We start from the raw sequence: 54,732 nt of genomic DNA on the forward strand, positions 1-54,732 counted from the left end.
GGCCAGGCGGGCGACAACGTGGGCGTTCTGTTGCGCGGCACGAAGCGCGAGGACGTGGAGCGCGGCCAGGTGCTGTGCAAGCCGGGCTCGATCCGTCCGCACACGAAGTTCAAGGCCGAGGCCTACATCCTGACGAAGGAAGAGGGTGGCCGTCACACGCCGTTCTTTGCCAACTACCGTCCGCAGTTCTACTTCCGCACGACGGACGTGACGGGCGTGGTGAAGCTGCCGGAGGGCACCGAGATGGTGATGCCGGGCGACAACATCACCATGGAGGTGGAGCTGATTGCCCCGATCGCCATGGAGGAGAAGCTGCGCTTCGCCATCCGTGAGGGCGGCCGCACCGTCGGCGCCGGCGTCGTCGCCGCCGTCATCGACTGATAAGATCCAGGCGGCGGGTTTCCGCCGCCTGTTGACCGCCGGAGGAGTGTAGCTCAATCGGCTAGAGCACCGGTCTCCAAAACCGGGGGTTGGGGGTTCGAGTCCCTCCACTCCTGCCAGCGGTCGACAAAGCGGGCGTTTTGCTCTAAAGAGCGCCCCGCAGATGGTTTGAACAGGCGGCGCGAGGCTTGAAAAAGCAGCCTCGCGCCCCTTCAATTTGGGCGCAAGCGTGCCCTCAGAGGACGCCCGGAGCCGCCCATAGGGCGGTGCGGGCGCGAGTTGAAATGGCGAAGACGAACCCGTTCGATTTCATACAGCAGGTCCGCTCGGAAGCCGCGAAGGTGACCTGGCCGACGCGCAAGGAGACCATGATCACGACCGCGATGGTGTTCGTGATGGTGGTGCTTGCGAGCATCTTCTTCCTGGTCGTGGACCAGGTGATCGGCTGGGGCGTCCGCTCGGTGCTCCTTGGTCTCGGCGGTTAAGGGTTGGATGCAATGACGAAGCGTTGGTACATCGTCCACGCCTACTCGAACTTCGAGAACAAGGTGGCCCAGTCGATCAAGGACCAGGCGGCGCAGCGCGGCCTAGAGGACAAGTTCGACGAGGTCATGGTGCCCACCGAGAAGGTGGTCGAGGTGCGCCGCGGCCGCAAGGTCGATACGGAGCGCAAGTTCTTCCCGGGCTATGTCCTGGTGAAGTGCGACCTGACGGACGAGGTCTACCACCTCATCAAGAATACGCCGAAGGTGACGGGCTTCCTGGGTGCCGACAAGTCCAAGCCGGTTCCGATTCCGGATCGCGAGGCCGAGCGGATCAAGGGCCAGGTGGCTGAGGGTGTCGACCATCCCAAGCCTTCCGTCAGCTTCGAGATCGGCGAGCAGGTCCGTGTGTCCGACGGTCCGTTCGCGTCCTTCAACGGCGTGGTCGAGGAAGTCGATCATGGCCGGGCCCGCCTCAAGGTGGCGGTGTCCATCTTCGGCCGCGCGACGCCGGTCGAGCTCGAATACGGTCAGGTCGAGAAGATCTGATCCGTTCGAAGGCGGCTCCTGTCTAGGCAGGCCGCCTTCCGGCCCCGCAGAGGGGCCTTCATCCGCGGGAGGCCTGCCCAGTCGCCAGCTGGGCTTCACCAGGCCGCACCGCGATCTGCAACTGCCATGCCGTTCGGTTGGCGCCGGGCGGGTGGTCCATTGGGAGCAGTCCTATGGCAAAGAAAATTGCGGGCTACGTTAAGCTTCAAGTGCCCGCCGGCGCGGCCAACCCGTCGCCGCCGATCGGTCCGGCGCTGGGTCAGCGCGGCCTGAACATCATGGAATTCTGCAAGGCCTTCAACGCGAAGACCGCGCAGATGGAGAAGGGCACCCCGATCCCGGTGATCATCACCGCGTATCAGGACCGTTCCTTCACCTTCGAGATGAAGCAGCCCCCGGTCTCGTACTTCCTCAAGAAGGCCGCGAAGATCGACAAGGGGTCGCAGACCCCCGGCAAGGGCGGCACCGTCGGCCGCGTGACCCGCGACCAGATCCGCGAGATCGCCGAGAAGAAGATGGTCGATCTCAACTGCGACACCGTGGAATCCGCCATGGCCATGATCGAGGGCTCCGCGCGCTCGATGGGCATGGAAGTGGCGTAAGGAGAGCATGATGGCTGCCAAGGAAGCTAAGCGCATCCGCGCCGCCCGAGAGGGCATCGACGCCACCAAGCTTTACGCTATCCAGGACGCGGTGAAGCTGGTCAAGGAACGCGCCAAGGCGAAGTTCGACGAGACGATCGAGGTTTCCATGAACCTCGGCGTCGACCCCCGCCACGCCGACCAGATGGTCCGCGGCGTCTGCAACCTGCCGAACGGCTCCGGCCGGACGGTCCGCGTGGCCGTGTTCGCCCGCGGCGCCAAGGCCGACGAGGCCAAGGCGGCCGGTGCCGACGTGGTGGGCGCCGAGGACCTCTTCGAGGTCGTCAACGGCGGCACGATCGACTTCGACCGCTGCATCGCCACCCCTGACATGATGCCGCTCGTCGGCCGTCTCGGTAAGGTTCTGGGCCCGCGCGGCCTGATGCCGAACCCGAAGGTCGGAACGGTCACCATGGACGTCCGCGGCGCCGTCGAGGCCGCCAAGGGCGGCGCGGTCGAGTTCCGCGTCGAGAAGGCCGGCATCGTTCATGCCGGCGTCGGCAAGGCCTCCTTCGACGAGGGCAAGCTGGTGGAGAACATCAAGGCCTTCGCCGATGCCGTCGCCAAGGCCAAGCCCACCGGCGCCAAGGGCACCTACATCCAGCGCGTGGCGATCTCCTCGACGATGGGTCCTGGCGTGAAGGTCGATCCCGCGTCGGTGATCGGCGGCTGATCTGCCCGTCAGAAAAATCAGAAGCCCGGCATCCACTGCCGGGCTTTTTCCATTTTGCTGCCCTCTTGAACCCGGTGCCCGTGCTCCTCACATTGTTACAGACAATGGCCTAGAGACATAATGAGCATCTTCGACTGGATCGGCTCTGTCGCTGCAGGTGCTAAGCTGATAGGCCCCCTCATCGCCCTTGGCCTGATCTTCTGTGGGATTTGACGATTCGAAGCCTCAGGCGAAAGAGGAAGTGGTTTTAACACCAGCCGTGCTGCCGAGTGTCTCCTCCTGAGCTGGGCTTTTGGCTGCCTGTGGTGGGGCGCCACAAAAACCTTAAGACTTATACCTCCCTGCCCCTTGGCAAGGGGGCGAAAAGGAGGTATAGGGCTTCTTTGAGTTTCCAACATATGCCGAGACTCCGCTTTTGCGCGGGTTTCTGGCTGCGAATCCGTCCCGGAGACGGGGCGGTGACAAGCCGGCGAGCCAAAGGGTGACCTTTGGCGCGTTCCGGCTATGTCCTGTCCGAGACTGCAGGTGCCGGCTTTGCCGGTTTAATTCGAAAGGGCCTGCATAGACGGGGAAGCCGAGTTTTCCATCCGCTAACGCGGATGAAGGGAGTCGGTTCGAACCATCTCACCCGGTGCGCCGTCAGGCGTCATTCGGTGGACAGGGCTTGCGAGAGCGTCGTTCGAGGATGCTCCGGGCGCAAGCTCGGGCCTTGAACGGCAAATGCAACCGGCGGATTGTTCCGCCAACCGGAGAGAGCCCAGTGGAAAGAGCAGCAAAGCGCGAGCTCGTCTCGACTCTCAACGACGTGTTCAGCACCACGAGCGTTGTTGTTGTCGCCCACTATGCTGGCCTCACGGTCGCCGACATGCAGAAGCTGCGCACGCAGATGAAGCAGGCCGGCGCCACCGTGAAGGTCGCGAAGAACCGCCTCGCCAAAATCGCTCTCGAAGGCACGGACGTCGCGTCCATCTCGGGCCTCATGAAAGGTCCGACCCTGATCGCTTACTCGAGCGATCCGGTCGCGGCGCCCAAGGTCGCTGTCGATTTCGCCAAGGGTAACGACAAGCTCGTGATCCTCGGCGGTGCGATGGGCACGACCGCTCTGAACGTGGACGGGGTGAGGGCGCTTGCCACCATGCCGTCTCTCGACGAACTGCGCGCCAAGCTGGTCGGCCTTGTCCAGGCTCCGGCCACGAAGATCGCGCAGCTCAGCACGGCGCCGGCGGCAAAGCTCGCCCGCGTGTTCGGAGCCTATGCCAAGAAAGACGAAGCGGCGTGAGGCCGTAACCTCAATCACTAACCTGTTCGAACCGAACTTAAGGATCCTAAAATGGCTGATCTTGCCAAGCTCGTTGACGATCTTTCGTCGCTGACCGTTCTCGAAGCCGCTGAACTCGCGAAGATGCTCGAAGAGAAGTGGGGCGTTTCCGCTGCCGCGGCCGTGGCCGTTGCTGCTGCTCCCGGCGCCGGTGGCGCTGCTGCCGCTCCGGTCGAGGAGAAGACCGAGTTCACGGTCGTTCTCGCTGCCGCCGGCGACAAGAAGATCGAGGTCATCAAGGAAGTCCGTGGCATCACGGGCCTGGGCCTGAAGGAAGCTAAGGACCTCGTCGAAGGTGCGCCGAAGCCTGTTAAGGAAGGCGTTGCCAAGGACGAGGCCGAGAAGATCAAGGCGACCCTCGAGAAGGTCGGCGCCAAGGTCGAGCTTAAGTAATTTTGCGGCCGCAAGGCTGCAGGGTTACCCCCGAGAATTCGGGGCCAAAACACGCGGTCCCAGGCGGTTTTGCCTGGGGCCGTTGTGTCGTCAAAGAGGGCAGCCTCTGCGACGACGCCTCCAAGGGTCCGCAATGGACCCGTCATCTTGCGGTTAGCGGGCGGCTCAAGCCGCCGGACGGCTAATCGAGGCTCCTGAGCCTCCAGGGTTCTCGATTAGCCGTGTATGAGGAACGAGGTCCAGATGGCCAACACACTGATCGGCCGGAAGCGCATTCGCAAGTTCTTCGGAAAAATCAAGGAAGTGGCGGAGATGCCGAACCTCATCGAGGTTCAGAAGGCATCCTACGACCAGTTCCTGATGGTCGAAGAGCCAAAGGGCGGCCGGCCGGAAGAGGGCTTGCAAGCCGTCTTCAAATCGGTTTTCCCGATTTCGGACTTTTCGAATACTGCCCTGCTCGAGTTCGTGAAGTACACGTTCGAGCCGCCGAAATACGACGTGGACGAGTGCCGCCAGCGGGGCATGACCTTCGCTGCGCCGCTCAAGGTCACGCTGCGCCTCATCGTGTTCGATGTGGACCCGGATACCGGTGCCCGCTCCGTGAAGGACATCAAGGAGCAGGACGTCTACATGGGCGACATGCCGCTCATGACCGACAACGGCACCTTCATCGTGAACGGCACCGAGCGCGTGATCGTCTCGCAGATGCACCGTTCGCCGGGCGTGTTCTTCGACCACGACAAGGGCAAGACGCACTCCTCCGGCAAGCTGCTGTTCGCCGCCCGCATCATCCCCTATCGCGGTTCCTGGCTCGACATCGAGTTCGACGCCAAGGACATCGTCTACGCGCGCATCGACCGCAAGCGTAAGATCCCGGTCACGTCGCTGCTCTACGCTCTGGGCCTCGACGGCGAGGAGATCCTCAACACCTTCTACAATCGCATCGTCTATACCCGCGACGGCGACGCTTGGTCCGTGCCGTTCGATGCGGAGCGCATGAAGGGCTTCAAGGCCTCCGTTGACCTGATCGACGCCAAGAGCGGCGAGGTCGTTCTCGAGGCCGGCAAGAAGCTGACGGCGCGTGCCGCCCGCCAGCTCGCCGAGAAGGGCCTCAAGAACCTGCGCGCCACGGACGAGGACCTTTACGGCCAGTACATCTCGGAAGACCTCGTGAATCCGTCCACCGGCGAGATCTATGCCGAGGCGGGCGACGAGATCACCGAGAAGCTGCTGAAGGGTCTGGAGGAGGCCGGGTTCACCGAGATCCCGGTACTCGACATCGACCACGTCACCGTCGGTCCCTACATCCGCAACACGCTGGCGATCGACAAGGCTTCCTCCCGTGAGGACGCCCTGTTCGACATCTACCGCGTCATGCGTCCGGGCGAGCCGCCGATCCTCGAGACGGCGGAGGCGATGTTCAACTCGCTGTTCTTCGACCCCGAGCGCTACGACCTCTCTGCGGTCGGCCGCGTGAAGATGAACATGCGCCTCGACCTCGATGCCGAGGACACCGTGCGCACCCTCCGTCGCGAGGATATCCTCGCGGTGACGAAGGCGCTCGTGGACCTGCGCGACGGCAAGGGCGAGATCGACGACATCGACCATCTCGGCAACCGCCGCGTGCGGTCGGTCGGTGAGCTCATGGAGAACCAGTACCGCCTTGGCCTGCTCCGCATGGAGCGCGCGATCAAGGAGCGCATGTCGTCGGTCGACATCGATACCGTCATGCCGCAGGACCTGATCAACGCGAAGCCTGCGGCCGCCGCCGTGCGCGAGTTCTTCGGTTCCTCGCAGCTCTCGCAGTTCATGGACCAGACCAACCCGCTCTCCGAGGTCACGCACAAGCGCCGTCTCTCGGCCCTTGGCCCGGGCGGCCTGACCCGCGAGCGCGCCGGCTTCGAGGTGCGCGACGTGCACCCGACGCATTACGGCCGCATCTGCCCGATCGAGACGCCGGAAGGCCCGAATATCGGTCTGATCAACTCGCTGGCCACCTTCGCTCGCGTCAACAAGTACGGCTTCATCGAGACGCCGTTCCGGCGCGTGCGCGACAGCCGCGTGACGGACGAGGTGATCTACCTCTCGGCCATGGAAGAGGCGAAGTACAACATCGCCCAGGCCAACTCGCCGCTTGATGCCAACGGCACCCTGACGGAAGAGCTGGTGATCTGCCGTCGCGCCGGTGACAACATCGTCGTGTCGCCGGATCGCGTGGACCTCATGGAGGTGTCGCCGAAGCAGCTCGTGTCGGTTGCCGCCGCGCTCATCCCGTTCCTCGAGAACGACGACGCGAACCGCGCTCTCATGGGCTCGAACATGCAGCGTCAGGCCGTGCCCCTGGTTCAGGCGGATGCTCCCTTCGTCGGCACCGGCATGGAAGCGGTCGTGGCCCGCGATTCGGGCGCTGCCATCGCGGCCCGCCGCACCGGCGTGGTCGACCAGGTGGACGCGACCCGTATCGTGATCCGCGCGACGGAGAACAACGATCCGACCCGTCCGGGCGTCGACATCTACCGCCTGCAGAAGTTCCAGCGCTCCAACCAGTCGACCTGCATCACGCAGAAGCCGCTGGTCCGCGCCGGCGACCTCGTGCGCAAGGGCGACATCATCGCCGACGGTCCCTCGACCGAGTACGGCGAGCTGGCGCTCGGCCGGAACGTGCTCGTCGCGTTCATGCCGTGGAACGGCTACAACTTCGAAGACTCGATCCTGCTCTCCGAGCGGATCGTGAAGGAAGACGTCTTCACCTCGATCCATATCGAGGAGTTCGAGGTGATGGCCCGCGACACGAAGCTGGGTCCTGAGGAAATCACGCGCGACATTCCGAACGTGTCGGAAGAGGCGCTGAAGAACCTCGACGAGGCCGGCATCGTCTACATCGGTGCCGAGGTTCATGCGGGCGACATCCTCGTCGGCAAGATCACGCCGAAGGGCGAGAGCCCCATGACGCCGGAAGAGAAGCTTCTGCGCGCCATCTTCGGCGAGAAGGCCTCCGACGTCCGCGATACCTCGCTGCGCGTGCCCCCGGGCGTGACCGGCACCATCGTGGAAGTCCGCGTCTTCAACCGTCACGGCGTCGACAAGGACGAGCGCGCTCAGGCCATCGAGCGCGAGGAGATCGAGCGTCTCGCGAAGGACCGCGACGACGAGCAGGCGATCCTCGACCGCAACACCTATGCGCGCCTGGCCGAGATCCTCACCGGCAAGAGCGCCGTTGCGGGCCCCAAGGGCTTCAAGAAGGATACGAAGATCACCCGCGAGCTCCTCAACGAGCATCCGCGGTCGCAGTGGTGGCAGTTCGCGGTCGAGGACGATGCTCTGATGACCGAGATCGAGGCCATGCAGAAGCAGTACGACGAGTCCAAGAAGCGCCTTGAGCAGCGCTTCCTCGACAAGGTCGAGAAGCTTCAGCGCGGCGACGAGCTCCCGCCCGGCGTCATGAAGATGGTCAAGGTCTTCGTGGCCGTGAAGCGCAAGATCCAGCCCGGCGACAAGATGGCCGGCCGTCACGGCAACAAGGGTGTCGTGTCGCGCATCGTTCCCATCGAGGACATGCCGTTCCTCGAGGACGGCACGCATGCGGACATCGTGCTCAACCCGCTGGGCGTGCCGAGCCGCATGAATGTCGGCCAGATCCTGGAGACCCACCTCGGCTGGGCCGCCGCCGGCCTCGGCAAGCAGGTTGCTCAGGCCGTCGACGCCTACATGAAGTCCGGCAAGTCGCAGGCTCTGCGCGAGCAGCTCGTCTCGATCTACGGCGACCTGCCGGAGATCAAGCAGGCTTCTGACGAGGAGCTGGTCGAACTCGGCAACAAGCTGCGCCGCGGCGTTCCCTTCGCGACCCCCGTCTTCGACGGCGCGAAGGAGGCGGACATCGAGGCCATGCTCGCCAAGGCAGGCCTCGATCCGTCGGGTCAGGTGACGCTCTACGACGGACGCACCGGCGAGCCGTTCGACCGCAAGGTGACTGTGGGCTACATCTACATGCTGAAGCTCCACCACCTCGTGGACGACAAGATCCACGCCCGCTCCATCGGCCCCTACAGCCTCGTCACCCAGCAGCCCCTGGGCGGCAAGGCCCAGTTCGGCGGCCAACGCTTCGGCGAAATGGAGGTGTGGGCACTGGAGGCTTACGGCGCCGCCTACACGCTTCAGGAAATGCTCACGGTCAAGTCGGACGACGTGGCCGGCCGCACGAAGGTCTACGAGGCCATCGTCCGTGGCGACGATACCTTCGAGTCGGGCATCCCGGAGAGCTTCAACGTTCTCGTGAAGGAAATGCGTTCGCTCGGCCTGAACGTGGAGCTGACCAGCTCCAAGCGCGCCGCCAACGAGCCGGGGCAGCTGCCTCCCTCGGAGGCTGCGGAGTAAGCCGCGCTTTGAATTTGAGGTTTGGCCGCGGCGATGATGCCGCGGCCCCATGCAATTGCCGGTGAGGGTGCTTATCTAGCGCCCTCCAGCCCAGGAGACGGCGATGAATCAAGAGGTCATGAATCTCTTCAACCAGACGGCCCAGCCGCAGAGCTTCGATCAGATCAAGATCTCGATCGCGAGCCCTGAGAAGATTCTGTCCTGGTCCTACGGCGAGATCAAGAAGCCTGAGACCATCAACTACCGCACGTTCAAGCCGGAGCGCGACGGCTTGTTCTGCGCGCGCATCTTCGGCCCGATCAAGGATTACGAGTGCTTGTGCGGCAAGTACAAGCGCATGAAGTACAAGGGCGTCATCTGCGAGAAGTGCGGCGTCGAGGTGACGCTCGCCCGCGTCCGTCGCGACCGCATGGGCCACATCGAACTCGCCGCCCCAGTCGCCCACATCTGGTTCCTCAAGTCCCTGCCGAGCCGCATCGGTCTGCTGCTCGACATGACCCTGAAGGACCTTGAGCGGATCCTCTATTTCGAGTCCTACATCGTCGTCGATGCGGGCCTGACGCCTCTCAAGGACCGTCAGCTCCTCACCGAGGAGGAGTACATCCGCGCTCAGGACGAGTACGGCGAGGACTCGTTCACGGCCATGATCGGCGCGGAGGCCATCCGCCGGATCCTGCAGGAGCTCGATCTCGAGAAGACCGCGCAGGAGATCCGCGAGGAGATCGCGGTCACCACGTCCGAGCTGAAGCCGAAGAAGCTCATGAAGCGCCTCAAGATCATCGAGGCCTTCCTCCAGTCGGGCAACAAGCCCGAGTGGATGATCATGACGGTCGTCCCGGTGATCCCGCCGGATCTGCGCCCGCTCGTGCCTCTGGACGGCGGCCGCTTCGCGACCTCGGATCTGAACGATCTCTACCGCCGCGTCATCAACCGCAACAACCGCCTGAAGCGGCTCATGGAGCTGCGTGCGCCGGACATCATCGTCCGCAACGAGAAGCGCATGCTTCAGGAGGCGGTCGACGCCCTGTTCGACAACGGCCGCCGCGGCCGCGTCATCACCGGTGCCAACAAGCGTCCGCTGAAGTCGCTCGCCGACATGCTCAAGGGCAAGCAGGGCCGCTTCCGCCAGAACCTCCTCGGCAAGCGCGTGGACTACTCGGGCCGTTCGGTCATCGTGGTGGGTCCCGAACTCAAGCTGCACCAGTGCGGCCTGCCGAAGAAGATGGCGCTCGAGCTCTTCAAGCCGTTCATCTACGCCAAGCTGGATGCCCGCGGCCTCTCCGCCACGGTCAAGCAGGCGAAGAAGCTCGTCGAGAAGGAGAAGCCCGAGGTCTGGGATATCCTGGACGAGGTCATCCGCGAGCACCCGGTGCTCCTGAACCGCGCTCCGACGCTCCACCGCCTGGGCATCCAGGCCTTCGAGCCCACCCTCATCGAGGGCAAGGCGATCCAGCTGCACCCGCTCGTCTGCGCCGCCTTCAACGCGGACTTCGACGGCGACCAGATGGCCGTCCACGTGCCGCTCTCGCTCGAGGCGCAGCTCGAAGCCCGCGTGCTGATGATGTCCACCAACAACATCCTGCACCCGGCGAACGGTCAGCCCATCATCGTGCCCTCGCAGGACATCGTTCTGGGCCTCTACTATCTCTCCATCGTCTCCGACGGCCAGCCCGGCCAGGGCAAGGCCTTCGCCGACATGGGCGAGATCGAGCATGCGCTGCACGAGAAGGTGATCACGCTCCACACCAAGATCCGCTACCGCTGGCAGGGTGTTGGCGAGGACGGCCAGCCGGTCACCAAGATCTATGACACGACCCCGGGCCGCGTGATGCTCTCGCGCCTCCTGCCGAAGCATCCCGCTCTCTCCTTCGACGTCGTGAACAAGCTCATGACGAAGAAGGAGATCTCCAACATGATCGATGCCGTCTACCGGCATTGCGGTCAGAAGGAGTCGGTGATCTTCTGCGATCGCATCATGGGGCTGGGCTTCTACAATGCGTTCAAGGCCGGCATCTCGTTCGGCAAGGACGACATGGTAATCCCGGAGAACAAGTGGTCCATCGTCGAGGAGACCCGCGCGCTCGTGAAGGATTACGAGCAGCAGTACCAGGATGGTCTCATCACCCAGGGCGAGAAGTACAACAAGGTCGTCGACGCCTGGGCGAAGTGCTCGGACCGCCTTGCGGCCGAGATGATGAACCGCATCTCGACGGTGCAGAAGGACGATCAGGGCCGCGACAAGCCGGTCAACTCGATCTACATGATGTCCCATTCGGGCGCCCGCGGTTCGCCGGCCCAGATGAAGCAGCTCGCAGCCATGCGCGGCCTCATGGCCAAGCCGTCGGGCGAGATCATCGAGACGCCGATCATCTCGAACTTCAAGGAAGGCCTCGACGTGCTCGAGTACTTCAACTCGACCCACGGTGCCCGTAAGGGCCTGGCCGACACCGCGCTCAAGACCGCGAACTCGGGTTATCTGACCCGCCGTCTCGTGGACGTGGCGCAGGATGCGGTCATCCGCGAGGCGGATTGCGGTACCGAGAAGGGCATCAAGATGCGTGCCATCATCGACGCCGGCCAAGTGGTCGCGTCGCTGGCTTCCCGCATCCTTGGCCGTTCGACGGCCGAGGATCTGGTGGCCCAGGATGGCACCGTCATCGTTCCGAAGGGCACGATGATCGAGGAGCATCACCTCGAGGCGATCGGCGCTGCCGGTATCCAGGAGGTGAAGATCCGCTCGGTGCTCGTCTGCGAGTCGAAGAACGGCGTCTGCGCGACCTGCTACGGCCGAGATCTGGCCCGGGGCACCCCGGTCAATTTCGGCGAGGCTGTGGGCGTCATCGCGGCGCAGTCCATCGGCGAGCCCGGCACGCAGCTCACCATGCGTACCTTCCACATCGGCGGTGCGGCTCAGATTGCCGACTCGTCCTTCATCGAGTCGAGCTTCGAGGGCACGATCGGGTTCCGCAACAAGAACATTGCGCGCAACTCCGACGGCGATCTCGTCGTCATGGGCCGCAACGTGGCTGTCGTGATCACCGGTCCGGACGGCACCGAGCGTGCGGTTCACCGCCTGCAGTACGGCTCCCGCCTGAAGGTGGACGAGGGCGACACGATCAAGCGCGGCCAGCGCATCGCCGAGTGGGATCCGTATTCCCGTCCGATCCTCACCGAGGTCGATGGCACGGTGGGTTACGAGGATCTCGTGGACGGCGCGTCGATGATCGAGTCGATGGACGAGTCCACCGGCATCGCCAAGCGCGTGGTCATCGACTGGCGCGGCTCGGCCCGTACGGCCGACCTGCGCCCGGCGGTGGTCGTGCAGGGTGCCGGCGGCAAGGTGGCCAAGCTCGCCCGTGGCGGCGATGCCCGCTACCTCCTGCCCGTGGACGCGATCCTCGCGGTCGATCCCGGCTCCAAGGTCAAGGCCGGCGACGTTCTCGCCCGCGTCTCGACCGAGAGCGCCAAGACCCGCGACATCACGGGCGGTCTGCCGCGCGTGGCGGAGCTGTTCGAGGCCCGTCGTCCGAAGGACGCAGCCATCATCGCGGAGAAGTCCGGCACGATCCAGTTCGGCCGCGACTACAAGAGCAAGCGTCGCCTGACGCTGAACCCGCACGATGGCTCCGAGCCGGTGGAGTACCTGATCCCGAAGGGCAAGCACATCCATCTGCAGGACGGCGACGTGGTCGAGGTCGGCGATTTCATCGTCGACGGCAACCCGGCGCCGCACGACATCCTGGCGATCAAGGGCGTCGAGGAGCTGGCGGCCTACCTCGTGAACGAGATCCAGGAGGTCTATCGCCTCCAGGGCGTGCTGATCAACGACAAGCACATCGAGGTGATCGTTCGCCAGATGCTGCAGAAGGTCGAGATCACCGAGGGCGGCGACTCCGAGCTGCTCGCCGGCGAGCAGGTGGATCGCCTCGAGTTCGAGGAGATCAACGAGCGTCTCGTGGCCGAGAAGAAGAAGCCCGCCGAAGGCGTGCCCGTTCTGCTCGGCATCACCAAGGCCTCGCTGCAGACCCGCTCCTTCATCTCGGCGGCGTCCTTCCAGGAGACCACCCGCGTCCTGACGGAGGCGGCGGTCAACGGCAAGGTCGATACCCTCGAGGGCCTCAAGGAGAACGTCATCGTCGGCAGCCTGATCCCGGCCGGCACCGGTGCGCTCACCGCTCAGATCAAGGCCGTGGCAGCCCGCCGCGACGAGCTGATCCTGCAGCAGAAGCGCGCCGAGTCCCAGGCTCAGGTGAACGAGTTGCCCCCGGCGGCCGAATAAGCTGCAAAGACCCCGTAAGAACGAAAAGGCCGCCTTCGGGCGGCCTTTTTTATGGTTGCTCGATGCTCAAGAGGCCAAGCTTAGCCAGCCAGAGAAGGCTGTGCACCGTCAGGGCGGCGGGCAAATCCTTGCGGGCTGCGACGAAATCCTTGACCGTCACTCCCTCGGAACCGACCTTCCTCCATATCTCCAACATCATGGCAGGATTGATGTCGGGTGAGGCATTCACGAGGGCGATCCTGAGGGCAAGGCGCTCCGCTGCTTCCGCCTCGCCCAGTTCTCGGGGGCGCTTGAACCGGAACTGGCCTGAGAACCCCTCTGATGGGAAACCGGCGAAGAGGTCGAAGGGATCGGGGCGGGCCGGCCATGAGCCGGGGGAGGGCGAGGAGGCCGTTTCTCCTGCAGACCTCATGGCGGCAAGCTCCTGCCAGAGTTCCTCATAGGCTCTGACGATCACCTTCCAGTCGAAGAGTTCCCTCGCCCGGGCGGCCCCGTTAGCCCCCAGGCGGCGGCGCAGATCCGGGTCGGAGGCGAGACGCTCGAAAGCCGCCGCTGTCTCGTCGATGTCCACCGCCACTGCGGTCGAAGCTTGGCCGATATAGGAATCGTAGCTGTCGATCTCGAGCGCATGGCGCACCGCAAGCCGCTGGCCTGCGCCGGGGGGAGCGGCAATCGTGCGGACGGCAAAGCCGTCGATGCCGTCCCGCACCGTATCCTTGTAGCCATCCCAGTCGGTCACCACCACCGGCAGGCCGGCGGCCATGGCTTCGATGGGAGTCAGGCCGAAGGTTTCCTGAATGTTGTCCGACAGCGAGCAGAACGTATCTGCCGCTGCCCAGGCCTGGGCGCGAAGCTCCGGCTCGCGGCCGTCCAGCACGATGGACCGCACCGAGGGACAGAGCTTGGCCCGAGCCTCGTCCAAGGCTTGGGCGATCGATTCATTGGCGGTCCAGCCGCACTCGATGAGGGTGACTCGGTGACGCGACGCCAAGCGCTCGAGAGCCAGGTACATGGGCGCCGGGTTGGCCTTGGCGTGGAAGGACAGGCGTCCGAGGAACAGAACGGCGAACTCCCCCGGCTGAAGTCCCAGCTTCGATCGGGCGGCATCCCGATGGCTCCCGTGCCTGGCCTGAGCCTCGCAATCCACCCCAAGCGGTATGATCGGAAGCTGCGGTTTGACGAACCGGGTGGCTCCCAGGCGCCTGGAGAGATACTCCTCCTGCCGCGCAAACAGCTTCTGAATCACCTCGCGGGACGCCTTCGAGGTGCAGATTATCGCATCCCACGGCTGGACCGGCGCCGTCAGGAGATCCGTGATCCCGTCCATGGCTCGGGCGGAGGAAAGGGTGTGGTTCACCCCGCACAGGCTCCAGGACCGGGAGCCATGGAGCTCCCGCTGCCAGGCTTGGCCCGCATTGATCGGACTTGGTGTGAACAGGCAGCCCACCTGCCGCAAGGCCGCAGCCCTGGCTGACACGATGAAGCTCGGTGAGCTATCGGGCCGGAACTCTTTGACGAAGCTGCAGAATTCCTGCCCGATCTTGGCATTTCGGACATAGCCGATCAGCCGGTCCCCGGAGCTATGCCGGGCAAAGGCGGAGAGGAAGCCATGGCCTGCGAAATGGCGGCCCATGGGCTTGCCATGGGTCACCTGATACGCTTCCGCTTCAAAATGGATTGCTGCTGTCACGAAGGCGGCCCTCAGAACATTCCGTTACTGCATAACCTTGCTCTTGCCCCGGCGAAAGCCCATATGAACGGCACGAAAACGGGGTTCACCTTACGAAAGAGGGGCTCTCCGGGATCGTTAGCGAAAAGTGTTGACTTTCCGCGACTCGAACGCTAGAGAGACCGGACTTTCCGGCTGGCCGTAGGTTTTCGCCAGTCGAGGCGCCTAGCTTCGACCGATGCCACCTAAACGCTGCCGAATTCAACCTTGACTGACACTTGTCAGATTTAGGGCACGACCGCGGTGAGAAAGATCGTGGTCCTCTGCAATCGCACCGCGCCAGGGGCTTTACCCAAGTCAATGGCGTGGCTTCGTTTTGTGCAACCTGAAAGGTCCGCAGAAACGTCGAAATGCGGCGTTGAACCGTTGAAGACACTCAAAGGCCACCGGGTCGGTGGCTGGTGAAAGAGGGCACAGGATGCCAACGATCTCTCAGCTGATCCGCAAGCCGCGGACGGCGCAAAAGAGCCGGAACAAGGTCCCCGCGCTTGAGGCCTGCCCGCAGAAGCGCGGCGTGTGCACGCGCGTCTATACCACGACCCCGAAGAAGCCGAACTCGGCTCTGCGTAAGGTCGCCAAGGTTCGTCTGACGAACGGATTTGAAGTCATCGGGTACATCCCGGGTGAAGGTCACAACCTTCAAGAGCACTCCGTGGTCATGATCCGCGGCGGCCGCGTGAAGGACCTTCCGGGTGTCCGCTACCACATCCTGCGCGGTGTCCTCGACACCCAGGGCGTGAAGAATCGTAAGCAGCGTCGTTCGAAGTACGGCGCGAAGCGGCCGAAGTAAGCCGTCAACTGTCAATTAAGGTCGGAGTCAGCTCATGTCCCGCCGCCATAGCGCCGAGAAGCGTGAGATCATCCCGGATCCGAAGTTCGGGGATGTCGTCGTCACGAAGTTCATGAATTCCATCATGTACGACGGCAAGAAGTCCGCTGCCGAGCGCATTGTCTACGGTGCGTTCGACGTCATCGAGAGCCGCGCCAAGGCCAATCCGCTTGAGGTCTTCAAGCAGGCCCTGGACAACGTCGCCCCGGCGATCGAGGTCCGTTCCCGCCGCGTCGGCGGTGCGACCTACCAGGTCCCGGTCGAGGTTCGTGCCGAGCGCCGCCAGGCTCTCGCGATCCGCTGGATCATCCAGGCTGCCCGCGGCCGCAACGACAAGACCATGGTCGAGCGCCTCTCCGCCGAGCTGCTCGACGCCTCCAACAACCGCGGCAATGCCGTGAAGAAGCGCGAAGACACCCACCGTATGGCGGAAGCCAACCGTGCGTTCTCGCATTACCGCTGGTAAAGGCCTGAGGAGCTGAGCGATGCCCCGCACGCACGCGATTGAGGACTACCGCAACTTCGGCATCATGGCCCACATCGATGCCGGCAAGACCACCACGACCGAGCGCATCCTGTACTACACCGGTAAGTCCCACAAGATCGGTGAGGTGCACGAGGGTGCCGCCACCATGGACTGGATGGAGCAGGAGCAGGAGCGTGGCATCACGATCACGTCCGCTGCCACCACCTGCTTCTGGAACGGCAAGCGCCTGAACATCATCGACACCCCCGGCCACGTCGACTTCACCATCGAGGTCGAGCGTTCGCTGCGCGTGCTCGACGGCGCCGTCTGCGTTCTTGACGGCAACCAGGGTGTCGAGCCCCAGACCGAGACCGTCTGGCGCCAGGCCGACAAGTACGATGTTCCGCGTGTCGTGTTCGTCAACAAGATGGACAAGACCGGCGCTAACTTCTTCAAGTGCGTCGAGGACATCGTGAAGCGCGTGGCCGGCAAGCCCGTCTGCCTTCAGATCCCGATCGGGGCTGAGAGCGACTTCAAGGGCATGGTCGATCTGATCAAGATGAAGGCCCTGGTCTGGTCGGGCGAGGCGCTCGGCGCCTCCTTCGACGAGGTCGAGATCCCGGACGACCTGAAGGACCAGGCCGCCGAATACCGCGCGAAGCTCGTCGAAGCTGCGGTCGAGATGGACGACGAGGCCATGATGGCCTACCTGGACGGCCAGGAGCCCGACGAGGCCACCCTGCGCCGCCTGATCCGTACGGCCGTGCAGCGCCGCGCCTTCCACCCGGTTCTCTGCGGCTCCGCGTTCAAGAACAAGGGCGTTCAGCCCCTGCTCGACGCCGTCGTCGATTTCCTGCCGTCCCCGGCGGATCGCGGCGAGATCAAGGGCATCGACTTCAAGACCGAGGAAGAGACCGTTCGTCGGCCTTCCGACGACGAGCCGTTCGCCATGCTCGCCTTCAAGATCATGGACGACCCCTTCGTCGGCACCATCACCTTCTGCCGCGTCTATTCCGGCAAGGTGAATGCGGGCGATACGCTCCTCAATTCCTCGCGCGACAAGAAAGAGCGCGTCGGCCGCATGCTGCTCATGCATGCGAACAACCGTGAGGACATCAAGGAGGCTCATGCGGGCGACATCGTCGCTCTCGCGGGCCTCAAGGAAGTCCGCACCGGCGACACGCTCTGCGACCCGAACAAGGCCGTCATCCTTGAGCGCATGGAGTTCCCGGAGCCGGTGATCGAGATCGCCATCGAGCCGAAGTCGAAGGCCGACCAGGAGAAGCTGGGCCTTGCCCTGTCGAAGCTGGCTGCCGAGGACCCGTCCTTCCGCGTCTCGACCGACCAGGAGTCGGGCCAGACGATCCTGAAGGGCATGGGCGAGCTTCACCTCGACATCAAGGTCGACATTCTCCGTCGCACCTACAAGGTCGACGCGAATGTGGGCGCTCCGCAGGTTGCCTATCGTGAGACGATCACGAAGAAGACCGAGGTGGACTACACCCACAAGAAGCAGACCGGCGGTACGGGCCAGTTCGCCCGCGTGAAGCTGGTTGTCCAGCCGAACGAGCCGGGCGCAGGCTTCTCGTTCGAGTCCAAGATCGTCGGCGGCGCGGTGCCGAAGGAGTATATCCCGGGCGTCGAGAAAGGCCTCCAGTCGGTGATCGGTGCCGGCGTGGTCGCCGGCTTCCCGGTGGTCGACATCAAGGTCGAGCTCGTCGACGGTGCGTTCCACGAAGTCGACTCGTCGGCTCTGGCCTTCGAAATTGCCTCCCGTGCGGCTCTTCGCGAGGCGCTCCAGAAGGGCGGTTCGGTTCTGCTCGAGCCGGTGATGAAGGTCGAGGTCACGACGCCTGAGGACTATACGGGCTCGGTGATCGGCGATCTGAACTCCCGCCGTGGTCAGATCCAGGGTCAGGACATGCGCGGCAACGCCGTGGTCATCAATGCGATGGTCCCGCTCGCCAACATGTTCGGCTACGTCAACACCCTGCGCGGCATGAGCCAGGGTCGCGCGAGCTACACCATGCAGTTCGACCACTACGAGCAGGTGCCGTCGAACGTGGCTGCCGAGGTTCAGGCGAAATACGCCTGAACCCACTAAGCGAATATTGAACGAACAAAGGAACGGGTGCCACGATGGCGAAGGAAAAGTTTGAGCGGACGAAGCCGCACTGCAACATTGGGACGATTGGTCACGTTGACCATGGCAAGACGTCTCTGACGGCGGCGATTACGAAGGTTCTGGCGGAGTCGGGCGGGGCGACGTTTACGGCCTACGACCAGATCGACAAGGCTCCGGAGGAGAAGGCGCGCGGGATCACGATCTCGACGGCGCACGTGGAGTACGAGACCACGAACCGGCACTATGCGCACGTGGACTGCCCCGGCCACGCCGACTACGTGAAGAACATGATCACGGGCGCGGCGCAGATGGACGGCGCGATCCTGGTGGTGTCGGCGGCCGACGGCCCGATGCCGCAGACCCGCGAGCACATCCTTCTGGCGCGCCAGGTGGGCGTGCCGGCGCTGGTGGTGTTCATGAACAAGGTCGACATGGTGGACGACGCCGAGCTGCTCGACCTGGTGGAGCTGGAGGTGCGCGAGCTTCTGTCGAAGTACGACTTCCCCGGCGACGACATTCCGATCGTGAAGGGCTCGGCCCTGTGCGCTCTGGAGGACCGCCAGCCTGAGATCGGCCGCGACGCGGTGCTCAAGCTGATGGCCGAGGTGGACCGTTACATCCCGCAGCCGGAGCGTCCGGTGGACCAGCCGTTCCTGATGCCGATCGAGGACGTGTTCTCGATCTCGGGCCGCGGCACGGTGGTGACGGGCCGCGTCGAGCGCGGCATCATCAAGGTGGGCGAGGAAGTGGAGATCGTGGGCCTGCGCGACACGCAGAAGACCACGGTGACGGGCGTCGAGATGTTCCGCAAGCTGCTCGACCAGGGCCAGGCGGGCGACAACGTGGGCGTTCTGTTGCGCGGCACGAAGCGCGAGGACGTGGAGCGCGGCCAGGTGCTGTGCAAGCCGGGCTCGATCCGTCCGCACACGAAGTTCAAGGCCGAGGCCTACATCCTGACGAAGGAAGAGGGTGGCCGTCACACGCCGTTCTTTGCCAACTACCGTCCGCAGTTCTACTTCCGCACGACGGACGTGACGGGCGTGGTGAAGCTGCCGGAGGGCACCGAGATGGTGATGCCGGGCGACAACATCACCATGGAGGTGGAGCTGATTGCCCCGATCGCCATGGAGGAGAAGCTGCGCTTCGCCATCCGTGAGGGCGGCCGCACCGTCGGCGCCGGCGTCGTCGCCGCCGTCATCGACTAAGTTTTGAGGATCAAAGGATGGCGGCCGGGTTTCGGCCCGGCCGCTCCCTTGTTGAATGGATAAGCCATGAACGGTCAAAACATTCGTATTCGCCTTAAGGCGTTCGACCATAGGATCCTCGACGCTTCGACACGGGAAATCGTGTCGACCGCGAAGCGGACCGGCGCTCAGGTTCGCGGGCCCATCCCGCTGCCGACGCGCATCGAGCGCTTTACGGTGCTTCGCTCGCCGCACATCGACAAGAAGTCGCGCGAGCAGTTCGAGATGCGCACTCACAAGCGTGTTCTCGATATCGTGGACCCCACCCCGCAGACGGTTGATGCTCTGATGAAGCTCGATCTCGCTGCTGGTGTGGACGTGGAAATCAAGCTCTGAGCCGTCGGGCTTGGAGCTTTCGGTAGACACGCCGAGAGGATACGCACATGCGCTCAGGCGTCATTGCACAGAAAGTCGGGATGACCCGCATCTTCACGGATGCCGGCGAACATGTCCCGGTCACGGTTCTGAAGGTCGACAACTGCCAGGTCGTCGCCCACCGGACCATGGAAAAGAACGGCTACACCGCGCTGCAGGTCGGCGTCGGCAAGGCCAAGGTGAAGAACGTTTCGAAGGCCGAGCGCGGGCGTTTCGCCGTCGCGCAGGTCGAGCCGAAGCGCAAGCTCGCGGAGTTCCGCGTCTCCGAGGATGCCGTCATCCCGGTGGGCGCCGAGATCACCGCCGATCACTTCGTCGTCGGTCAGTTCGTGGACGTCACGGGCATCACGACGGGTAAGGGCTTCGCCGGCGGCATGAAGCGCTGGAACTTCGGCGGTCTGCGCGCCTCCCACGGCGTGTCGGTCTCGCACCGCTCGATCGGTTCGACCGGTGGCCGCCAGGATCCGGGCAAGACGTTCAAGAACAAGAAGATGCCGGGTCACCTGGGTGTCGAGCGCGTCACGACGCAGAACCTGCGCGTGGTGTCGACCGACGTCGAGCGCGGTCTGATCCTCGTCGAGGGCGCCGTTCCCGGCGTTGCCGGCGGCTGGATCTTCGTCCGCGACGCGGTGAAGCGCAAGCTGCCTGCAGAGGTGCCGATGCCCGGCAAGTTCCGCACGGCGAACGATGCTGCGCCGGCCGCCCAGGCTGAGCAGGCCCAAGAGGAGAATGCGTGATGAAACTCGATGTCACCACGCTTGAGGGCACCACGGCCGGTTCCGTCGACCTGAACGAGGCCATTTTCGGTCTCGAGCCACGCGCCGATCTGCTGGCCCGCTGCGTCCGCTGGCAGCTCGCGAAGCGCCAGGCCGGCACGCACGCCGTGAAGAACCGCTCGGATATCGATCGGACCACGAAGAAGCTCTACAAGCAGAAGGGCACCGGCAGCGCCCGTCACGGCGCCGCGAGCGCTCCCCAGTTTCGGGGCGGCGGTCGTGCCTTCGGCCCGCAGGTCCGCAGCCACGCGCACGATCTGCCCAAGAAGGTCCGCGCTCTTGCCCTGAAGCATGCGCTCTCGTCCAAGGCTAAGGACGCTTCGCTCGTCGTCATCGACGACGTGAAGCTCGCCGAGCCGAAGACGAAGGCTCTTGTCGAGCGCTTCGGCAAGCTCGGCCTCGCCAACGCCCTGATCATCGGCGGCGCTGAGATCGAGGCGAACTTCCAGCGGGCTGCTCGCAACATCCCGAACATCGACGTCCTGCCGGTGCAGGGCATCAACGTCTATGACATCCTGCGTCGCGAGAAGCTCGTTCTCACGAAGTCGGCTGTCGATGCGCTGGAGGCGCGCTTCAAATGAGCCTGGACCCGCGCCATTACGATGTGATCGTAAGCCCGGTCATCACCGAGAAGGCTACGACCCTGTCCGAGCAGAACAAGGTCGTCTTCAAGGTCCGACTGGATGCGACGAAGCCGCAGATCAAGGAAGCGGTGGAGAAGCTGTTTGATGTCAAGGTGAAGAGCGTCAACACGCTCGTCACTAAGGGCAAAGTGAAGATGTTCCGCGGCACCCGCGGCCAGCGGTCGGACGTGAAGAAGGCGGTCGTTACCCTCGCTGAGGGCCAGACCATCGACGTCACGACGGGCCTCTGATCGGTTGAGAGAGTGATCCGATGGCTTTGAAAACCTTCAAACCAATCACCCCCGGCCTGCGCCAGCTGGTGATCGTGGACCGCAGCGAGCTCTACAAGGGCAAGCCGGTCAAGAAGCTGACGGAGGGCAAGAGCTCCTCCGGCGGCCGCAACAACCTGGGTCGCGTGACCGTTCGCTTCCGCGGCGGCGGTCACAAGCGCACCCTGCGTCTGGTCGACTTCAAGCGTCGCGCCCGTCTGGGCGATGTGGCGACCGTGGAGCGGATCGAGTACGATCCGAACCGCACCGCCTTCATCGCGCTGATCCGCTACGCCGACGGCGAGCTGTCCTACATCCTGGCTCCGCAGCGTCTGGCTGTGGGCGATCAGGTGTCGTCCGGCGAGCAGGTCGACATCAAGCCGGGCAACGCGATGCCGATCGGCAACATGCCGGTGGGAACGATCATCCACAATGTGGAGCTGAAGGTCGGCAAGGGTGGCGCTCTGGCGCGCTCCGCCGGCACCTATGCCCAGATCGTGGGTCGTGACCAGGGCTACGTGACGGTCCGCCTGAACTCCGGCGAACAGCGCCTGGTCCATGGCCAGTGCTTCGCCAGCGTCGGCGCGGTGTCGAACCCGGACCACATGAACACCTCGATCGGCAAGGCTGGTCGCAACCGCTGGCTCGGCAAGCGTCCGCATAACCGCGGCGTTTCGATGAACCCGATCGACCACCCGCACGGTGGTGGTGAGGGTCGCACCTCCGGCGGACGCCATCCGGTGTCCCCGTGGGGCGTGCCGACCAAGGGCAAGAAAACCCGTTCGAACAAGCGGACCGACAAGTTCATCGTGTCGAGCCGCCACGCTCGGAAGAAGTAAGGATAGAGGCACGTCATGGCACGTTCGCTTTGGAAGGGTCCGTTCGTCGACGGCTACCTCCTCAAGAAGGCCGAGGCTGCCCGTTCCTCGGGCCGCAACGAGGTTATCAAGATCTGGAGCCGCCGCTCCACGATTCTCCCGCAGTTCGTGGGCCTCACGTTCGGGGTCTACAACGGTCAGAAGCATATTCCCGTCTCCGTGAGCGAGGAAATGGTGGGTCATAAGTTTGGCGAGTTCTCGCCGACCCGCACGTTCCACGGCCACGCGGCGGACAAGAAGGCGAAGAGGAAGTAAGATGGGTAAGGCCGCGACTCCTCGCGCGCTGAGCGACAACGAGGCTCAAGCCGTCGCTCGCATGCTGCGCGTCAGCCCCCAGAAGCTCAACCTTGTTGCGGCCCTTATCCGCGGCAAGAAGGTTTCTGCGGCTCTCGCCGATCTCGAGTTCTCCCGCAAGCGCATCGCTCGCGACGTGAAGAAGTGCCTCGAGAGCGCCATCGCCAACGCCGAGAACAACCACAATCTCGATGTGGACGATCTCGTCGTCAGCCAGGCCTTTGTCGGCAAGGCGCTCGTCATGAAGCGCTTCCACGCCCGGGCCCGCGGCCGGGGCGCCCGTATCGAAAAGCCGTTCTCGAACCTCACGATCGTGGTTCGGGAAGTTGCCGAACAGGCATAAAGGAGAACCAGATGGGTCAGAAAGTTAACCCGATCGGTCTTCGGCTCGGCATCAACCGGACCTGGGACTCGCGCTGGTTCGCCGGCAAGGGCGAGTACGCCAAGCTGATGCATGAGGACATGGCGATCCGCGAAGCTCTGATGAAGCAGCTGAAGCAGGCCGCCGTTTCGAAGATCGTCATCGAGCGTCCGCACAAGAAGTGCCGCGTCACCATCCACTCGGGTCGTCCGGGCGTGGTGATCGGCAAGAAGGGTGCCGACATCGAGAAGCTCCGCAAGCTCGTCGCCAAGATGACCGACGCGGATGTGGCGATCAACATCGTCGAGGTCCGCAAGCCGGAAGTCGACGCGACGCTGGTGGCCGACTCGATCGCCCAGCAGCTCGAGCGCCGCGTTGCGTTCCGCCGCGCCATGAAGCGCGCCGTTCAGTCGGCGATGCGTCTGGGCGCCGAGGGCATCCGTATCAACTGCTCGGGCCGTCTGGGTGGCGCGGAAATCGCCCGCCTCGAATGGTACCGCGAGGGCCGCGTTCCGCTGCACACCCTGCGTGCGGATGTGGATTACGGCACGTCCACGGCCTTCACGACCTATGGCACCTGCGGCATCAAGGTCTGGATCTTCAAGGGCGAAATCCTTGAGCACGATCCGATGGCCCAGGACAAGCGGATGAACGACGAAGGAGGCCGCTCCGGTGGCCGCCGCGAGCAAGCGGCGTAACCGAGGGGTCAGGAGAGGTTTGCCATGTTGCAACCGAAGAAAACCAAGTTCCGTAAGCAGTTCAAGGGCCGCATTTCCGGCACTGCGAAGGGCGGTACGGACCTCAACTTCGGCCAGTTCGGCCTGAAGGCGATGGAACCCGAGCGCATCAACGCTCGTCAGATCGAGGCCGCTCGCCGCGCCATCACCCGTGCTATGAAGCGTGCGGGCCGGGTGTGGATCCGGATCTTCCCGGACGTGCCGGTCTCGACCAAACCGACCGAAGTCCGCATGGGCTCCGGAAAGGGCTCGCCCGAGTACTGGGCGGCCAAGGTGAAGCCAGGCCGTATTATGTTCGAGATCGACGGCGTGCCGGAGGATGTCGCCCGCGAGGCGCTTCGTCTGGGCGCGGCGAAGCTCCCGATCAAGACGCGCTTCATCCAGCGCATCGCCGAGTAAGGAGGGGATCATGAAGTCCAAGCAGAGAGCCTCTGATCTCAAGGCCATGTCGGCTGACCAGCTGTCGGACGAGTTGCTGAACCTGAAGAAGGAGCAGTTCAACCTGCGCTTCCAGCGCGCGACCGGCCAGCTCGAGAACACCGGACGCGTCCGCGAAGTCCGCCGGGACATCGCCCGCGTCAAGACGCTGCAGCGCCAGAAGGCGGCTGGGGCGAAGGCTTAAAGGGGATCAAGATGCCGAAGCGCGTTTTGCAGGGCGTCGTTGTCAGCGACAAGCAGGACAAGACGGTCGTCGTGAAGGTGGAGCGTCGCTTTACGCACCCGGTTCTGAAGAAGACCGTGCGTAAGACGAAGAACTACCACGCTCATGACGAGAACAACACAGCCAAGGTGGGCGACACGGTCTTCATCGAAGAGACCCGGCCGCTCTCCAAACTCAAGACCTGGGTGCTCGTCGACCAAGCGAAGGCTTGAAAAAGCCTTCCCTTAGGGGTTGTCTAACGAGGGCGGTTCGTGTATACGGCCGCCTTTCTCGACATATGAAGGGCAGGGGACGTCAGATCCCCGTCAGGCGTAGTCCGGGAGGCAATAGTGCCTTTTGCCCGGAAACCTGTCTGAAACAAAGGAAAGGATCAAAGCCATGATCCAGATGCAGACGAATCTTGACGTCGCCGACAATTCCGGCGCCCGTCGTGTGATGTGCATCAAGGTTCTCGGCGGTTCGAAGCGTAAGTACGCTTCCGTGGGCGATATCATCGTCGTATCCGTGAAAGAAGCTATCCCGCGCGGTCGCGTGAAGAAGGGCGACGTCATGAAGGCGGTCGTTGTGCGCACCGCCAAGGACATCCGCCGTCCCGACGGTTCGGTCATCCGGTTCGACCGCAATGCCGCCGTTCTGATCAACAATCAGAAGGAGCCGGTCGGCACCCGTATCTTCGGCCCCGTTCCCCGTGAGCTGCGCGCCAAGAACCACATGAAGATCATTTCGCTTGCGCCGGAGGTGCTCTAATGGCCGCGAAGATCAAGAAGGGCGACAAGGTCGTCGTCCTGACCGGTCGCGACAAGGGCAAGACCGGTGAAGTCGTGCAGGTGCTTCCGAAGGAAGAGCGCGCGGTCGTCCGCGGCGTGAACATCGTGAAGCGCCACCAGCGCCAGACGGCAAGCTCGGAAGGCGGCATCATCTCCAAGGAGGCGCCGATCCATCTGTCGAACCTGGCCTATGCGGACCCGAAGGACGGCAAGCCGACCCGGGTTGGTTTCAAAATTCTCGAAGACGGCCGCAAGGTTCGTTTCGCCAAGCGTTCGGGAGACCTGATCGATGGCTAAGGCTCAGGTGGACGGCTACACGCCGCGGCTGAAGAAGCACTACGAGGAAGTGGTGCGTCCGAAGCTCATTGAAGAATTCGGCTACAAGAACCCCATGGAAGTGCCGTCGATCGAGAAGATCGTCCTCAACATGGGCGTTGGCGAGTCGACCGCCGACTCGAAGAAGGCTTCGGTGGCGGCTGCCGACCTCGCCCTCATCGCCGGCCAGAAGCCGGTGATCACGCGGGCCCGCAAGGCGATCTCGCAGTTCAAGGTGCGTGAGGGCATGCCGATCGGTGCCAAGGTGACGCTGCGCAAGGCTCGCATGTACGAGTTCCTTGACCGCCTCGTGACCATCGCGCTCCCGCGCGTCCGCGACTTCCGTGGCCTGAACCCCAAGTCGTTCGACGGCCGCGGCAACTACGCTATGGGTATCAAGGAGCACCTGGTGTTCCCTGAGATCAACTACGACCGGGTCGAGCAGGTCTGGGGCATGGACGTCATCATCACCACTACGGCGAAGACTGACGAGGAAGCCCGCGCCCTGCTGCGTCACTTCAACTTCCCGTTCCGGCAGTGAGGATCGCTGTCCTCAGACGCGGACACTGGAGATAAAAGCATGGCTAAGAAAAGCGCTATTGAGAAGAACAAGCACCGTCGTGAGCTGGTGAAGAAGTTTGCCGGCCGCCGCGAGCGCCTCCTGGCGATTGCGAACGACGAGTCGAAGTCCATGGAGGAGCGCTTCGCTGCGCGCCTCAAGCTGGCTGAGCTGCCGCGCAACGCGAGCCCCACCCGCATCCGCAACCGCTGCGAGATCACGGGCCGTCCGCGCGCCTACTACCGCAAGCTCGGCATGTCGCGCATCGCTCTGCGCGAGCTCGGCAACAAAGGCCTGATCCCGGGCCTGGTGAAGTCCAGCTGGTAAGGGGAGGGCATTCGATGATCAACGATCCGTTGGGCGATATGCTCACCCGTATCCGCAACGCGCAGATGCGCCGTCGCGGCACGGTCACCACTCCCGGCTCGAAGCTCCGCGCCCGCGTTCTCGAGGTGCTCAAGAACGAGGGCTACATCCGCGATTTCTCGCAGACCGAGTTCGGGAACGGCCGCACTGAGTTCTCGATCGAGCTGAAGTACTATGACGGCCAGCCGGTGATCCGCTCCATCGAGCGCGTCTCCAAGCCGGGCCGCCGCGTGTATGCCTCCGTCGATACCATGCCTCGCGTGGCCGACGGTCTCGGCATCACCATTCTCTCGACGCCGCAGGGCGTGATGGCCGATCACGAGGCCCGGGAGAAGAACGTGGGCGGCGAAGTGCTCTGCAAGGTCTTCTAAGGCCTCGGCACCCGCACAGAACCACGGAGATTCGAAAATGTCCCGAGTAGGCAAGAAGCCCGTTGCGGTTCCGTCCGGAGTGACGGCTACCGTTGACGGTCAAATGGTGAAGGTAAAGGGCTCGAAGGGCGAACTCTCGTTCCTCGTTCCCGAAGAAGTGTCGGTTGCTCTTGAGAATGGCGCCGTGTCGGTTACCCCGCGCGACGACTCCAAGACGGCCCGTGCGAAGTGGGGCATGTCCCGCGCTCAGGTGGCGAACCTGATCGAAGGCGTGTCCAAGGGCTTCGAGAAGCGCCTTGAGATCAACGGCGTCGGCTACAAGGCCGCCGTTGCCGGCAAGGTGCTGAAGCTGTCGCTGGGCTACAGCCACGACATCGACTACGCGATCCCGGCCGGCGTGACGATCACGACGCCGAAGCCGACCGAGGTCGTCGTTGCCGGCATCGACAAGCAGGTCGTCGGACAGACCGCCGCCGAGATCCGCGAATATCGCGGTCCGGAGCCCTACAAGGGCAAGGGCGTCAAGTACTCCGACGAATTCATCTTCCGCAAGGAAGGCAAGAAGAAGTAAGGACGACGTATCATGGCTGAGAAGAAAGGCGCCGAAGATCGCCGCAAGGCTCGTGTGCGCCGTGCGATCAAGAAGGCAGCGAATGGCCGTCCGCGTTTGTCGGTCTTCCGTTCGTCCAAGCAGATCTACGCCCAGGTCATCGACGACGTGCGCGGCCATACCCTGGCTGCCGCCTCGACGCTCGAGAAGGATCTCAAGGGCAAGCTCAAGACCGGCGCCACCGTCGATGCGGCGAAGGAAGTGGGCAAGCTCGTGGCTGAGCGCGCGGTTGCTGCCGGCGTGAAGCAGGTCGTCTTCGACCGCTCGGGCTACCTCTATCACGGCCGCGTCAAGGCTCTCGCCGACGCTGCCCGTGAAGGCGGTCTGGATTTCTAACGGCGGGTATAATCCGAAAAACCCTTAGCGAGCGGGCCCGCCGCCCGCGCAAGTGAGAGGTCTCATGGCTAGAGAACCCAGAGAACGTGCTGATCGCGAAGAGCGCGACAGCGAATTCGTGGACCGCCTGGTCCACATCAACCGCGTCGCCAAGGTGGTGAAGGGCGGCCGGCGCTTCGGCTTCGCTGCTCTTGTCGTCGTCGGCGATCAGAAGGGCCGAGTCGGCTTCGGCCACGGCAAGGCCCGCGAGGTGCCGGAAGCCATCCGCAAGGCCACGGACGCTGCCAAGCGCTCCATGATCCGCGTTGCGCTGCGCGAGGGCCGCACCCTGCATCACGACGTGAACGGCCGTCACGGCGCCGGCAAGGTCGTGCTCCGTGCCGCTCCCCAGGGTACCGGCATCATCGCCGGCGGCCCGATGCGCGCCGTCTTCGAGGTGGTGGGCATGCAGGACGTCGTCGCCAAGTCTCTCGGCTCGTCGAACCCCTACAACCTCGTCCGCGCGACCTTCGATGCGCTCAAGAACGAAGACAGCCCGCGTTCGGTCGCCGCTCGCCGTGGCCTGAAGGTCTCGACGCTGCAGGCTCGTCGCCGTGACGCTGACGCCAGCGAAGCCGCTGGCGCTGAAGCGTAAGGGAGGCTTTGACAATGGCAAAGAATCCTGCCGCTTCCGGCAAGACCATCACCGTTGAGCAGATCGGCTCGCCGATCCGCCGCGAGGCCAAGCAGCGCCAGACGCTGATCGGGCTTAGGCTCAACAAGCTTCACCGCACCTCGACCTTGGAAGACACGCCGGCTGTTCGCGGCATGATCGAAAAGGTCAAGCACCTCGTGCGCGTTGTCGACGGGCAGTGAGGAGAGCGTCATGAAACTCAACGAAATTCGTGACAACCCGGGTTCCACCAAGAACCGCATGCGCGTGGGTCGCGGTATCGGCTCCGGCAAGGGCAAGACCGGCGGACGCGGCGTGAAGGGTCAGAAGGCCCGAACCGGCGTGTCGATCAAGGGCTTCGAGGGCGGTCAGATGCCGCTTCACCGTCGCCTGCCGAAGCGCGGCTTCAACAAGCCGAACGCGATCGAGCTCAACGAGGTGAATGTCGGCCGCATCCAGCAGGCCGTCGATGCCGGCAAGCTCGACATCGCGGCTCCGGTCACGGTCGAGACGCTGGTGGCTGCCGGTGTGGTCTCCAAGCCGCGCGACGGCGTGAAGATCCTCGGCGTCGGCGAGCTCAAGGCTAAGCTTTCCTTCCAGGTTGCGGGCGCGTCCAAGTCGGCCGTCGAAGCGATCGAGAAGGCTGGTGGCTCGGTCACCCTGCTGGGTGCCGTTGCGCAGGCGTGAGCCCGCGCCCACATTGACTAAGATCCAAGCGGCGGCCCGCGTCTGATCGCGTGGCCGCCGTTTGCGTGATGACCGTCACGTATCAGGTATTTCGGGGACAACACTATGGCCTCAGCAGCCGAGCAACTTGCGGCAAATATCAACTTCGGCGCCATCGCCAAGGCCGATGAGCTGAAGAAGCGCATCTGGTTCACCCTGGGCGCCCTCATCGTCTATCGTCTCGGCACCTACATCCCGTTGCCCGGCATCGATCCGGAGGCGCTGCGGCAAAGCTTCCAGAACGCCAGCGGCGGCGTGCTCGGCCTTTTCAACATGTTCTCGGGCGGCGCCGTGGAGCGCATGGCGATCTTCGCCCTGAACATCATGCCGTACATCTCGGCCTCGATCATCATCCAGCTTCTCACCTCCGTCCTGCCCTCGCTCGAGGCGCTCAAGAAGGAAGGGGAGGCGGGACGCAAGATCCTGAACCAGTACACCCGCTACCTCACCGTGCTCCTGGCGATCTTCCAGTCCTGGGGCATCGCGGTCGGCCTGCAGAGTTCCGGCAGCATCGTCCAGGCGCCCGGGCCCTTCTTCCTGATCTCGACGGTGATCACGCTGACCGGCGGCACCATGTTCCTCATGTGGCTTGGCGAGCAGATCACCTCGCGGGGCATCGGCAACGGCACCTCGCTCATCATCTTCGCCGGCATCGTGGCGAACCTGCCGAGCGCCATCGCCGGAACCCTCGAGCTCGGCCGCCAGGGCGCCATCTCGACCGGGCTGATCCTCGGCGTGATCGTCATGGCGATCGCGATTATCTACTTCGTGGTGTTCATGGAGCGTGCCCAGCGGCGCTTGCTCATCAACTATCCGAAGCGGCAGGTCGGAAACCGGGTCTATGAGGGTCAGACCTCGTTCCTGCCGCTCAAGCTCAACACCTCTGGCGTGATCCCGCCGATCTTCGCCTCGTCGCTGCTGCTCTTGCCGGCCACCATCGCCAGCTTCCAGAGCAACCCGGACGGGACCGGCTTCGTCGCCACGCTGACGGCCTATCTGGGCCACGGCCGCCCCGCCTATATGTTCCTGTACGCGGCGCTGATCGTGTTCTTCGCCTTCTTCTACACGGCCATCGTGTTCAATCCGACGGAGACGGCGGACAATCTGAAGAAGCAGGGCGGCTTCATCCCGGGTATCCGTCCGGGCGAGCGGACGGCCGATTTCATCGACCAGGTCCTCACCCGCATCACGGTGCTCGGTGCCATTTACCTGGTGATCATCTGCCTGATTCCCGAACTGCTGGTGTCCTACGCAGCCTTGCCATTCTACTTTGGCGGCACTTCGCTTCTGATCGTGGTGTCTGTTACCATGGACACGGTTGCGCAGGTGCACGGCCATCTGCTGGCTCACCAGTACGAGGGCCTCGTCAAGAAGGCGAAGCTCAAAGGCGCGCGCAGACGCTAAGATTGAAGCACCTCGCCTGAAGGCGAGCATTCTCGACGAAGTCAGGGGGGCGTCGATGAGGATCATCCTGCTGGGGCCGCCGGGGGCCGGAAAAGGCACTCAGGCCGTGCGTCTGGTCGAGCGGCTGGGGATTCCCCAACTCTCGACCGGCGACATGCTCCGGGCGGCCGTGGCAGCCGGCACGCCGGTCGGCCTCAAGGCCAAGGCGGTCATGGACCGGGGGGAACTGGTCTCTGACGACATCGTAGTCGGCATCATTGCGGACCGAATCGAGGAGCAGGACGCCAAGGGCGGCTTCATTCTCGACGGCTTTCCCAGGACGGTGGCGCAGGCCGAAGCCTTCGACGCCATGCTGGCTGCCAAGGGCCTGAAGCTCGACGCCGTCATCGAGTTCAAGGTCAACGAGGGCGAACTGGTCGACCGGATCGTCAAACGTGCCAAGGAAACGGAAGCCCGCGGTGAGCCCGTGCGCAAGGACGACAACCCGGATGTGTTCAAGACACGGCTCGAAGCCTATCGGAGCCAGACGGCTCCGCTTTCGGCCTATTACGAGCGCACCGGCATGCTGAAGACCGTCGACGGCATGAAGCCGATCGACGAGGTCACCCAGGCGGTCAAGGAAATCCTCGGCCGCTGACTGTGAGGGCTTGACGGACGGGTTAATATCCGATAACCGCAAGCACTTGCACAAGAACCTGCAATCCCGGAGGGTCTCACCAGAAGGCCTCTCTGGATTGTTGCGTTTTTGCATGAACCCGCGCAGGGGCCGGCCTCCACCGGACGCGCGATAACCATAACCCGAAGCATTCGCTTCTCACATGGAGACGGACGATGGCCCGTATTGCAGGCGTCAACATCCCGACCGCAAAGCGCGTTGTGATCGCGCTTCAGTATATCCACGGCATCGGGCCCAAGAAGGCCCAGGAGATCATCGAGAAGGTCAACATCCCGGCCGAGCGCCGCGTGAACCAGCTGACCGACGCCGAAGTTCTGGCCATCCGCGAAACGATCGACCGCGACTACATCGTGGAAGGCGATCTGCGCCGCGAAGTGTCCATGAACATCAAGCGCCTGATGGATCTCGGCGCCTATCGTGGTCTGCGCCACCGTCGCAGCCTGCCCGTTCGCGGCCAGCGCACCCACACCAACGCCCGCACCCGCAAGGGCAAGGCGAAGCCGATCGCCGGCAAGAAGAAGTAAGGTTTCACGGCCGCCCCTGGCGGGCGGCCCTTTCTCCCGAGCGCCTGGCATGACGGGCGCGCTTGAAGGATCTTTGGAATGGCTAAAGAAGCTACCCGCGTCCGCCGCCGCGAACGCAAGAACATCGTCTCCGGCGTGGCGCATGTGAACGCCTCGTTCAACAACACGATGATCACCATCACCGACGCCCAGGGCAACACGATTTCGTGGTCCTCCGCCGGCGCGATGGGTTTCAAGGGCTCGCGCAAGTCGACCCCCTATGCGGCTCAGATCGCCGCCGAGGACGCCGCCCGCAAGGCTGCCGAGCACGGCATGCGCACCCTCGAGGTCGAGGTGTCCGGCCCCGGCTCCGGCCGCGAGTCCGCCCTGCGCGCCCTGCAGTCGGCCGGCTTCACGGTCACCTCGATCCGTGACGTGACGCCGATCCCGCACAACGGCTGCCGCCCGCGCAAGCGTCGCCGCGTCTAAGGTTCTCCGGCGCGTGGGTTCAAAGCCCACGCGCGTTCCGGTTTAAAGGGTTGGCCCGAAGCCTCCCTTCAAGCCGTACCTCATGAGGTGTGGTTGTGATCCAAAAGAACTGGCAAGAGCTGATTAAGCCGAACAAGCTTGAGATCTCTCCCGGCGACGATCCGAAGCGCATTGCGACGATCGTGGCCGAGCCGCTCGAGCGTGGCTTCGGCACGACGCTCGGCAACTCCCTGCGCCGTGTCCTGCTGTCGTCGCTCCAGGGCGCCGCCGTCACCGCGATCCATATCGACGGTGTGCTGCACGAGTTCTCCTCCATCCCCGGCGTCCGCGAGGATGTGACCGACATCGTCCTCAACGTGAAGGCCGTGGCCATCAAGATGCAGAGCGAGGGTGCGAAGCGCATGACGCTCCGCAAGACCGGCCCGGGCGTCGTGACCGCCGGCGATATCAACACGATTGGCGACGTGCAGATCCTGAACCCCGATCTGGTGCTCTGCACCCTCGACGAGGGCGCCGAGATCCGCATGGAGTTCACGGTCGACACCGGCAAGGGCTACGTCCCCGCCGAGCGCAACCGCACCGAGGACGCCCCCATCGGGCTCATCCCGGTCGACTCGCTCTACAGCCCGGTGAAGAAGGTCTCCTACCGTATCGAGAACACCCGCGAGGGCCAGATTCTCGACTACGACAAGCTGATCATGACGGTCGAGACCAACGGCGCCGTGACGCCTGAGGATGCCGTGGCCTATGCCGCCCGCATCCTGCAGGACCAGCTCCAGGTGTTCGTCAACTTCGAGGAGCCCCGCAAGGAAGAGGCTGCCGCCGCTGCGCCGCAGCTGCCGTTCAACCCGGCGCTCCTCAAGAAGGTGGACGAGCTCGAGCTGTCGGTCCGTTCGGCGAACTGCCTGAAGAACGACAACATCGTCTATATCGGAGACCTCATCCAGAAGACCGAGGCGGAGATGCTGCGCACTCCGAACTTCGGCCGCAAGTCGCTCAACGAGATCAAGGAAGTTCTGGCCGGCATGGGCCTGCACCTCGGCATGGACGTGCCGGGCTGGCCGCCGGAGAACATCGAAGACCTCGCCAAGCGCTTCGAGGAGCACTACTGAGTTTGCCGGAGCCGCGGGTAAGGACTTGCGGCTCCCCTAACCGTCCCGCCATCAACAGGGGCACAGAAGAGAGACGGTCCGTCCCTTGGCACGGCGGCCGGAAGATCAAGGAGAAAGCCAATGCGTCACGGATTCCGTGGTCGTCGGTTCAACCGCACGGCCGAACACCGCAAGGCCATGTTCGCGAACATGGCGGCTGCGCTCATCAAGCACGAGCAGATCGTCACCACCCTGCCGAAGGCCAAGGACCTGCGTCCGGTGGTCGAGAAGCTGATCACGCTCGGCAAGCGCGGCGACCTGCATGCCCGCCGTGTCGCCATGTCCAAGCTGCGCGACGAAACGATGGTCAAGAAGCTGTTCGACGTCCTCGGCAAGCGCTATCAGGACCGCAACGGTGGCTACACCCGCGTCCTGAAAGCCGGCTTCCGTTACGGCGACAACGCTCCGATGGCCGTGATCGAGTTCGTGGACCGCGACGTGGATGCGCGCGGCCAGGATTCGGGCCCGACCATGAAGGACGAGCTCGTCGAGGCCGCCGAGTAAGGCGGGCCAAGGCACAGCATTCGAAGGGCGGTCCTCGGGCCGCCCTTTTTCTTTTGTGCGGGCCGGGTCCATATTGAGATGGAGGCTTGGCTTGCCAGGCCGCGCCGATTATCGAGTTCGCCGTTGAACGAAGGAATCGTGGCCATGCGCATGTTGCCGTTTCGCCTGTCCATTGCCGCCATTGCCCTGGCTCTCGGGTACGCAGGGGCACAGGCCCAGACGCAGCGGGTCGTGCCCGAGAGCAAGGCGCAGGTTCAGCTCTCCTTCGCCCCCATCGTCCGGCAGACCGCGAATGCCGTCGTGAACGTCTATGCGAAGCGCAGCGAGCGTCGGCAGAACGCCGCCATTGAGGAATACTTCCGCCGCTTCTTCGGGGACAGCGCACCCGGCATTCCCCGGGGAAGGTCGCAAAGCTCCCTCGGCTCGGGCGTCATCGTCGATCCGTCGGGCCTCGTGATCACCAACAACCATGTGATCGAGAACATGAACGAGGTGAAGGTGGCCCTCACCGACCGGCGGGAGTTCGAGGCGGATATCGTGCTGCGCGACCCCCGCACCGACATTGCCGTACTCAAGCTGAAGGACGCCGCCAACCTCCAGGCGGTCGAGCTCGGCGACTCTGAGGCCCTGCAGGTCGGTGACATCGTGCTCGCGATCGGCAACCCCTTCGGTGTCGGGCAGACCGTGACCCAGGGCATCGTCTCGGCTCTGGCGCGCACCCAGGTGGGCATCTCGGATTACCAGTTCTTCATCCAGACGGATGCTGCCATCAACCCAGGCAACTCGGGCGGCGCCCTGATCGACATGAACGGCCGGGTGGTGGGCATCAACACGGCGATCTATTCCCGCTCCGGCGGAAGCATCGGCATCGGCTTCGCCGTGCCCTCCAGCATGGTCCGGGTCGTGCTCAACTCCGCCAGGGGCGGGGCGAAGAATGTCGTGCGCCCCTGGCTCGGCGCCCGCCTGCAGCAGGTCGACGGCGACATCGCCTCCGGGCTCGGGCTGGAGCGCCCGACGGGCGTGCTGGTGACGGCGGTCTACGACAAGGGGCCAGCCGCCCAGGCCGGTCTGAAGCGCGGGGATGCCATCCTGGCCGTGGACGGGCAGCCGGTGGATAACCCGGATTCCTTCGGCTACCGCTTCACCCTGAAGGGTACCCAGGGACAGACGCCCCTGACCGTCCTGCGGGGCGGCAAGCAGATGAACATCCAGGTCAGGCTCATGCCCCCGCCGGAGGACCCGCCGCGGGATCCGGTGCGCAGCCGGGGCCGGACGCCGTTCGCGGGCGCGACCCTCGTCAACATGTCGCCGGCGGTTGCCGACGAGCTGCAAATCGACATTGCGGATGACGGCGTGGTGATCGCGGATCTCGAGGAGCGCAGCGTCGCTGCCAGCGTCGGGTTCGAGAAGGGGGACCAGATCGTCGCCATCAACGGCGAGCGCCTGGCGAACACCAAGGATGCGGACCGGTTGATCAACCGGAATGGGGGTTATTGGGAGATCACGGTCAATCGCGGCGGGCGGGTCTTCACGACTGTGCTGGGCCGTTAGGCGCGACGCCAGTCCGCAGATCGGCTATGGATGGCAGGTTCGATTTGAGTCCTGTCCATCATGAGCGATCTGTTTTCTTCCGCCGGTCTCGACCAGAACGCGCCCCGTCCCCTGGCGGACCGGATGCGGCCGACCACGCTCTCCGAGGTGGTCGGCCAGGATCACCTCGTGGGACCGGACGGGATCCTCACCCGGCTCATCGCCTCCAAGTCCCTGGGCTCGCTGATCTTCTGGGGACCGCCCGGCACCGGCAAGACCACGGTCGCCCGTCTGCTCGCCCATGAGACGGACCTGCATTTCGAGCAGATCTCCGCCATCTTTTCCGGCGTGGCCGATCTCAAGAAGGTCTTCGAGTCTGCCCGGCAGCGCCGGTCCCTAGGCAAGGGCACGCTGCTCTTCGTCGACGAGATCCACCGGTTCAACCGGGCCCAGCTCGACGCTTTTCTCCCCGTCATGGAGGACGGCACGATCACTTTGGTCGGCGCCACCACCGAAAACCCGTCCTTCGAGCTGAATGCGGCGCTTCTCTCCCGCGCCCGCGTGCTCCTGTTCAAGTCGCTCGAAGAGGAAGCGATCGAGAGGATCCTGAAGCGGGCGGAGGAGATCGCAGGCAAGGGCCTGCCGCTCGACGAGGAGGCGAGGGCGTCGCTGGTCCGCATGGCCGACGGGGACGGGCGGGCGGTGCTGACGCTCGCCGAGGAGGTCTGGCGCTCGGCCAAGCCCGGCGAGGTCTTCGATGCGGAGCAGCTGCAGGAGATCATCCAGCGCCGCGCGCCCATCTACGACAAAGGGCAGGAGGGGCACTACAACCTCATCTCCGCCCTGCACAAGACCATCCGCGGCTCCGACCCGGATGCGGCACTCTACTATCTCGCGCGCATGCTCGATGCCGGCGAGGACCGGCTCTTCATTGCCCGCCGGCTGGTGCGGGCGGCGGTCGAAGACATCGGCATGGCCGACCCTCAGGCCCTCGTGATCGCCAATGCGGCCAAGGACGCCTTCGACTTTCTCGGTTCGCCCGAAGGCGAACTCGCTCTGGCGCAGGCGGCGGTCTATCTCGCCACCGCGCCCAAGTCGAATGCCCTCTACACGGCCTACAAGTCCGCCATGCGGGTGGCGAAGGAGAACGGCTCCCTCATGCCGCCGAGGACCATTCTGAATGCGCCCACCAAGCTCATGAAGAAGATCGGCTACGGCGAGAACTACCGCTACGACCACGATGAGCCGGATGCCTTCTCGGGGCAGGACTACTGGCCCGAGAAGCTCGGGCGGCAAACCTTCTATGAGCCGGTGGACCGGGGCTTCGAGCGGGAGGTCCGCAAGCGTCTGGACTGGTGGGAGAAGCTGCGGCGGGAGAGGTCTGGTTGATGTAACGTTGGAACGGGCATCGGTTCGGGTAAGCTCACCTTAGAGGAGGAGCTTATGAAAACTGTTCTCGCGCTCGTGCTTGCATTTCTGGTGACGGCCTCGCTTGCGATGGCCCAGACGCCGAAGGCCGAAGTCGCTCCGGGCGTCAGCGTGACCCGGAAAACCTATCGGGTGCCGGACAACGAAGCTCCATTCTACAATTTCGTCGAAAAGAGCGAAGCCCAGAAAGCATCCGACCAGAAGTTCGTTGCTGCGGTCCTGGAGCGGGTTCCCGATCGGGGGAGGGCGGCCGGCATGACCATCGAGACCGGCATGCGTGCCTTCCTGGCTCAGAACGACGTTGCCACCGCTGCCAAGCGCTTCAACCAGGCGTATTTGCTCGACCCGCAGCAGAGCGGCATCTATCACGGCTTCGCGCTCGTAGTGGCCACCCGCTTCAACGACTTCGCCTATGCCGACGAGCTCTTCCGGCTGGCGGCACGCATGAAGTCGCCGGCCTTGCCCCTGCGCGCCGATCACGGCCGCATGCTGCTGATCGCAGGCCGCCCGGTGGAGGCGAAGCCCTTGCTTGAGCAGGCAGTGAAGGACACCCCGGATTGGGCCGTGCCGCGGATGAATCTCGCCTGGGCCACCCTCCAAACGGGAAGCCGGGATGAGGCCTGCCGGCTCGCCGCTCAGGTGAGGGGGGAGGGCATGGAGAACATCGAGCGTGATTTGGCCGTGTTCAAGCAAAAGGCAGGCTGTTAGCCTGGAGGCATGACTTCCTACCTCCTCGTCTTTCTCGGCGCCGGCCTTGGCGGAGCCCTGCGCCACGGCGTGACTATCGGCTGCGCTCGTGTATGCGGCACGTCCTTTCCCTGGGGCACACTTGCGGTGAACGTTGTCGGCTCCTTCGCGATGGGAGCCATGGCCGCATGGCTCGCCCTCAAGGCCGGAGAGGGGTGGAGCGAGCCTCTCCGGCTCTTCCTGACCACCGGGATCCTGGGCGGCTTCACCACCTTCTCGGCGTTCTCCCTCGACGCGGTGGTGCTGTGGGAGCGGGGGCAGACGGGCCTTGCGGGGATGTATGTGGCGGCCTCCGTGCTTCTCTCCATCGCAGGGCTGCTGGGCGGCCTTGCGGCGGTTCGGGCACTGGCCGCCTAAACCTCGATTGCCGCCCGCGTGGCGCTCTGGTACCCACACACCATGAGAAAAAGCGGTTCAGGACAGAATGGAGCCCGCAACGGGCGCTCGGGCACCCGGCAGGGCTTTCGGTCGCGCGATGACAAGCCCGCGCGCAAGGCGGCTCCGGCAAAGGCGCGTGCTCCGAAGGCGGTCGCCAAGGCCCAAGCTCCCAAGATCATGCGCGAGAAGCCTGCACGCTCCCGGCCGGCCCCGGAGGCTCCGCGCCAGCCCACCCGCGCTCAGGCCAGGGCCGAGGCCCAGGAGGTGCTGGCCACGGGCGTGCAGACCCTCGTGGTGGAGCCCGACGAGGCGGACATGCGTGTCGACCGTTTCCTCGTTGCGCGCTTCCCGCAACTGGCCTTCACCCATATCCAGCGCATCGTGCGTAAGGGCGAATTGCGCGTCGACGGCAAGCGGGCGCAGCCGAGCGACCGGCTCGCGGCCGGCCAGAAGGTCCGCATCCCGCCGCTCAAGCTCGACCAGCCGCGTCCGGTCTCCCGCAGCGCCGCCAAGGACCAGGACGACCGCGACTTCCTGAAGTCGATCACCCTCTACGAGGACAAGGACGTCCTCATCATCAACAAGCCCATGGGGCTGGCCGTTCAGGGCGGTTCGGGCACCAAGCGGCATGTGGACGGCATGCTCGAAACCCTCACCGGCGAGGATGGGCAGAAGCCGCGGCTGGTGCACCGTCTCGACAAGGACACGGCCGGCTGCCTCGTCATCGCGAAGACGCGGTTTGCCGCCTCCACCATGGCAAAATCCTTCCGCTCCCGCACCACGCGCAAGATCTATTGGGCGCTGGTTGCAGGCGTGCCGCGTGTGCGTCAGGGCCGGGTGTCGACCTATCTCGCGAAGGACGGCGAGGAGGGCGATGCGCGCATGAAGGTGGCCCGCCATGGCGACGAGGGCGCAAGCCACGCGCTGACCTATTATGCCGTGGTCGACACGGCGGCGCAGAAGCTCGCCTGGCTGTCCCTGAAGCCGGTTACGGGGCGCACGCACCAGCTGCGCGCCCACACCGCCCATATCGGCCATCCGATCGTCGGCGATCCCAAGTATTTCGACATCGAGAACTGGGAGCTGCCCGGCGGCATTCAGAACAAGCTGCACCTCCTGGCGCGCCGCATCGTCATTGCCCATCCGCGGACAGGCAAGCCCATCGACGTGACGGCGCCCCTGCCGCCCCACATGCAGCAGAGCTTCAACCTGCTCGGCTTCGACACCGGCCGCTACGACCCCATCGTCGAAGCGCCCGAGGATTAGCTTTTGCGATCTCCTTCGCTCCGGTCGCACTTTCGCCGCGCCGCGGGAGCAGCATCGGATCGCTCACCCAGCCAACAGGCTGTCTGAGCGATCGCATGGAGGAGATCGATGGAACACAAGCATCTTGATCAGCTCCGCAGCGTCGCGGATGTCCAGCCGCGACCCCTGTCCCGTCAGCAGCGCCTCGAGCGATGGATCGACCTGCTGGAACGCGATCCGACGCGCTGCCTGAACACCCTCGGCGAGATCGAGTACAAGCCGCCGGCGGAGCGCGCCCGGATCCGCGAGGACAACTCGCCTCTGAGCGTCGCCTACGAGGACCCGATCCTCCGCGCGGACGGTCTCGAAAGCGACCGGCTCGGCGATGCCATGCGCTATTTCGCACTGTCCGACGGGCAGGCTCACTATGCCCTGTGCTCGTGCCTCAGCGGAAGTACGATGGAGGCTGCGACCTGTGCGAAGAGGCTGCGCAATGCAACCGGCGACGTCATCTGGCGATCGGCGCTGAGCGCCTGGGCCTTGGTCGCCCTGGCGTTAGGTCTGCCGGGCCTGGTGTACCTGCTCGGCTGACGGCGCTGCACTGAAGAATTTGTGCGATCAGGAAGCGGTGAGCTTCCCGATATGCCTTGGCCGTTGCAGGCTCGTCCTGAATCGGGGACAAAGCGGCAGATCGGAAAAGGCACCCTTACCATGCTGCACATCGAGCCCGTGACCCTCGCAACGGACCGCCTGACCCTGCGCCCCTTGACCCTCGCCGACGTTCCGGCTCTTGGGGAGGCCGCCAGCGACGGCGAGCTCTGGGAGAAGAAGACCACGACCGTGCCCCGGCCGGAGGGCTTCGAGGCCTATGTGCAGAAGGCCCTGGAATTGCAGGCGACAGGCCTCGCATTGCCCTTCGCCACCGTGGTGAACGAAGGCAACCGGGTGGTCGGGTCGACCCGCTACATGAACATCGACGCCGCCAATCATAGGGTCGAGATCGGCACTACCTGGATCGCGAAGTCCTGGCAGCGGAGCTTCGTCAACACCCACGCCAAGTTCCTCATGCTCCGCCATGCCTTCGAGACATTGGGCTGCAACGCGGTGGAACTGCGAACCCATCGCCTCAACGATCAGTCCCGCGCCGCCATCGAGCGGCTGGGGGCCAAGCTCGACGGCATCCTGCGCCAGCACATGATCATGCCCGACGGGCATATCCGCGACACGGCGGTCTACAGCATCGTCCGGGACGAGTGGCCCACGGTGAAGGCCGGCCTGGAACGGAAGATGGCCGCCGGCTGACCGGGCTCCGGTCAGATGAACCCGTGCTCCCGCAGCCGCCTGATCGAGGCGGCTGCGCTCCGGTGGTGGATGAAGACGCCGCCGGCGCCTTCCCAGAGATGACGGTACTTGTCTCGATCATCGACTAGGGCCGTCGCCAGGGCGGCAATGCTCGCGCTTCAGGGCGGCGGTGGTGGTGATGACCTCCGTGCCGGGAAAGTGCCGCTCGGCCCAACGCCGCTTCTGGGGCTCCGCCCAGTTTCCGCGGGGAAGGCCTGTGAGGATGACCGGGCTGAGATGCCGAACGGCCTCGAACAGCTCCATGGCGTCAGGGAGGGGTTCCAGGGTGTTGAAGAAGTCCGGGGCGGCAGCGAGTTCCGACCAGAACCGCTTGAGGCCGAACCGGCGCTCGTACTCGGCCGGGGCCATGCCGAAGATCCGGGCGGCGCCCTTGTCGAAATCGGCCAGAACGCCGTCGCAATCCAGGGACACGGTCGGCATCGAGGGCATCTCCCTTTCCCTAACCCAGACTCAAACCTGCCTTGATCGACCTGGTTCCTGGCCGAGCTTGGCCGCTTGCGGAACGCCGCTGCACGGATCACGTTGGTTTCAAGGATTGTCTGTCAGGTGGGTTGAGGCATGGGCAGTACGGTTCGGGACAATGTGGAGCGCCGTCGATTCGAGCTGGAGCGGAACGGGCAGATAGCCTTCGCCGCCTATGAACGGCGCGGGTCCGATCTTGTCATCCGCCATGTGGAAGCTGCCATTCCCTTGCGCGGCACTGGAGCGGCCAGCGAGCTGATGCAGGGCATTGTCGAGATCGCCCGCTCCGAGGGGCGGAAGATCACGCCCCTGTGCGGCTATGCCTGGGCCTGGATCCGGCGCCATAAGGAGTACAGCGACCTCCTGAACTGAGCCGCCGTCCCCCTCCATTCGTTGGGTGTGCCCATTCGCCGTACTGTGGTCTGCGGCAAAATAGACTAAACAGCGCCTCCGCTAAGAACTTAAATTGCGCTTTGGGGGCGCTGCCGGTGACCAACGTTCTCGAAAAAGCAAGACAGCTGCTCGCCAGGAAGGGCGTCGCTGCCTTCGCCGCCATTCTCGTCCTGATCATTGCCGGCGCCGTGTTCATGGCGCCCCGCCTGCTGGCGGAGCCGGTGGCCGAGATCAGCTATTCCGACTTTACGCGGGAGCTCGCCGGCAAGAAGGTCCAGAGGGTGCTGATCGAGAGTGGCGGGCTCACGGTGACCATGGCCGACAGGCACGTCTTCGTCCGCATGCCGAGCGGCCTCGTGAGCGCCGACTATATCGAGCGGATCACCGCATCGGGCGCCGAGGTCGATTTCAGGAAGCCGGGCTTCGATCCGGCCCAGATGGCGAGCATCCTCGTGCCGCTGGTGCTGGTCGGAGCCGTTCTCTTCATGCTGGCCATCCAGACCGACTTCAAGCCCACCTCCCGCTGGCCCAAGGTGGTCCGCGGCATCACCAACCGCTTCGATGACGTGGCCGGGCAGGAGGAGGCGAAGGCCGAGCTGCAGGAGGTGATCGCCTTCCTCAAGGATTCCGAGGCGTTCACGAAGGTAGGCGCCCGCATTCCGCGCGGCCTGCTGATGGTCGGGCCGCCCGGGACCGGCAAGACCCTGATCGCCAAGGCGCTGGCCGGTGAGGCGGGAGTCTCCTTCATGGCGGTTTCAGGCAGCGACTTCTCGGCGCCCCTGATCGGCATCGCCAAGGGACGGGTCTCCAAGCTCTTCGAGCAGGCGCGCAAGAAGGCGCCGTGCCTGATCTTCATCGACGAGATCGACGCCATCGGCCGCAAGCGCGGCGGTGGGGGATCGGCCGCGGACCGGGAGTTCGAGTCCACCCTGAACCAGCTCCTGGTGGAGATGGACGGCTTCAACACCACCCAGGGCGTGATCGTGATCGGCGCCACGAACCGCGTCGACGTGCTGGACCCCGCCCTGCTGCGGCCTGGGCGCTTCGACCGCCAAGTGCATATCGGGCTGCCCGACATCGCCGGCCGCGAGGCGATTCTCAACGTCCACGCGCGCAACGTGAAGCTGGCCCGGGGCGTGAGCCTGGCTGCCATCGCGAAGGGAACGCCCGGCTTCTCCGGCGCCGATCTCGGCAATCTCCTGAACGAGGCTGCGATCTTCGCGGCGCGCGAAGGCGTCGAGGAGGTCACCCGCGAGCATCTGGAGGCAGCCCGCAACAAGATCATGATGGGCCTGGAGCGCCGCTCCCTCGTGATCACGGACGAAGAGCGTCGCCTCGTCGCCGTCCATGAGGCGGGACACGCCCTCTGCGCCTGCCTGCTGCCGGCCTCCGACAAGGTGCACAGCGCCACCATCATTCCCCACGGCCAGGCGCTCGGCCTCGTCATGCGCCTGCCGGAGCATGACCGGTTCTGCATTCCCGTGGAGAAGCTCGAGGCAGACCTCATCGTCGCCATGGGCGGACGCGCGGCGGAGGAGGTGGTCTTCGGTCCGAAAAAGGTGACCACCGGCGCTGCCAGCGACATCGCCCATGCGACCAGCATCGTCACCAGGATGGTGACCGAATGGGGCATGAGCCCAGCCATCGGCATGGTCCGAATCGCCCGCTCCGGCGACAGCCTCCCGCGGGAGGTCGAGCAGGAGATTCGCCGGATCATCGACGAGATGTACGAGGCCGCCAAGGCTTGCATCGAGAGTCACCGGGATGCGCTGGATGCCTTGACGGAGGCGCTCCTGGAGCACGAAACCGTCGAAGGCGACGAGATCCGCCGGATCGTGCTGAAGCAGAAGCCGCGGCTCGCAGCCTGACGCGGCGATCGGACGTCCTCCGCCTCTACATGACCGGTGTGGCGGGGGGCGCCTGTCCTACAAGTGGAAGCGTCGCCCTGATCGAGCAGATCAGCCCTGCGGGCATGAAGGCGATGCTGACGTCCCCGTGCAGCTCCTGAGCCAGGCTGCGCTCGATCAGCCGGGTGCCGAAGCCTTTGCGGGTCGGTTCGGCCACAGGCGGCCCGCCCGTTTCCTGCCAGACCAATTCGAGGCCTTTCCCTCCCCCGGTGCCAGTCAGGGTCCAGCGGATGGCAATTCGGCCACCCTCGGTGGAAAGTGCGCCGTATTTCACCGCGTTGGTTCCCAGCTCCTGCAGCGCCATGGCAACCGACAGGGCGACTCGGGGCGGCAGGCGCATGTCCTCGCCCTGTATGTCGAAGCGCCCGTGGCCCTGGCTCTGGAAAGGGGCGATCCCCTGCTGCACGACCTCCTGCAGGGAGGCGCCATCCCAATGTTCCCGGGTCAGCACGTCATGCGCCCGGGACAGGGCGAGCAGCCGTCCCTCGATGGCGCTGCGGGCCTCGGCGGCGCTTGCCGCGTTCCTCAGGCTCTGGCTGGCGATGGACTGGACCGTGGAGAGGGTGTTCTTGACGCGGTGGTTCAGCTCGTTGAGCAGAAGCCTCTGGTGCTCCTCGTTCTTCTTTCTCTCGGTGATGTCGAGAGCAACGCCCAGCATCCGCATGGGCTGTCCGTTCCGGATGTCCTGCAGTTCCGCCCGCAGCAGGAGCCACCGCGGGGTGCCGTCATACCCGACGATCTGCAGCTCGCTCTCCACATATCGCTCACCTCGGGCGAGGGCCCCCACCGCAGCCTCCTGAAGGCGTCCACGCTCCCCCGGGTAATAGCGCGAGCGGATCTCCTCGGACGTCAGCGAAATGTCGGACGGAATGCCGAGCAGCCGGTTCAGCTCAGGGTTGACGCCGATGGTGTCGCTGGCCGCATCGAGTTCCCAAATGGCCATGCGACCGGCATCGAGAGCAAGGCGCAGGCGCGCCTCGCTCTGGGCCAGGGCATTCTGGGAGTGCCAGTAGCCCGTAATGTCGGAGATCAGCACATAGAAGCCGTCCACTTCACCGTCGGCGTTCCGCTCGGGGATGTACTCGGTCTTGACGTAGCGCTTGCCGTCCGGGAGCTCCACCCAGGCTTCGTAGCCGACCGGCTGGCCCGCAAGAGCAGCCTGGACGAAGGGCTTGATTGCCTCATAGCGCATCCAGCCCAGAACATCCCGCAGGTGCGCGCCCTGGATGCTCTCCGGCGAGCAGCCCAGCCATGTCTCATAGGCCTTGTTGTTGAACCGGTAGCGGTGCTCGGCATCCACATAGGCGATGAGAACCGGCAGTCTGTCCGTAACCTTCCTGAGCCGTTCCTCGCTCTCGCGCAGCGCGGTCTCAGCCTCCTTGGACTGCGTGACATCGCGGCAGCAGACGGTGAGGCCGCCCCCGGCCAGGGGATGGATGGTGAACCAGAGCCACCGCCCGGCAGACTGGACCTCCACCTGCAGCGGCTCCCGGCTCCTCAAGGCCGCCTCATGGAAGATCCATGCCTCGGACGTCGCGCCCTCGGGCAGGGCATCGGCCAGTGACCGTCCGATCAACTCCTCCCGCGGCTTGCCCCACAGCAGGCAGGCGTGCCGGTTCGCATGGGTCAGGCGGAGGTGCTCGTCGACGGCATAGAAGGCATCGGGGATGCCCTCCAGCACGCCCTCGAGCAGGGTTGCAGGGGCGGCCTGTCCCTCTGGCGCCCCCCGAAACCGGATCTGCTGCTCGCGGCTTTCGCGCTCCAACCCGATCAGGCTCATGGGGCGTACCCCAGGGCTCCCGACCATGGGGAGGGCGGATGCGGGCGAGTGATCGTCGGGGTTGCTGGGCGGCATGTCCAACGGCTTTCGTCCTCACCGGATGGCGGGAGTGCGACCCGGAGCAGGCGATTGATCGTGTCTGAGGTTACAGTGTGGCATGATCGGTGGCAACGCGGCCCAGCGAAGTTTTGGGGTTAAGGCTGCGGCCGTTCTGGCGGGACGGAGGATTTTCCCCTAAGGTGCCGGCGCCTAGGGGGATTGTTACATGAGACGACTGATCCACGCCGTGGTCGTGATCGGCTTGGGCCTGATGGCTACGGCCTGCGACAAGTGCGGGAACTGGAACATCAACACGCCGCAGTTCTGCCACGCGGCCAAGCCGCAGGGTTAGCGACCGGCCAGCCCTGCCAGCAAGATCCGAGATTGCCTCTTGAAGCTCGTTCTCTTCGACGTCGACGGCACGCTGGTCGACAGCCAGAACATCATCGTTGCAGGTTTGCGGGCGGCCTTTGAGGCCCACGGCCTGGAGGCGCCGAGCCGCGAGCGGTCCCTTTCGATCGTCGGGCTCTCGCTTGCCGAGGCCTTCACGGTTCTGGCCGGCCCGAAAGGACCCATCGACAGCCTCGTCGCGGCCTACAAGGAATCTTTCGTCCTGCTGCGGCAGGATCCCGCTTTCGATTCCCCGCTCTTTCCCGGCGCCGAGGCCTGCCTGCGCTGGCTTCACGGCCGCGGCGACGTGGTGCTGGGCGTGGCGACGGGCAAGTCCAGGCGCGGCGTCAGGCATCTGCTCGATCAGCATGGCTGGCATGGGATCTTCTCCGTGATCCAGACGGCGGAGGACGCGCCCTCCAAGCCCCATCCGGGCATGATCCTGCAGGCGATGGACGCGGCGGGAATCGGCGCTGCCGACACGGTGATGGTGGGCGATTCGAGCTACGACATGGCCATGGCCCGGGCCGCCGGGGTGCTGCCGGTCGGCGTCTCCTGGGGCTTCCAGCCCGTCGCGGCCCTTGTCGAGGCGGGGGCGGGCCGCATCGTGAACTCCTACGCGGAACTGGAGGAGAGTCTGCAGGAATTTCTCGAACGTCCCTCGCAGAAAATAGCCTGAACGCCTATTTCTCCGCCATGACCGACTCACGAGACTGGTTCCCTTCGAACGAGGAACCGAACCCCATGCGCGCCGCCCAGGCCGGCATGAAGCCTGCCCTGCCCAAGCGCTTCTACAAGCACGCCGGCATCGAGGAGCGGGACGGCTTGTTTCATCTTACCCTCGACGGGCGCACCGCGAAGACGCCCAACAGGCAGGCTCTAGCCGTGCCCTCCCGGGCCTTGGCCGAGGCCCTGGCCGAGGAATGGCAGGCGCAGGGGGGCGAGATCGACCCCTCGACCATGCCCGTGACCCGGATCGTGAATTCCGCCATCGACGGCGTTGCGCCGCGGCAGGCCGAAGTGGTGCATGACTTGGTCCGTTATGCCGGATCCGATCTCGTCTATTACCGGGCCGGGGAGCCCGAGCGTCTGGCCCGCTCCCAGGAGGCTGCCTGGAGCCCGGTTCTCCACTGGGCCAAGGAGGCGCATGGCGCCCGCTTCAGCCTAGGCGAGGGGGTCATGCATGTGGCGCAGCCGGAAGAGGCGGTGGCGGCGATCCGCCGGGCCATCGAGCGCATCGACTCGCCCTTTGCACTGGCCGCGCTGCACGTCATGACCACGCTCTCCGGCTCGGTCCTGATCGCGCTGGCCCATGTTGCGCAGCGTCTCGATGCGGACCAGGCCTGGGCCGCCGCCCATGTGGACGAACTCTACCAGGAAAGCGTCTGGGGCGAGGATTACGAAGCCATGGAACGCCGCCGCCGGCGCGAGGCCGACTTTCGGGCCGCTTCCCTCGTCTACCGCCTGACGGCCCCAGAGAATTAGGAAGAGCCAGACTTGCAAAAAACCGCCGGCGCTGGGCACCGGCGGTCTCATGATTCCTGCCTTCAGGATCAGGCGCGCTGGAAGTTGATCCCGCACTTCTTCTGGACGGAAGCGCCCTCGATGGCCTGCATCTGGCCCTTGAGGCGGGCGAGTTCCGCCGTCTGGGCGTTGTTGCCGCTCACGAAGAAGGCCGCAGGCCAGAAGACGATGAGAGCCGCCGTCGTGGCAACCGCATCCTTCGTGCGCTGGGAGTCCTGGGCGCCGGCAGCGGCGGAAGCGGCCGCGCTGACGCGCTGGGCCTCGGCAGCGAGTTCCCGGCAGCTATAGCTGCTGTACATGGACGGCGAGACGTAGGATGCCGCGACATCCTCCGAGCGGCTGGCGCAGCCGGCCGCCACGAGGGACAGGGAAGCGGCAACGGCCGCGAACTGGATGGTCTTCTTCATGGTCAGCCCCATAAAACGTAATAACGATTCTTTGGTAGCGTGCCTTGCCGCGCCTGTGAAGTGCTGTGGAGCACACGTCCATAGTGGGATTTTGACGCTGGCACGGCTGTGCTAAGCGGGGGATCATTTTCCCCGGTAGTCAGGGACCAGCCATGAAAGACATCCTCGAACGGCTCGAAGAGCGGCGGGCCCAAGCCCGCCTCGGCGGCGGCGAGAAGCGCATCGAGGCGCAGCACGCCCGCGGCAAGCTGACCGCCCGCGAGCGCATCGAGCTTCTGCTCGACAAGGGCTCCTTCGAGGAGTTCGACATGTTCGTCGAGCACCGCTCCTCGGATTTCGGCATGGACAAGGTGAAGATCCCCGGCGACGGCGTCGTCACCGGCTGGGGCACCGTCAACGGCCGCACGGTCTTCGTCTTCGCCAAGGATTTCACCGTCTTCGGCGGCTCGCTCTCCGAAGCCCATGCCCAGAAGATCACCAAGATCCAGGACATGGCGCTCAAGATGCGCGCCCCCATCGTGGGCCTGTTCGATGCCGGCGGCGCCCGCATCCAGGAGGGCGTGGCGGCCCTCGGCGGCTATGGCGAGGTGTTCAAGCGCAACGTGATCGCCTCGGGCGTCATTCCGCAGATCTCGGTCATCATGGGTCCCTGCGCGGGCGGCGACGTCTATTCGCCCGCCATGACCGATTTCATCTTCATGGTGCGCGACCGCTCCTACATGTTCGTCACCGGCCCCGACGTGGTGAAGACCGTCACCAACGAGACCGTGACCTCCGAGGAGCTCGGCGGCGCCAAGGTGCACACCACCAAGTCGTCCGTGGCGGACGGCGCCTATGACAACGACGTGGAGGCGCTCCTCCAGGTGCGCCGGCTCATCGATTTCCTGCCCGCGAACAACATGGACGGCGTGCCGGAGATCCCGAGCTTCGACGATCCGAACCGGGTGGACGACAGCCTCGACACCCTGATCCCGGACAACCCGAACAAGCCGTACGACATGAAGGAGCTGATCCTGAAGGTCGTGGACGAGGGCGATTTCTTCGAGATCCAGGAGGCTTACGCCAAAAACATCATCACCGGCTTCGGGCGCATCGAGGGCCGCACGGTCGGCTTCGTGGCCAACCAGCCGATGGTGCTCGCAGGCGTGCTCGACTCGGATGCCTCCCGCAAGGCCGCGCGCTTCGTGCGCTTCTGCGATGCCTTCAACATCCCGATCGTCACCTTCGAGGACGTGCCGGGCTTCCTGCCGGGCACGGCGCAGGAATATGGCGGCCTCATCAAGCACGGCGCCAAGCTGCTCTTCGCCTATTCCGAGGCCACCGTGCCGCTGGTGACGGTGATCACGCGAAAGGCCTTCGGCGGCGCCTATGACGTGATGGCCTCAAAGCATATCGGCGGCGACATCAACTACGCCTGGCCCACGGCGCAGATCGCCGTGATGGGCGCCAAGGGCGCAGTGGAAATCATCTTCCGCCAGGACATCGGCGATGCCGAGAAGATCGCGGCCCGGACCAAGGAATACGAGGACCGCTTCATGTCCCCCTTCGTGGCGGCGGAGCGAGGCTACATCGACGAGGTGATCATGCCGCATTCGACAAGGCGGAGGATCGCACGGGCGCTCGCGATGCTCCGTCACAAGGAGACGGAGCGGCCCTGGAAGAAGCACGACAACATTCCGTTGTGACCATGCCGGCTTCTTGCCCCCGCTCTTGGGTCTCCACCGCCATCCAGATCATCGAGGCGGATTTCAACCGCTCGTCGGACACGCATCTCCTGCGCGTGCCGCTGCCGGCCATGCCGGGCGTGTCGCTGTATCTCAAGGATGAATCGACCCATCCCTCGGGCAGCCTCAAGCATCGTCTGGCGCGGTCGCTCTTTCTCTACGGGCTCTGCAATGGCTGGATCGGGCCGGAGACGACGATCGTCGAGGCGTCGAGCGGCTCGACGGCCGTATCGGAGGCATACTTTGCCCGGATGCTGGGCCTGCGCTTCATCGCCGTGATGCCGCGTTCGACCTCGGCCGAGAAGATCGCGCAGATCGCCTTCTATGGCGGCGAAAGCCATTTCGTGGATTCGCCCGCCCAGATGTACGAGGAGAGCGCGCGGCTCGCGGAGGAACTCGGCGGCCATTACATGGACCAGTTCACCTATGCCGAGCGGGCGACGGACTGGCGCGGCAACAACAACATCGCCGAATCCATCTTCAGCCAGATGAGCCAGGAGGAGCACCCGATCCCGACGTGGATCGTGGTGGGGGCGGGGACCGGCGGCACCTCGGCGACGCTCGGGCGCTACATCCGCTATCGCCGCCTGCCGACGCGGTTGTGCCTCGCCGATCCCGAGGCCTCCGTGTTCCACCGGCACCTCGCCGACCGCAGCGTGTGCACCGTCTCAGGTGCCCCTTCCGTGATCGAAGGAATCGGCCGCCCGCGCTGCGAGCCGTCCTTCGTGCCGGAACTCATCGACCGTGCCACTGCGGTGCCGGACGCGGCGAGCATCGCCGCCGCGCGGGTGCTGTCGCGCCGCATCGGCCGCTCCTGCGGCGGCTCCACGGGCACGAACCTTTGGGCCGTGGCGCAGATCATCGGAGAGATGGTGAAGAACGGCGAGCAGGGCTCCGTCGTGACGCTGCTGTGCGATTCCGGCGAGCGCTATCGCAGCACGCATTTCGACGATGCCTGGCTGGCCTGCCGCGGCATCGACATCAAGCCGGCCGAGGACGCCATGGAGCGGTTTTTCGAGACCGGGGTTCTTCAAAGCACCAACTAGCAGACTCTGACCTCATCCTGAGGAGGCGCGTCAGCGCCGTCTCGAAGGAGGATCCAGAGAGCACTGGATCCTCCTTCGAGACGCAGCCTTACGGCTGCTCCTCAGGATGAGGCTTGTGCTTGAACAAGCGGCTCTTACTTGCCGTTCCCGGCAAACCACCTCACCAGCAGCTGCAGATCCGTCTGCGACAGGTTGTGACCCGTTGGCAGCACCTCGTGCCGGACCTCGGCGCCGGAGGCGGAGAGGGACGCGGCGAGTCGTTTCGAGTTGTCCGCCGGAATGATCGGGTCCATGGCGCCCGAGATCATCAGCACCCGCTTGCCGGCAAGGCCGGCCTGCGGTGCATGGGACAGCGGCACCATGGCCCGCAGCAGCGCGGCGCCGGAAAGTGCCTCCGGACGCAGCATCAGCATGGCGGCGGCGATGTTGGCGCCGTTGGAGAAGCCCACCGCGACCGGGGCCTCCAGCCCATAGGCCTTTCGCGCCTCCGCCACGAAATCGGCAAGCTCGTTGGCGCGGGATCTGACATCCTCCTCATCGAACACGCCCTCGGCGAGACGCCGGAAGAAGCGGGGCATGCCGTTTTCCAGGACCTTGCCGCGCGGGGAGAGCAGGGCAGAGCCGGGGGAGATCATGCGGCCGAGGCCGAGAAGGTCGTTCTCGTCGCCGCCCGTGCCATGGAGCAGCAGGAGGGGCGGGCGGCCCGGGTCCGTGGCGGGCTCGTAGCGGTGGATGAAGGAGAGATCGGTCATTGGATTCCTCGAAAATTTTCCCTCTCCCCGGAGCGGGAGAGGGTGCCCTGCGCAGCAGGGTGGGAGAGGGGCTGTGCTCGACCGGACCTCCCCTCTCCCGGCTCACTTTCGTTTGCCACCCTCTCCCGCAGAGGGAGAGGGGAAGGCTTATGCCAGTTCCGGCAACCGGGCCTCGATGTCGCTCCGCCGAGGCTCCAGGAAGGCAGGGAGCTTCAGCTCGGTGCCCAGATTCTCCTGCGCCTCGTCCGCTGCGAAGCCCGGCTCGTCGGTGGCGATCTCGAACAGGATGCCGCCAGGCTCCTGGAAATAGACCGATCGGAAGTAGTTGCGGTCCTTCTGCTCCGTGGTCCGCAGGCCGTGGTTCTCGGCGAGCTTTCTCACCATCTCCTCCTGGTCGGCATCGTCCTTGGCGCGGAAGGCTACGTGATGCACGGAGCCGCCGCCCATGCGGCCCGGAAGGAAGCCGCCGGCGCTGCGGATGTCGACCGTCGAGCCCATGAGCGCATCCGTCCGGTAGCGCACGAGGGAGCCCTCGCGGGCCGCTTCCCGGAAGCCGAACACGTCCGTCAGAATCGCGCCCGTCCGCTCGCCGTTCTCGACGAGGAGCGTGACGCCTTCCAGTCCGCGGATGGCATGCTCCGCCGGGATTGCGTCCGCGATCCAGGCCGGTTCGGCCTCCGCCCCCGGAATGCCCACGAGGGCGAGGCTCGTGCCGTGCGGGTCCTTGAAGGTCATGACGCTCTGGCCGAGGCGCTTCTCAACGCGGCCGTGCTCCACGCCCTGCTCGATGAAACGGTGCGCCCAGAAGCCCAAGGCGCCCTCCGGCACGCGGAAGGCGGTCTCCTGAGTGGTGCCGACCCCGTTGCGGCCGGGCGCCACGTGCTCCCAGGGGAAGAAGGTCAGGATCGAGCCCGGCTGGCCGAGGCTGTCGCCGAAATAGAAGTGATAGGTGCCGGGATCGTCGAAGTTGACGGTCTTCTTGACGAGGCGCAGGCCGAGCACGCGGGTGTAGAAGTCGAGGTTGCGGCGGGCGGGGCCTGCAATGGCTGTGACGTGATGGATGCCGTGGTGCCGCATGGCGGTATTCCTTAATGGGCAGCCGCGGATTGCGCTGCCGTGACAGAGACATATGGGCCGACCTGCGCCGCTGAAGGGCGGAAAGGAAGACCTTGCGGCATTGCAAGGCTCGCGAGGCCTCGCCGGCAAATCCGCGCGGCGCTTGGGAAATCCGCTTCGGCAAGAATCCGGCAACCAAAGTCTCTCAACAAGGCTTAACCTCAACGGCGATTCAGCATGCCGCGTTAACGGTTTAGCCCTCCCGGCCGTGTGAATGTCCTCCCGCACAAGCGATCAACCGGCATTGAGCAGAAGAAGAGCCGGGAGGAGTCAAACGGATGTTGACGGATCAACTTCGCGATTTCATCGACCGTGTTTCGGACAGAGGTCATGTCTCCGAGGACGACGTGAGGATGCTCGAGGGTGAGATCCTTCGGGACGGCATCACGAGCCGTCTCGAGGCCGAGTCGCTGCTGGCGCTCGACCGCATCGTCACCGCCGCGGAAGGCTGGGGCACGGCGCTGGCCAGGCTCATCGCCGATTTCGTCGTCTGGAAGCGTGCGCCTCAGGGCGCGGTCAGCAACGACGACGCCTTATGGCTTGCAACCCTCCTGGAGGTGGGCGGGCCGTCCCCGAACGCCATGGCCATCGCCTATGCCATCCTCGACGAGGCGGGCCATGTGGATGTGGCGCTCCTCGACTTCATCATGCGCGGCCGCCAGCAGGCGCGGCTTTCCCAGATCGCCGCCTGACGGACCTGGACCGTCTAAAGCTAAATGCTGAACCAAGCCCCGCTTCCCCAAGGCACGGATGTGCAGTAACGGAGGTGGGGCTAACTTTTTTGGTGAGCGCATCGCTCAAAGCGAAAACCGGGGCCGCTTTTTCGCTGACGCCGCCCCCGGGTCGCGCGATGCGCCATAGGGTGGAGCGTTCGAGGGTTCATGTTCGACAAGATCCTGATTGCCAACCGGGGCGAAATCGCGTGCCGGGTCATCAAGACCGCCCGGCGCATGGGCATCAAGACGGTGGCCGTCTATTCCGACGCCGACCGGGATGCCCTCCATGTGGAAATGGCAGACGAGGCCGTCCATATCGGCCCAGCCGCCGCCGCCCAGTCATACCTCGTCATCGAAAAGATCGTGGAGGCCTGCAAGGCCACCGGCGCCCAGGCCGTCCATCCGGGCTACGGCTTCCTCTCCGAGCGAGAGGCCTTCCCGAAGGCGCTGGCCGAGGCCGGGATCGTGTTCATCGGCCCGAACCCCGGCGCCATCGCCGCCATGGGCGACAAGATCGAGTCGAAGAAGGCGGCCGCGGCCGCGAAAGTCTCCACGGTCCCGGGCTTCCTCGGCGTGATCGAGGGACCCGAGCAGGCGGTGCAGATCGCCAACGAGATCGGCTATCCGGTCATGATCAAGGCCTCCGCCGGCGGCGGCGGCAAGGGCATGCGCATCGCCCATTCCGCCGACGAGGTGGCCGAAGGCTTCGCCCGCGCCAAGTCGGAGGCGGCCTCATCCTTCGGCGACGACCGGGTCTTCATCGAGAAGTTCATCACCGATCCGCGCCACATCGAGATCCAGGTGCTCGGCGACAAGCACGGCAACGTGATCTATCTCGGCGAGCGCGAATGCTCGATCCAGCGCCGCAACCAGAAGGTGATCGAGGAGGCTCCGTCGCCGCTCCTGGACGAGGAGACCCGCCGTCGCATGGGCGAGCAGGCGGTCGCTCTCGCCAAGGCCGTGGGCTATGATTCCGCCGGCACGGTGGAGTTCGTGGCCGGCCAGGACAAGTCCTTCTATTTCCTCGAGATGAACACCCGCCTGCAGGTGGAGCACCCGGTTACCGAGATGGTCACCGGCATCGACCTCGTGGAGGAGATGATCCGCGTGGCCGCCGGCGAGCGCTTGAGGCTCACCCAGGCTGACGTGAAGCTCAATGGCTGGTCGGTGGAAAGCCGCATCTATGCGGAAGACCCGGTCCGCAACTTCCTGCCCTCCACCGGACGCCTGGTCACCTACCGCCCGCCGCAGGAGGGGGAGCAGGACGGCGTCACGGTGCGCAACGACACGGGCGTCTACGAGGGCGGCGAGATCTCGATCTACTACGATCCGATGATCGCCAAGCTCGTGACCCACGCGCCGACCCGCATCCAGGCCATCGAGGCCCAGGCGCGGGCGCTCGACGCCTTCGCCATCGACGGCATCCGGCACAACATTCCCTTCCTCTCCGCCCTGATGCAGCATCCGCGCTGGCAATCCGGCAAGCTTTCCACCGGCTTCATCGCCGAGGAGTTCCCGCAAGGCTTCAAGGCGCCTGCGCCTCAAGGGGAGGTGGCGCTGCGCATGGCAGCCGTTGCCGCCGCCATCGACCACCTCATGAACGAGCGCAAGCGCCACATCTCTGGGCAGATGCGCGGCGCTTCCGCCGTCCGCTTCGACCGGGAGCGGGTGGTGCTTCTGGGCCGGGAGCGCCATGACGTGGTGATCGAGGATGTGGACGGCGGCATTGCGGTGGCGATCGGCGGCCAATCCTGGCCCATCGAATCCGGCTGGGTGCCGGGCGAGCCGGTCTGGACCGGCTCGGTCGGCGGCGGGACCATTGCCGTGCAGGTGCGGCCGATCCTGAACGGCATGGTGCTCTCCCATGCGGGCGCCTCGGCCGAGGTGCGGGTCTATACCC

The 54,732-nt window shown here is 64.8% G+C and carries 61 protein-coding genes, 1 tRNA gene and 1 pseudogene (2 of these 63 running past the window's edge); 57 read left to right on the plus strand and 6 right to left on the minus strand.

Annotation, left to right across the window (positions count from 1 at the left end; translation table 11 throughout):
- The 10 genes from tuf (GR303_RS17225) to rpoC all read left to right on the plus strand — a co-directional run.
- On the plus strand, positions 1 to 381 hold the end of the coding sequence (gene tuf / locus GR303_RS17225; RefSeq protein WP_161724247.1) for an elongation factor Tu. Its footprint begins 810 nt before the window's first position; only the last 381 of its 1,191 coding nucleotides appear in the window; its start codon lies off the left edge, out of view; the stop codon is at positions 379 to 381.
- 42 nt (positions 382 to 423) lie between these two features.
- Positions 424 to 500: transfer RNA gene (locus GR303_RS17230), tRNA-Trp, on the plus strand.
- 165 nt (positions 501 to 665) lie between these two features.
- Positions 666 to 866: a preprotein translocase subunit SecE gene (secE, locus tag GR303_RS17235; RefSeq protein WP_161724249.1), complete on the plus strand. Its 201-nt coding sequence runs from the start codon at positions 666 to 668 to the stop codon at positions 864 to 866.
- Positions 867 to 878: 12 nt separating this feature from the next.
- Complete coding sequence (nusG, locus tag GR303_RS17240; protein ID WP_161724251.1) at positions 879 to 1,412, plus strand: transcription termination/antitermination protein NusG; 534 nt, start codon at positions 879 to 881, stop codon at positions 1,410 to 1,412.
- A 173-nt stretch (positions 1,413 to 1,585) separates the two neighbouring features.
- Positions 1,586 to 2,014 (plus strand): 50S ribosomal protein L11, encoded by a 429-nt coding sequence (rplK, locus tag GR303_RS17245; protein WP_027317294.1) that lies wholly within the window; start codon positions 1,586 to 1,588, stop codon positions 2,012 to 2,014.
- A gap of 10 nt (positions 2,015 to 2,024) precedes the next feature.
- Complete coding sequence (gene rplA / locus GR303_RS17250; protein ID WP_161724253.1) at positions 2,025 to 2,726, plus strand: 50S ribosomal protein L1; 702 nt, start codon at positions 2,025 to 2,027, stop codon at positions 2,724 to 2,726.
- 760 nt (positions 2,727 to 3,486) lie between these two features.
- The gene (gene rplJ / locus GR303_RS17255; protein WP_161724255.1) at positions 3,487 to 4,005 is read left to right on the plus strand and encodes a 50S ribosomal protein L10; all 519 of its coding nucleotides are present in this window, start codon (positions 3,487 to 3,489) and stop codon (positions 4,003 to 4,005) included.
- 51 nt (positions 4,006 to 4,056) lie between these two features.
- A complete protein-coding gene (gene rplL / locus GR303_RS17260) occupies positions 4,057 to 4,437 on the plus strand; it encodes a 50S ribosomal protein L7/L12 (RefSeq protein WP_161724257.1) in 381 nt (126 codons plus the stop codon).
- Between the two features lie 243 nt (positions 4,438 to 4,680).
- Complete coding sequence (gene rpoB / locus GR303_RS17265) at positions 4,681 to 8,811, plus strand: DNA-directed RNA polymerase subunit beta (protein WP_161724259.1); 4,131 nt, start codon at positions 4,681 to 4,683, stop codon at positions 8,809 to 8,811.
- Between the two features lie 103 nt (positions 8,812 to 8,914).
- Entirely contained in the window at positions 8,915 to 13,090 is a 4,176-nt protein-coding gene (gene rpoC / locus GR303_RS17270) for a DNA-directed RNA polymerase subunit beta' (RefSeq protein WP_161724261.1), read from the plus strand.
- Positions 13,091 to 13,139: 49 nt separating this feature from the next.
- Here rpoC and GR303_RS17275 read toward each other — a convergent pair whose 3' ends face one another.
- Positions 13,140 to 14,780, minus strand: coding sequence for a glycosyltransferase (locus GR303_RS17275; protein ID WP_161724263.1), 1,641 nt, complete (start codon positions 14,778 to 14,780; stop codon positions 13,140 to 13,142).
- 457 nt (positions 14,781 to 15,237) lie between these two features.
- On the opposite strand from GR303_RS17275, the gene rpsL reads away from it, so the two are divergent.
- The 38 genes from rpsL (at position 15,238) to GR303_RS17465 (ending at position 40,516) form a co-directional block, all read left to right on the plus strand.
- Positions 15,238 to 15,609, plus strand: a complete 372-nt coding sequence (gene rpsL / locus GR303_RS17280; RefSeq protein ID WP_009764294.1) for a 30S ribosomal protein S12 — start codon at positions 15,238 to 15,240, stop codon at positions 15,607 to 15,609.
- A gap of 34 nt (positions 15,610 to 15,643) precedes the next feature.
- On the plus strand, positions 15,644 to 16,114 hold the full coding sequence (gene rpsG, locus GR303_RS17285; protein ID WP_161724265.1) for a 30S ribosomal protein S7: 471 nt from the start codon (positions 15,644 to 15,646) through the stop codon (positions 16,112 to 16,114).
- 19 nt (positions 16,115 to 16,133) lie between these two features.
- The gene (gene fusA, locus GR303_RS17290; RefSeq protein WP_161724266.1) at positions 16,134 to 18,209 is read left to right on the plus strand and encodes an elongation factor G; all 2,076 of its coding nucleotides are present in this window, start codon (positions 16,134 to 16,136) and stop codon (positions 18,207 to 18,209) included.
- 44 nt (positions 18,210 to 18,253) lie between these two features.
- On the plus strand, positions 18,254 to 19,444 hold the full coding sequence (gene tuf, locus GR303_RS17295) for an elongation factor Tu (protein ID WP_161724247.1): 1,191 nt from the start codon (positions 18,254 to 18,256) through the stop codon (positions 19,442 to 19,444).
- 66 nt (positions 19,445 to 19,510) lie between these two features.
- On the plus strand, positions 19,511 to 19,819 hold the full coding sequence (gene rpsJ, locus GR303_RS17300; RefSeq protein WP_009764298.1) for a 30S ribosomal protein S10: 309 nt from the start codon (positions 19,511 to 19,513) through the stop codon (positions 19,817 to 19,819).
- Positions 19,820 to 19,866: 47 nt separating this feature from the next.
- A complete protein-coding gene (gene rplC / locus GR303_RS17305; RefSeq protein ID WP_161724268.1) occupies positions 19,867 to 20,595 on the plus strand; it encodes a 50S ribosomal protein L3 in 729 nt (242 codons plus the stop codon).
- Entirely contained in the window at positions 20,595 to 21,215 is a 621-nt protein-coding gene (gene rplD, locus GR303_RS17310) for a 50S ribosomal protein L4 (protein ID WP_161724270.1), read from the plus strand. Before rplC ends, rplD begins: the two co-directional genes overlap by 1 nt.
- Entirely contained in the window at positions 21,212 to 21,508 is a 297-nt protein-coding gene (locus tag GR303_RS17315) for a 50S ribosomal protein L23 (protein WP_036358344.1), read from the plus strand. The genes rplD and GR303_RS17315 overlap by 4 nt, the downstream gene beginning before the upstream one ends.
- A gap of 20 nt (positions 21,509 to 21,528) precedes the next feature.
- Positions 21,529 to 22,365, plus strand: coding sequence for a 50S ribosomal protein L2 (rplB, locus tag GR303_RS17320; RefSeq protein WP_161724272.1), 837 nt, complete (start codon positions 21,529 to 21,531; stop codon positions 22,363 to 22,365).
- Positions 22,366 to 22,380: 15 nt separating this feature from the next.
- Positions 22,381 to 22,659 (plus strand): 30S ribosomal protein S19, encoded by a 279-nt coding sequence (gene rpsS / locus GR303_RS17325; RefSeq protein WP_036358350.1) that lies wholly within the window; start codon positions 22,381 to 22,383, stop codon positions 22,657 to 22,659.
- Between the two features lies 1 nt (position 22,660).
- Positions 22,661 to 23,041 carry a 50S ribosomal protein L22 gene (gene rplV / locus GR303_RS17330; protein WP_161724274.1) on the plus strand — a complete coding sequence of 127 codons (381 nt, stop codon included), beginning with the start codon at positions 22,661 to 22,663 and terminating at the stop codon, positions 23,039 to 23,041.
- A gap of 11 nt (positions 23,042 to 23,052) precedes the next feature.
- Positions 23,053 to 23,757, plus strand: a complete 705-nt coding sequence (rpsC, locus tag GR303_RS17335) for a 30S ribosomal protein S3 (RefSeq protein ID WP_036352970.1) — start codon at positions 23,053 to 23,055, stop codon at positions 23,755 to 23,757.
- A 24-nt stretch (positions 23,758 to 23,781) separates the two neighbouring features.
- A complete protein-coding gene (gene rplP / locus GR303_RS17340; RefSeq protein WP_027317110.1) occupies positions 23,782 to 24,195 on the plus strand; it encodes a 50S ribosomal protein L16 in 414 nt (137 codons plus the stop codon).
- A 10-nt stretch (positions 24,196 to 24,205) separates the two neighbouring features.
- A complete protein-coding gene (rpmC, locus tag GR303_RS17345) occupies positions 24,206 to 24,418 on the plus strand; it encodes a 50S ribosomal protein L29 (protein WP_161724276.1) in 213 nt (70 codons plus the stop codon).
- 11 nt (positions 24,419 to 24,429) lie between these two features.
- Positions 24,430 to 24,669, plus strand: a complete 240-nt coding sequence (gene rpsQ, locus GR303_RS17350) for a 30S ribosomal protein S17 (protein WP_161724278.1) — start codon at positions 24,430 to 24,432, stop codon at positions 24,667 to 24,669.
- 166 nt (positions 24,670 to 24,835) lie between these two features.
- A complete protein-coding gene (gene rplN / locus GR303_RS17355; RefSeq protein WP_027317113.1) occupies positions 24,836 to 25,204 on the plus strand; it encodes a 50S ribosomal protein L14 in 369 nt (122 codons plus the stop codon).
- Complete coding sequence (rplX, locus tag GR303_RS17360) at positions 25,204 to 25,521, plus strand: 50S ribosomal protein L24 (RefSeq protein ID WP_161724280.1); 318 nt, start codon at positions 25,204 to 25,206, stop codon at positions 25,519 to 25,521. The genes rplN and rplX overlap by 1 nt, the downstream gene beginning before the upstream one ends.
- Complete coding sequence (rplE, locus tag GR303_RS17365) at positions 25,514 to 26,080, plus strand: 50S ribosomal protein L5 (RefSeq protein WP_161724281.1); 567 nt, start codon at positions 25,514 to 25,516, stop codon at positions 26,078 to 26,080. Before rplX ends, rplE begins: the two co-directional genes overlap by 8 nt.
- 39 nt (positions 26,081 to 26,119) lie before the next feature.
- The gene (gene rpsN, locus GR303_RS17370) at positions 26,120 to 26,425 is read left to right on the plus strand and encodes a 30S ribosomal protein S14 (protein ID WP_161724283.1); all 306 of its coding nucleotides are present in this window, start codon (positions 26,120 to 26,122) and stop codon (positions 26,423 to 26,425) included.
- Between the two features lie 14 nt (positions 26,426 to 26,439).
- Positions 26,440 to 26,835: a 30S ribosomal protein S8 gene (rpsH, locus tag GR303_RS17375; protein WP_161724285.1), complete on the plus strand. Its 396-nt coding sequence runs from the start codon at positions 26,440 to 26,442 to the stop codon at positions 26,833 to 26,835.
- Positions 26,836 to 26,872: 37 nt separating this feature from the next.
- Positions 26,873 to 27,406, plus strand: a complete 534-nt coding sequence (gene rplF, locus GR303_RS17380; RefSeq protein ID WP_161724287.1) for a 50S ribosomal protein L6 — start codon at positions 26,873 to 26,875, stop codon at positions 27,404 to 27,406.
- A 12-nt stretch (positions 27,407 to 27,418) separates the two neighbouring features.
- Positions 27,419 to 27,781: a 50S ribosomal protein L18 gene (gene rplR, locus GR303_RS17385; RefSeq protein WP_161724289.1), complete on the plus strand. Its 363-nt coding sequence runs from the start codon at positions 27,419 to 27,421 to the stop codon at positions 27,779 to 27,781.
- A 64-nt stretch (positions 27,782 to 27,845) separates the two neighbouring features.
- Complete coding sequence (gene rpsE / locus GR303_RS17390; protein ID WP_036353003.1) at positions 27,846 to 28,415, plus strand: 30S ribosomal protein S5; 570 nt, start codon at positions 27,846 to 27,848, stop codon at positions 28,413 to 28,415.
- A 14-nt stretch (positions 28,416 to 28,429) separates the two neighbouring features.
- Positions 28,430 to 28,636 (plus strand): 50S ribosomal protein L30, encoded by a 207-nt coding sequence (gene rpmD / locus GR303_RS17395; protein WP_161724291.1) that lies wholly within the window; start codon positions 28,430 to 28,432, stop codon positions 28,634 to 28,636.
- 10 nt (positions 28,637 to 28,646) lie between these two features.
- The gene (gene rplO, locus GR303_RS17400) at positions 28,647 to 29,120 is read left to right on the plus strand and encodes a 50S ribosomal protein L15 (RefSeq protein ID WP_161724293.1); all 474 of its coding nucleotides are present in this window, start codon (positions 28,647 to 28,649) and stop codon (positions 29,118 to 29,120) included.
- Between the two features lie 105 nt (positions 29,121 to 29,225).
- Positions 29,226 to 30,563 (plus strand): preprotein translocase subunit SecY, encoded by a 1,338-nt coding sequence (gene secY, locus GR303_RS17405; protein ID WP_161724295.1) that lies wholly within the window; start codon positions 29,226 to 29,228, stop codon positions 30,561 to 30,563.
- Between the two features lie 55 nt (positions 30,564 to 30,618).
- Positions 30,619 to 31,200 (plus strand): adenylate kinase, encoded by a 582-nt coding sequence (locus GR303_RS17410; RefSeq protein WP_161724297.1) that lies wholly within the window; start codon positions 30,619 to 30,621, stop codon positions 31,198 to 31,200.
- A gap of 194 nt (positions 31,201 to 31,394) precedes the next feature.
- Positions 31,395 to 31,763, plus strand: coding sequence for a 30S ribosomal protein S13 (gene rpsM / locus GR303_RS17415; protein ID WP_116529236.1), 369 nt, complete (start codon positions 31,395 to 31,397; stop codon positions 31,761 to 31,763).
- Positions 31,764 to 31,841: 78 nt separating this feature from the next.
- Positions 31,842 to 32,231 carry a 30S ribosomal protein S11 gene (rpsK, locus tag GR303_RS17420; RefSeq protein WP_009764323.1) on the plus strand — a complete coding sequence of 130 codons (390 nt, stop codon included), beginning with the start codon at positions 31,842 to 31,844 and terminating at the stop codon, positions 32,229 to 32,231.
- 89 nt (positions 32,232 to 32,320) lie between these two features.
- Complete coding sequence (locus tag GR303_RS17425) at positions 32,321 to 33,343, plus strand: DNA-directed RNA polymerase subunit alpha (RefSeq protein ID WP_425487122.1); 1,023 nt, start codon at positions 32,321 to 32,323, stop codon at positions 33,341 to 33,343.
- A 120-nt stretch (positions 33,344 to 33,463) separates the two neighbouring features.
- Positions 33,464 to 33,886: a 50S ribosomal protein L17 gene (gene rplQ / locus GR303_RS17430; RefSeq protein WP_161724301.1), complete on the plus strand. Its 423-nt coding sequence runs from the start codon at positions 33,464 to 33,466 to the stop codon at positions 33,884 to 33,886.
- Between the two features lie 144 nt (positions 33,887 to 34,030).
- Positions 34,031 to 35,437 (plus strand): Do family serine endopeptidase, encoded by a 1,407-nt coding sequence (locus tag GR303_RS17435; protein ID WP_161724303.1) that lies wholly within the window; start codon positions 34,031 to 34,033, stop codon positions 35,435 to 35,437.
- A 60-nt stretch (positions 35,438 to 35,497) separates the two neighbouring features.
- Entirely contained in the window at positions 35,498 to 36,805 is a 1,308-nt protein-coding gene (locus GR303_RS17440) for a replication-associated recombination protein A (protein WP_161724305.1), read from the plus strand.
- A gap of 54 nt (positions 36,806 to 36,859) precedes the next feature.
- A complete protein-coding gene (locus GR303_RS17445) occupies positions 36,860 to 37,552 on the plus strand; it encodes a tetratricopeptide repeat protein (RefSeq protein ID WP_161724307.1) in 693 nt (230 codons plus the stop codon).
- A 9-nt stretch (positions 37,553 to 37,561) separates the two neighbouring features.
- The gene (gene crcB / locus GR303_RS17450) at positions 37,562 to 37,948 is read left to right on the plus strand and encodes a fluoride efflux transporter CrcB (RefSeq protein ID WP_161724309.1); all 387 of its coding nucleotides are present in this window, start codon (positions 37,562 to 37,564) and stop codon (positions 37,946 to 37,948) included.
- 42 nt (positions 37,949 to 37,990) lie between these two features.
- Positions 37,991 to 39,235, plus strand: a complete 1,245-nt coding sequence (locus GR303_RS17455; RefSeq protein WP_161724311.1) for an RluA family pseudouridine synthase — start codon at positions 37,991 to 37,993, stop codon at positions 39,233 to 39,235.
- 108 nt (positions 39,236 to 39,343) lie between these two features.
- Positions 39,344 to 39,805 carry a hypothetical protein gene (locus tag GR303_RS17460; protein WP_201752114.1) on the plus strand — a complete coding sequence of 154 codons (462 nt, stop codon included), beginning with the start codon at positions 39,344 to 39,346 and terminating at the stop codon, positions 39,803 to 39,805.
- Between the two features lie 120 nt (positions 39,806 to 39,925).
- Positions 39,926 to 40,516: a GNAT family N-acetyltransferase gene (locus GR303_RS17465; protein WP_161724312.1), complete on the plus strand. Its 591-nt coding sequence runs from the start codon at positions 39,926 to 39,928 to the stop codon at positions 40,514 to 40,516.
- Positions 40,517 to 40,527: 11 nt separating this feature from the next.
- Here GR303_RS17465 and GR303_RS17470 read toward each other — a convergent pair.
- A pseudogene (locus tag GR303_RS17470) lies at positions 40,528 to 40,996 on the minus strand (5' nucleotidase, NT5C type).
- A 138-nt stretch (positions 40,997 to 41,134) separates the two neighbouring features.
- Between GR303_RS17470 and GR303_RS17475 the strand changes: the two are divergent.
- Positions 41,135 to 41,410 carry a GNAT family N-acetyltransferase gene (locus tag GR303_RS17475; protein WP_161724314.1) on the plus strand — a complete coding sequence of 92 codons (276 nt, stop codon included), beginning with the start codon at positions 41,135 to 41,137 and terminating at the stop codon, positions 41,408 to 41,410.
- Positions 41,411 to 41,526: 116 nt separating this feature from the next.
- Positions 41,527 to 43,299, plus strand: coding sequence for an ATP-dependent zinc metalloprotease FtsH (ftsH, locus tag GR303_RS17480; RefSeq protein ID WP_343038469.1), 1,773 nt, complete (start codon positions 41,527 to 41,529; stop codon positions 43,297 to 43,299).
- A gap of 25 nt (positions 43,300 to 43,324) precedes the next feature.
- On the opposite strand, the gene GR303_RS17485 is transcribed toward ftsH, so the two are convergent.
- Positions 43,325 to 45,193, minus strand: a complete 1,869-nt coding sequence (locus GR303_RS17485) for a sensor histidine kinase (RefSeq protein WP_161724318.1) — start codon at positions 45,191 to 45,193, stop codon at positions 43,325 to 43,327.
- Positions 45,194 to 45,383: 190 nt separating this feature from the next.
- On the opposite strand from GR303_RS17485, the gene GR303_RS25200 reads away from it, so the two are divergent.
- From GR303_RS25200 to GR303_RS17495, 3 genes are all read left to right on the plus strand, one after another.
- On the plus strand, positions 45,384 to 45,509 hold the full coding sequence (locus GR303_RS25200; RefSeq protein WP_281351493.1) for a hypothetical protein: 126 nt from the start codon (positions 45,384 to 45,386) through the stop codon (positions 45,507 to 45,509).
- Between the two features lie 39 nt (positions 45,510 to 45,548).
- Entirely contained in the window at positions 45,549 to 46,226 is a 678-nt protein-coding gene (locus GR303_RS17490) for an HAD-IA family hydrolase (protein ID WP_161724320.1), read from the plus strand.
- Positions 46,227 to 46,291: 65 nt separating this feature from the next.
- Entirely contained in the window at positions 46,292 to 47,032 is a 741-nt protein-coding gene (locus GR303_RS17495; protein ID WP_246205677.1) for an ATP12 family chaperone protein, read from the plus strand.
- 68 nt (positions 47,033 to 47,100) lie between these two features.
- Here the strand turns inward: GR303_RS17495 and GR303_RS17500 are convergent, their stop codons facing one another.
- The gene (locus GR303_RS17500) at positions 47,101 to 47,478 is read right to left on the minus strand and encodes a hypothetical protein (protein ID WP_161724324.1); all 378 of its coding nucleotides are present in this window, start codon (positions 47,476 to 47,478) and stop codon (positions 47,101 to 47,103) included.
- A 152-nt stretch (positions 47,479 to 47,630) separates the two neighbouring features.
- On the opposite strand from GR303_RS17500, the gene GR303_RS17505 reads away from it, so the two are divergent.
- Together GR303_RS17505 and GR303_RS17510 are read left to right on the plus strand one after the other, a co-directional pair.
- Positions 47,631 to 49,163, plus strand: a complete 1,533-nt coding sequence (locus GR303_RS17505; RefSeq protein ID WP_161724326.1) for an acyl-CoA carboxylase subunit beta — start codon at positions 47,631 to 47,633, stop codon at positions 49,161 to 49,163.
- A gap of 2 nt (positions 49,164 to 49,165) precedes the next feature.
- On the plus strand, positions 49,166 to 50,248 hold the full coding sequence (locus tag GR303_RS17510) for a PLP-dependent cysteine synthase family protein (protein WP_161724328.1): 1,083 nt from the start codon (positions 49,166 to 49,168) through the stop codon (positions 50,246 to 50,248).
- 134 nt (positions 50,249 to 50,382) lie between these two features.
- Here GR303_RS17510 and GR303_RS17515 read toward each other — a convergent pair whose 3' ends face one another.
- Entirely contained in the window at positions 50,383 to 51,000 is a 618-nt protein-coding gene (locus GR303_RS17515) for an alpha/beta hydrolase (RefSeq protein ID WP_161724329.1), read from the minus strand.
- A 147-nt stretch (positions 51,001 to 51,147) separates the two neighbouring features.
- Positions 51,148 to 52,077 carry a ring-cleaving dioxygenase gene (locus tag GR303_RS17520; protein WP_161724331.1) on the minus strand — a complete coding sequence of 310 codons (930 nt, stop codon included), beginning with the start codon at positions 52,075 to 52,077 and terminating at the stop codon, positions 51,148 to 51,150.
- 317 nt (positions 52,078 to 52,394) lie between these two features.
- Here GR303_RS17520 and GR303_RS17525 point away from each other — a divergent pair, with 317 nt between their 5' ends.
- Positions 52,395 to 52,808, plus strand: a complete 414-nt coding sequence (locus GR303_RS17525; RefSeq protein ID WP_161724333.1) for a hypothetical protein — start codon at positions 52,395 to 52,397, stop codon at positions 52,806 to 52,808.
- Between the two features lie 189 nt (positions 52,809 to 52,997).
- Positions 52,998 to 54,732 carry the 5' portion of an acetyl-CoA carboxylase biotin carboxylase subunit gene (locus GR303_RS17530; RefSeq protein ID WP_161724335.1) on the plus strand. It continues 266 nt past the right edge of the window, so the window shows 1,735 of its 2,001 coding nt (coding positions 1-1,735); the start codon lies at positions 52,998 to 53,000; its stop codon lies off the right edge, out of view.

This window comes from Microvirga arsenatis, assembly GCF_009910705.1.
GTDB classification, from domain to species: domain Bacteria; phylum Pseudomonadota; class Alphaproteobacteria; order Rhizobiales; family Beijerinckiaceae; genus Microvirga; species Microvirga arsenatis.

Coding starts and splice junctions, on each gene's coding strand:
- crcB (WP_161724309.1), top strand. CDS start 37,562: ATGACTTCCTACCTCCTCGTCTTTCTCGGCGCCGGCCTTGGCGGAGCC.
- rpmD (WP_161724291.1), top strand. CDS start 28,430: ATGGCAAAGAATCCTGCCGCTTCCGGCAAGACCATCACCGTTGAGCAG.
- rplN (WP_027317113.1), top strand. CDS start 24,836: ATGATCCAGATGCAGACGAATCTTGACGTCGCCGACAATTCCGGCGCC.
- GR303_RS17485 (WP_161724318.1), bottom strand. CDS start 45,193: ATGCCGCCCAGCAACCCCGACGATCACTCGCCCGCATCCGCCCTCCCC.
- rplE (WP_161724281.1), top strand. CDS start 25,514: ATGGCTAAGGCTCAGGTGGACGGCTACACGCCGCGGCTGAAGAAGCAC.
- GR303_RS17440 (WP_161724305.1), top strand. CDS start 35,498: ATGAGCGATCTGTTTTCTTCCGCCGGTCTCGACCAGAACGCGCCCCGT.
- rplD (WP_161724270.1), top strand. CDS start 20,595: ATGAAACTCGATGTCACCACGCTTGAGGGCACCACGGCCGGTTCCGTC.
- fusA (WP_161724266.1), top strand. CDS start 16,134: ATGCCCCGCACGCACGCGATTGAGGACTACCGCAACTTCGGCATCATG.
- rpsE (WP_036353003.1), top strand. CDS start 27,846: ATGGCTAGAGAACCCAGAGAACGTGCTGATCGCGAAGAGCGCGACAGC.
- nusG (WP_161724251.1), top strand. CDS start 879: ATGACGAAGCGTTGGTACATCGTCCACGCCTACTCGAACTTCGAGAAC.
- rpsL (WP_009764294.1), top strand. CDS start 15,238: ATGCCAACGATCTCTCAGCTGATCCGCAAGCCGCGGACGGCGCAAAAG.
- secE (WP_161724249.1), top strand. CDS start 666: ATGGCGAAGACGAACCCGTTCGATTTCATACAGCAGGTCCGCTCGGAA.
- GR303_RS17460 (WP_201752114.1), top strand. CDS start 39,344: ATGGAACACAAGCATCTTGATCAGCTCCGCAGCGTCGCGGATGTCCAG.
- rpsS (WP_036358350.1), top strand. CDS start 22,381: ATGGCACGTTCGCTTTGGAAGGGTCCGTTCGTCGACGGCTACCTCCTC.
- GR303_RS17510 (WP_161724328.1), top strand. CDS start 49,166: ATGCCGGCTTCTTGCCCCCGCTCTTGGGTCTCCACCGCCATCCAGATC.
- GR303_RS17520 (WP_161724331.1), bottom strand. CDS start 52,077: ATGCGGCACCACGGCATCCATCACGTCACAGCCATTGCAGGCCCCGCC.
- GR303_RS17455 (WP_161724311.1), top strand. CDS start 37,991: ATGAGAAAAAGCGGTTCAGGACAGAATGGAGCCCGCAACGGGCGCTCG.
- GR303_RS17410 (WP_161724297.1), top strand. CDS start 30,619: ATGAGGATCATCCTGCTGGGGCCGCCGGGGGCCGGAAAAGGCACTCAG.
- rplL (WP_161724257.1), top strand. CDS start 4,057: ATGGCTGATCTTGCCAAGCTCGTTGACGATCTTTCGTCGCTGACCGTT.
- GR303_RS17495 (WP_246205677.1), top strand. CDS start 46,292: ATGCGCGCCGCCCAGGCCGGCATGAAGCCTGCCCTGCCCAAGCGCTTC.
- rpsM (WP_116529236.1), top strand. CDS start 31,395: ATGGCCCGTATTGCAGGCGTCAACATCCCGACCGCAAAGCGCGTTGTG.
- rpsJ (WP_009764298.1), top strand. CDS start 19,511: ATGAACGGTCAAAACATTCGTATTCGCCTTAAGGCGTTCGACCATAGG.
- GR303_RS25200 (WP_281351493.1), top strand. CDS start 45,384: ATGAGACGACTGATCCACGCCGTGGTCGTGATCGGCTTGGGCCTGATG.
- GR303_RS17515 (WP_161724329.1), bottom strand. CDS start 51,000: ATGACCGATCTCTCCTTCATCCACCGCTACGAGCCCGCCACGGACCCG.
- rplF (WP_161724287.1), top strand. CDS start 26,873: ATGTCCCGAGTAGGCAAGAAGCCCGTTGCGGTTCCGTCCGGAGTGACG.
- rplR (WP_161724289.1), top strand. CDS start 27,419: ATGGCTGAGAAGAAAGGCGCCGAAGATCGCCGCAAGGCTCGTGTGCGC.
- rpsC (WP_036352970.1), top strand. CDS start 23,053: ATGGGTCAGAAAGTTAACCCGATCGGTCTTCGGCTCGGCATCAACCGG.
- tuf (WP_161724247.1), top strand. CDS start 18,254: ATGGCGAAGGAAAAGTTTGAGCGGACGAAGCCGCACTGCAACATTGGG.
- rplX (WP_161724280.1), top strand. CDS start 25,204: ATGGCCGCGAAGATCAAGAAGGGCGACAAGGTCGTCGTCCTGACCGGT.
- rplC (WP_161724268.1), top strand. CDS start 19,867: ATGCGCTCAGGCGTCATTGCACAGAAAGTCGGGATGACCCGCATCTTC.
- rpmC (WP_161724276.1), top strand. CDS start 24,206: ATGAAGTCCAAGCAGAGAGCCTCTGATCTCAAGGCCATGTCGGCTGAC.
- GR303_RS17525 (WP_161724333.1), top strand. CDS start 52,395: ATGTTGACGGATCAACTTCGCGATTTCATCGACCGTGTTTCGGACAGA.
- GR303_RS17505 (WP_161724326.1), top strand. CDS start 47,631: ATGAAAGACATCCTCGAACGGCTCGAAGAGCGGCGGGCCCAAGCCCGC.
- GR303_RS17435 (WP_161724303.1), top strand. CDS start 34,031: ATGCGCATGTTGCCGTTTCGCCTGTCCATTGCCGCCATTGCCCTGGCT.
- GR303_RS17500 (WP_161724324.1), bottom strand. CDS start 47,478: ATGAAGAAGACCATCCAGTTCGCGGCCGTTGCCGCTTCCCTGTCCCTC.
- rplB (WP_161724272.1), top strand. CDS start 21,529: ATGGCTTTGAAAACCTTCAAACCAATCACCCCCGGCCTGCGCCAGCTG.
- rpsQ (WP_161724278.1), top strand. CDS start 24,430: ATGCCGAAGCGCGTTTTGCAGGGCGTCGTTGTCAGCGACAAGCAGGAC.
- rpsN (WP_161724283.1), top strand. CDS start 26,120: ATGGCTAAGAAAAGCGCTATTGAGAAGAACAAGCACCGTCGTGAGCTG.
- GR303_RS17475 (WP_161724314.1), top strand. CDS start 41,135: ATGGGCAGTACGGTTCGGGACAATGTGGAGCGCCGTCGATTCGAGCTG.
- GR303_RS17465 (WP_161724312.1), top strand. CDS start 39,926: ATGCTGCACATCGAGCCCGTGACCCTCGCAACGGACCGCCTGACCCTG.
- rplK (WP_027317294.1), top strand. CDS start 1,586: ATGGCAAAGAAAATTGCGGGCTACGTTAAGCTTCAAGTGCCCGCCGGC.
- secY (WP_161724295.1), top strand. CDS start 29,226: ATGGCCTCAGCAGCCGAGCAACTTGCGGCAAATATCAACTTCGGCGCC.
- rpsK (WP_009764323.1), top strand. CDS start 31,842: ATGGCTAAAGAAGCTACCCGCGTCCGCCGCCGCGAACGCAAGAACATC.
- rpsG (WP_161724265.1), top strand. CDS start 15,644: ATGTCCCGCCGCCATAGCGCCGAGAAGCGTGAGATCATCCCGGATCCG.
- rplO (WP_161724293.1), top strand. CDS start 28,647: ATGAAACTCAACGAAATTCGTGACAACCCGGGTTCCACCAAGAACCGC.
- GR303_RS17315 (WP_036358344.1), top strand. CDS start 21,212: ATGAGCCTGGACCCGCGCCATTACGATGTGATCGTAAGCCCGGTCATC.
- rplA (WP_161724253.1), top strand. CDS start 2,025: ATGGCTGCCAAGGAAGCTAAGCGCATCCGCGCCGCCCGAGAGGGCATC.
- rplV (WP_161724274.1), top strand. CDS start 22,661: ATGGGTAAGGCCGCGACTCCTCGCGCGCTGAGCGACAACGAGGCTCAA.
- GR303_RS17445 (WP_161724307.1), top strand. CDS start 36,860: ATGAAAACTGTTCTCGCGCTCGTGCTTGCATTTCTGGTGACGGCCTCG.
- rpoC (WP_161724261.1), top strand. CDS start 8,915: ATGAATCAAGAGGTCATGAATCTCTTCAACCAGACGGCCCAGCCGCAG.
- rpsH (WP_161724285.1), top strand. CDS start 26,440: ATGATCAACGATCCGTTGGGCGATATGCTCACCCGTATCCGCAACGCG.
- rpoB (WP_161724259.1), top strand. CDS start 4,681: ATGGCCAACACACTGATCGGCCGGAAGCGCATTCGCAAGTTCTTCGGA.
- rplQ (WP_161724301.1), top strand. CDS start 33,464: ATGCGTCACGGATTCCGTGGTCGTCGGTTCAACCGCACGGCCGAACAC.
- rplP (WP_027317110.1), top strand. CDS start 23,782: ATGTTGCAACCGAAGAAAACCAAGTTCCGTAAGCAGTTCAAGGGCCGC.